The sequence below is a fragment of the Bartonella sp. CL70QHWL genome (assembly GCF_042194855.1).
Classification (GTDB): Bacteria; Pseudomonadota; Alphaproteobacteria; order Rhizobiales; family Rhizobiaceae; genus Bartonella.
On sequence record NZ_JBHINJ010000004.1, the window covers coordinates 1 to 57,671 of the forward strand.

The 57,671-nt window shown below is 37.9% G+C and carries 49 protein-coding genes, 2 tRNA genes and 1 pseudogene (1 of these 52 running past the window's edge); 40 read left to right on the forward strand and 12 right to left on the reverse strand.

What is annotated here, in order from left to right:
- From ACFIJZ_RS02775 to ACFIJZ_RS02805, 7 genes are all read left to right on the forward strand, one after another.
- The coding region (locus ACFIJZ_RS02775; protein ID WP_375630980.1) for a phage antirepressor KilAC domain-containing protein at positions 1-609 on the forward strand (609 nt) is incomplete at its 5' end.
- Between the two features lie 12 nt (positions 610-621).
- Positions 622-1,026: a hypothetical protein gene (locus ACFIJZ_RS02780; protein ID WP_273790345.1), complete on the forward strand. Its 405-nt coding sequence runs from the start codon at positions 622-624 to the stop codon at positions 1,024-1,026.
- Positions 1,020-1,403 carry a hypothetical protein gene (locus tag ACFIJZ_RS02785; RefSeq protein ID WP_273790346.1) on the forward strand — a complete coding sequence of 128 codons (384 nt, stop codon included), beginning with the start codon at positions 1,020-1,022 and terminating at the stop codon, positions 1,401-1,403. The genes ACFIJZ_RS02780 and ACFIJZ_RS02785 overlap by 7 nt, the downstream gene beginning before the upstream one ends.
- 241 nt (positions 1,404-1,644) lie before the next feature.
- Positions 1,645-2,454 carry an ERF family protein gene (locus ACFIJZ_RS02790; RefSeq protein ID WP_273790347.1) on the forward strand — a complete coding sequence of 270 codons (810 nt, stop codon included), beginning with the start codon at positions 1,645-1,647 and terminating at the stop codon, positions 2,452-2,454.
- 1 nt (position 2,455) lies between these two features.
- Positions 2,456-3,079 carry a lambda exonuclease family protein gene (locus tag ACFIJZ_RS02795; RefSeq protein WP_273790348.1) on the forward strand — a complete coding sequence of 208 codons (624 nt, stop codon included), beginning with the start codon at positions 2,456-2,458 and terminating at the stop codon, positions 3,077-3,079.
- A gap of 58 nt (positions 3,080-3,137) precedes the next feature.
- Positions 3,138-3,626 (forward strand): DUF488 family protein, encoded by a 489-nt coding sequence (locus ACFIJZ_RS02800; protein WP_273790349.1) that lies wholly within the window; start codon positions 3,138-3,140, stop codon positions 3,624-3,626.
- A 96-nt stretch (positions 3,627-3,722) separates the two neighbouring features.
- Entirely contained in the window at positions 3,723-3,926 is a 204-nt protein-coding gene (locus ACFIJZ_RS02805; protein WP_273790351.1) for an AlpA family transcriptional regulator, read from the forward strand.
- A 99-nt stretch (positions 3,927-4,025) separates the two neighbouring features.
- Here ACFIJZ_RS02805 and ACFIJZ_RS02810 read toward each other — a convergent pair.
- A tRNA-Phe gene (locus ACFIJZ_RS02810) sits at positions 4,026-4,101 on the reverse strand.
- Positions 4,102-4,498: 397 nt separating this feature from the next.
- Here ACFIJZ_RS02810 and ACFIJZ_RS02815 point away from each other — a divergent pair.
- The 3 genes from ACFIJZ_RS02815 (at position 4,499) to ACFIJZ_RS02825 (ending at position 8,996) form a co-directional block, all read left to right on the forward strand.
- Positions 4,499-5,662, forward strand: a complete 1,164-nt coding sequence (locus ACFIJZ_RS02815) for a phosphoserine transaminase (protein ID WP_375630981.1) — start codon at positions 4,499-4,501, stop codon at positions 5,660-5,662.
- A 385-nt stretch (positions 5,663-6,047) separates the two neighbouring features.
- Positions 6,048-7,337 (forward strand): adenylosuccinate synthase, encoded by a 1,290-nt coding sequence (locus tag ACFIJZ_RS02820; RefSeq protein WP_375630982.1) that lies wholly within the window; start codon positions 6,048-6,050, stop codon positions 7,335-7,337.
- Positions 7,338-7,574: 237 nt separating this feature from the next.
- Complete coding sequence (locus ACFIJZ_RS02825; protein WP_375630983.1) at positions 7,575-8,996, forward strand: hypothetical protein; 1,422 nt, start codon at positions 7,575-7,577, stop codon at positions 8,994-8,996.
- 203 nt (positions 8,997-9,199) lie between these two features.
- On the opposite strand, the gene rpoH is transcribed toward ACFIJZ_RS02825, so the two are convergent.
- From rpoH to ACFIJZ_RS02840, 3 genes are all read right to left on the reverse strand, one after another.
- Positions 9,200-10,084, reverse strand: a complete 885-nt coding sequence (rpoH, locus tag ACFIJZ_RS02830; RefSeq protein ID WP_273790355.1) for an RNA polymerase sigma factor RpoH — start codon at positions 10,082-10,084, stop codon at positions 9,200-9,202.
- A 148-nt stretch (positions 10,085-10,232) separates the two neighbouring features.
- Positions 10,233-11,237 (reverse strand): RluA family pseudouridine synthase, encoded by a 1,005-nt coding sequence (locus ACFIJZ_RS02835; protein WP_375630984.1) that lies wholly within the window; start codon positions 11,235-11,237, stop codon positions 10,233-10,235.
- Positions 11,238-11,266: 29 nt separating this feature from the next.
- Positions 11,267-12,697, reverse strand: a complete 1,431-nt coding sequence (locus tag ACFIJZ_RS02840; RefSeq protein ID WP_375630985.1) for an aldehyde dehydrogenase family protein — start codon at positions 12,695-12,697, stop codon at positions 11,267-11,269.
- Positions 12,698-13,157: 460 nt separating this feature from the next.
- Here ACFIJZ_RS02840 and ACFIJZ_RS02845 point away from each other — a divergent pair, with 460 nt between their 5' ends.
- The gene (locus ACFIJZ_RS02845; RefSeq protein WP_375630986.1) at positions 13,158-15,731 is read left to right on the forward strand and encodes a DNA translocase FtsK; all 2,574 of its coding nucleotides are present in this window, start codon (positions 13,158-13,160) and stop codon (positions 15,729-15,731) included.
- Positions 15,732-16,558: 827 nt separating this feature from the next.
- The gene (locus tag ACFIJZ_RS02850; protein ID WP_375630987.1) at positions 16,559-18,265 is read left to right on the forward strand and encodes an ATP-binding protein; all 1,707 of its coding nucleotides are present in this window, start codon (positions 16,559-16,561) and stop codon (positions 18,263-18,265) included.
- A gap of 18 nt (positions 18,266-18,283) precedes the next feature.
- On the opposite strand, the gene mscL is transcribed toward ACFIJZ_RS02850, so the two are convergent.
- Positions 18,284-18,691: a large conductance mechanosensitive channel protein MscL gene (gene mscL, locus ACFIJZ_RS02855; RefSeq protein ID WP_273790360.1), complete on the reverse strand. Its 408-nt coding sequence runs from the start codon at positions 18,689-18,691 to the stop codon at positions 18,284-18,286.
- Between the two features lie 1,206 nt (positions 18,692-19,897).
- Here mscL and ACFIJZ_RS02860 point away from each other — a divergent pair.
- The 16 genes from ACFIJZ_RS02860 (at position 19,898) to ACFIJZ_RS02935 (ending at position 35,955) form a co-directional block, all read left to right on the forward strand.
- Positions 19,898-20,980: a quinone-dependent dihydroorotate dehydrogenase gene (locus tag ACFIJZ_RS02860; RefSeq protein WP_375630988.1), complete on the forward strand. Its 1,083-nt coding sequence runs from the start codon at positions 19,898-19,900 to the stop codon at positions 20,978-20,980.
- 140 nt (positions 20,981-21,120) lie between these two features.
- Positions 21,121-21,197 (forward strand) — tRNA-His (locus ACFIJZ_RS02865).
- Positions 21,198-21,392: 195 nt separating this feature from the next.
- A complete protein-coding gene (locus tag ACFIJZ_RS02870) occupies positions 21,393-21,686 on the forward strand; it encodes a hypothetical protein (RefSeq protein ID WP_375630989.1) in 294 nt (97 codons plus the stop codon).
- Positions 21,677-22,474, forward strand: a complete 798-nt coding sequence (locus ACFIJZ_RS02875; protein WP_375630990.1) for a beta-hydroxyacyl-ACP dehydratase — start codon at positions 21,677-21,679, stop codon at positions 22,472-22,474. Before ACFIJZ_RS02870 ends, ACFIJZ_RS02875 begins: the two co-directional genes overlap by 10 nt.
- Entirely contained in the window at positions 22,462-23,019 is a 558-nt protein-coding gene (locus tag ACFIJZ_RS02880) for a hypothetical protein (protein ID WP_375630991.1), read from the forward strand. The genes ACFIJZ_RS02875 and ACFIJZ_RS02880 overlap by 13 nt, the downstream gene beginning before the upstream one ends.
- A gap of 1 nt (position 23,020) precedes the next feature.
- The gene (locus tag ACFIJZ_RS02885; protein WP_375630992.1) at positions 23,021-23,524 is read left to right on the forward strand and encodes a hypothetical protein; all 504 of its coding nucleotides are present in this window, start codon (positions 23,021-23,023) and stop codon (positions 23,522-23,524) included.
- 812 nt (positions 23,525-24,336) lie between these two features.
- Positions 24,337-24,465, forward strand: coding sequence for a DUF2924 domain-containing protein (locus ACFIJZ_RS02890; protein ID WP_375630993.1), 129 nt, complete (start codon positions 24,337-24,339; stop codon positions 24,463-24,465).
- Between the two features lie 351 nt (positions 24,466-24,816).
- Positions 24,817-25,026, forward strand: a complete 210-nt coding sequence (locus ACFIJZ_RS02895; protein WP_375630994.1) for a hypothetical protein — start codon at positions 24,817-24,819, stop codon at positions 25,024-25,026.
- A gap of 429 nt (positions 25,027-25,455) precedes the next feature.
- Entirely contained in the window at positions 25,456-27,324 is a 1,869-nt protein-coding gene (locus ACFIJZ_RS02900) for a site-specific DNA-methyltransferase (RefSeq protein WP_375630995.1), read from the forward strand.
- A 28-nt stretch (positions 27,325-27,352) separates the two neighbouring features.
- Positions 27,353-30,550 (forward strand): DEAD/DEAH box helicase family protein, encoded by a 3,198-nt coding sequence (locus ACFIJZ_RS02905; RefSeq protein ID WP_375630996.1) that lies wholly within the window; start codon positions 27,353-27,355, stop codon positions 30,548-30,550.
- 314 nt (positions 30,551-30,864) lie between these two features.
- A complete protein-coding gene (locus ACFIJZ_RS02910; protein WP_375630997.1) occupies positions 30,865-32,115 on the forward strand; it encodes an MFS transporter in 1,251 nt (416 codons plus the stop codon).
- A gap of 931 nt (positions 32,116-33,046) precedes the next feature.
- Positions 33,047-34,399, forward strand: coding sequence for an MATE family efflux transporter (locus tag ACFIJZ_RS02915; protein ID WP_375630998.1), 1,353 nt, complete (start codon positions 33,047-33,049; stop codon positions 34,397-34,399).
- A 307-nt stretch (positions 34,400-34,706) separates the two neighbouring features.
- Positions 34,707-34,895, forward strand: coding sequence for an NADPH-dependent FMN reductase (locus tag ACFIJZ_RS02920; RefSeq protein WP_375612108.1), 189 nt, complete (start codon positions 34,707-34,709; stop codon positions 34,893-34,895).
- Between the two features lie 40 nt (positions 34,896-34,935).
- Entirely contained in the window at positions 34,936-35,109 is a 174-nt protein-coding gene (locus ACFIJZ_RS02925) for a hypothetical protein (RefSeq protein WP_273790372.1), read from the forward strand.
- A 454-nt stretch (positions 35,110-35,563) separates the two neighbouring features.
- Positions 35,564-35,710 (forward strand): hypothetical protein, encoded by a 147-nt coding sequence (locus ACFIJZ_RS02930; protein WP_375631047.1) that lies wholly within the window; start codon positions 35,564-35,566, stop codon positions 35,708-35,710.
- Between the two features lie 65 nt (positions 35,711-35,775).
- The gene (locus ACFIJZ_RS02935) at positions 35,776-35,955 is read left to right on the forward strand and encodes a hypothetical protein (protein WP_375630999.1); all 180 of its coding nucleotides are present in this window, start codon (positions 35,776-35,778) and stop codon (positions 35,953-35,955) included.
- A gap of 17 nt (positions 35,956-35,972) precedes the next feature.
- Here ACFIJZ_RS02935 and ACFIJZ_RS02940 read toward each other — a convergent pair whose 3' ends face one another.
- Both ACFIJZ_RS02940 and ACFIJZ_RS02945 read right to left on the reverse strand, forming a co-directional pair.
- Positions 35,973-36,098: a hypothetical protein gene (locus ACFIJZ_RS02940; protein WP_375631000.1), complete on the reverse strand. Its 126-nt coding sequence runs from the start codon at positions 36,096-36,098 to the stop codon at positions 35,973-35,975.
- Between the two features lie 782 nt (positions 36,099-36,880).
- Positions 36,881-37,042 (reverse strand): hypothetical protein, encoded by a 162-nt coding sequence (locus ACFIJZ_RS02945; RefSeq protein ID WP_375631001.1) that lies wholly within the window; start codon positions 37,040-37,042, stop codon positions 36,881-36,883.
- A 58-nt stretch (positions 37,043-37,100) separates the two neighbouring features.
- On the opposite strand from ACFIJZ_RS02945, the gene ACFIJZ_RS02950 reads away from it, so the two are divergent.
- On the forward strand, positions 37,101-37,271 hold the full coding sequence (locus tag ACFIJZ_RS02950; protein ID WP_375631002.1) for a hypothetical protein: 171 nt from the start codon (positions 37,101-37,103) through the stop codon (positions 37,269-37,271).
- On the opposite strand, the gene ACFIJZ_RS02955 is transcribed toward ACFIJZ_RS02950, so the two are convergent.
- Both ACFIJZ_RS02955 and ACFIJZ_RS02960 read right to left on the reverse strand, forming a co-directional pair.
- Positions 37,239-38,102: an MFS transporter gene (locus ACFIJZ_RS02955; RefSeq protein WP_375631003.1), complete on the reverse strand. Its 864-nt coding sequence runs from the start codon at positions 38,100-38,102 to the stop codon at positions 37,239-37,241. The genes ACFIJZ_RS02950 and ACFIJZ_RS02955 overlap by 33 nt on opposite strands.
- A gap of 198 nt (positions 38,103-38,300) precedes the next feature.
- A complete protein-coding gene (locus ACFIJZ_RS02960) occupies positions 38,301-38,927 on the reverse strand; it encodes a hypothetical protein (protein WP_375631004.1) in 627 nt (208 codons plus the stop codon).
- Positions 38,928-39,876: 949 nt separating this feature from the next.
- On the opposite strand from ACFIJZ_RS02960, the gene ACFIJZ_RS02965 reads away from it, so the two are divergent.
- From ACFIJZ_RS02965 to edd, 7 genes are all read left to right on the forward strand, one after another.
- Entirely contained in the window at positions 39,877-40,404 is a 528-nt protein-coding gene (locus ACFIJZ_RS02965; protein WP_375631005.1) for a hypothetical protein, read from the forward strand.
- A gap of 369 nt (positions 40,405-40,773) precedes the next feature.
- The gene (locus ACFIJZ_RS02970; protein ID WP_273790442.1) at positions 40,774-41,010 is read left to right on the forward strand and encodes a class I SAM-dependent methyltransferase; all 237 of its coding nucleotides are present in this window, start codon (positions 40,774-40,776) and stop codon (positions 41,008-41,010) included.
- 455 nt (positions 41,011-41,465) lie between these two features.
- Complete coding sequence (locus ACFIJZ_RS02975) at positions 41,466-42,893, forward strand: glutamine synthetase family protein (protein ID WP_273790377.1); 1,428 nt, start codon at positions 41,466-41,468, stop codon at positions 42,891-42,893.
- Positions 42,894-42,904: 11 nt separating this feature from the next.
- Positions 42,905-44,188: an NAD(P)/FAD-dependent oxidoreductase gene (locus tag ACFIJZ_RS02980; protein WP_375631048.1), complete on the forward strand. Its 1,284-nt coding sequence runs from the start codon at positions 42,905-42,907 to the stop codon at positions 44,186-44,188.
- Between the two features lie 120 nt (positions 44,189-44,308).
- Complete coding sequence (gene zwf, locus ACFIJZ_RS02985; protein ID WP_375631006.1) at positions 44,309-45,781, forward strand: glucose-6-phosphate dehydrogenase; 1,473 nt, start codon at positions 44,309-44,311, stop codon at positions 45,779-45,781.
- 10 nt (positions 45,782-45,791) lie between these two features.
- A complete protein-coding gene (gene pgl / locus ACFIJZ_RS02990; RefSeq protein ID WP_273790379.1) occupies positions 45,792-46,544 on the forward strand; it encodes a 6-phosphogluconolactonase in 753 nt (250 codons plus the stop codon).
- Between the two features lie 56 nt (positions 46,545-46,600).
- Entirely contained in the window at positions 46,601-48,424 is a 1,824-nt protein-coding gene (gene edd, locus ACFIJZ_RS02995; RefSeq protein ID WP_273790380.1) for a phosphogluconate dehydratase, read from the forward strand.
- A 65-nt stretch (positions 48,425-48,489) separates the two neighbouring features.
- On the opposite strand, the gene folD is transcribed toward edd, so the two are convergent.
- Positions 48,490-49,389, reverse strand: coding sequence for a bifunctional methylenetetrahydrofolate dehydrogenase/methenyltetrahydrofolate cyclohydrolase FolD (folD, locus tag ACFIJZ_RS03000; protein WP_273790381.1), 900 nt, complete (start codon positions 49,387-49,389; stop codon positions 48,490-48,492).
- A 316-nt stretch (positions 49,390-49,705) separates the two neighbouring features.
- Here folD and ACFIJZ_RS03005 point away from each other — a divergent pair, with 316 nt between their 5' ends.
- Positions 49,706-51,586 (forward strand): AsmA family protein, encoded by a 1,881-nt coding sequence (locus ACFIJZ_RS03005; protein ID WP_375631007.1) that lies wholly within the window; start codon positions 49,706-49,708, stop codon positions 51,584-51,586.
- 315 nt (positions 51,587-51,901) lie between these two features.
- On the opposite strand, the gene ACFIJZ_RS03010 is transcribed toward ACFIJZ_RS03005, so the two are convergent.
- Positions 51,902-52,045: a hypothetical protein gene (locus ACFIJZ_RS03010; protein ID WP_273790383.1), complete on the reverse strand. Its 144-nt coding sequence runs from the start codon at positions 52,043-52,045 to the stop codon at positions 51,902-51,904.
- Positions 52,046-52,280: 235 nt separating this feature from the next.
- On the opposite strand from ACFIJZ_RS03010, the gene ACFIJZ_RS03015 reads away from it, so the two are divergent.
- Positions 52,281-53,024 carry a 16S rRNA (uracil(1498)-N(3))-methyltransferase gene (locus ACFIJZ_RS03015; RefSeq protein WP_375631008.1) on the forward strand — a complete coding sequence of 248 codons (744 nt, stop codon included), beginning with the start codon at positions 52,281-52,283 and terminating at the stop codon, positions 53,022-53,024.
- A 68-nt stretch (positions 53,025-53,092) separates the two neighbouring features.
- Positions 53,093-54,466, forward strand: a complete 1,374-nt coding sequence (locus tag ACFIJZ_RS03020; RefSeq protein ID WP_273790385.1) for a glutamate--cysteine ligase — start codon at positions 53,093-53,095, stop codon at positions 54,464-54,466.
- A 985-nt stretch (positions 54,467-55,451) separates the two neighbouring features.
- Here ACFIJZ_RS03020 and ACFIJZ_RS03025 read toward each other — a convergent pair.
- Positions 55,452-56,037, reverse strand: a pseudogene (locus ACFIJZ_RS03025) (type ISP restriction/modification enzyme); the annotation flags it as partial.
- Positions 56,038-56,833: 796 nt separating this feature from the next.
- Here ACFIJZ_RS03025 and ACFIJZ_RS03030 point away from each other — a divergent pair.
- Positions 56,834-57,671 carry the 5' portion of an L-cystine transporter gene (locus ACFIJZ_RS03030; protein ID WP_375631009.1) on the forward strand. 518 nt of this gene lie beyond the right edge of the window, so 838 of the gene's 1,356 nt are visible here — the first part of the coding sequence; it begins with the start codon at positions 56,834-56,836; its stop codon lies beyond the right edge, outside the window.

Genomic DNA, 57,671 nt, shown 5'->3' on the forward strand with positions numbered 1-57,671 from the left:
CGACAAATGTTAGGAGAATTATATCCTGAAGGGGGTCAATCCAAATTTGGATCCACCTATTTAGATAAACAGGGTAAACCCCAAAACTGTTACAACCTTCCTAAACGTGAATGCCTCATTTTAGTTTCTGGTTACAGCATGACATTACGCGCTAGGATTATAGACCGTTGGCAAGAATTGGAAAAGCAAGCAGTAATACCACAAATCGACTACTCAAGCCCTCAAGTTATGCTTGGTGTTTTAACGTATCTCAAAAATGAAAATGAACAAAAAGATAACATTATTGCAAATTTAAAACCAAAGGCAATGGCTCTTGAAAGCTTACAGCGCCATGATGGACTCTTTGGTCTTACAGAAGCCGCTAAAATACTCGAGATGCAACCAAAACAGTTCATTCTCTTCTTACAGAAAAAAGGTTGGGTTTACAGACGAGCAGCAGGTGGAAATTTGCTTCCTTATCAAGACAAAATCCAAAAGAAACTTATGGATTGTCCAACCATCACACTTCAAACCGCAAGTGGAATAGAAAAAGTCATTCCTTGCGCAAAAATCACAGCAAAAGGAATTGGTGTGCTGTCTCAAGAGCTTAAAAGACAAACCATGCATTAAGAGGAGGTTATTATGATAAAAAAGAAGTACGAACTTACTGATGAGAAAGCTGAGTTTAAAGGGGTAACTCTTCACCGTATCCGCGCTTTAAGAGACTTTGGAGTTATTAAAAAAGGTAATTTAGGCGGCTTTATAGAACATGAAAACAACCTATCGCATCATGGTAATTGCTGGGTAGGTGGTAATGCATTCGTCTTATCTTGTGCTTGCGTTTACGATAATGCTCAAGTTTATGATGATGCTGAAGTTTATGGTAGTGCACGAATTAAACATAATGCACATGTTTACGGTTTTGCCGAAGTTTATGGAATGGCAACAGTTTCCGGTAATGCACGTATTTATGGCGACGCAAAAATTTATCGTGATGCGGATATTGATGGCGATAACGTCATGTCCACTGGAGAAAAAGCATGGTGAAAAAATACGAATTGACTAATGAAACCACCGATATTGTAAGTTGCCATACATTGTACCGCATTCGTGCTTTAAGAGATTTTGATGATGTTAAGGCTGGGGACCTTGGGGGCTTTATAGAAAATGAAAGCAATCTCTCTCATGATGGCAATTGCTGGGTCTATGATAATGCTTGTGTTACTTGGGGTTCAAAAATTTATGACAATGCAAAAATTTATAATAACGCCCGAGTATATGGTGGTGGTCGCATTTTTGAAAACGCACAGATTTACGGAAATGCAATTGTTTATCCCAATGCAAGAGTTTATGGCGACGCAAAAATTTACGGAGATTCAGAGATCTGCGGAGAAAGCCGTATCACAACAAACGAGAAAAAATAAATCATGTATAAATATGGAATTAAACCTACCTTGTGTGCACAGTTAGTTGTGAGAAATACTCACAATCTAGGTGAACTTTGTATCACTATCTCTGGGTATAAAGACGAGCCTTATGTAGATACCATAATTTCTGAAGACATAATGCAGCCTATAAAATCCAAACTCTAACAACCAAACCAACTTTTAACACATGCGTGATTCACGCCACGGGTGAATTGCGCTCAAATAGGAGGAAATCAAGATGAGTGAACTAAGTACCACACAAATGGAATTAGTGGAAAAAACGAACGATTGTGAAATCAAACCTACAGCTATGGAGCTTATTTTAGAAAGAGCTTTAGAAAATGATGTCGATATGGATCGTCTCAAGCGTCTTCTTGAATTGCGAGAAAAGGAGATAGAACGACAAGAGTGTCAAAACTTTGTCCGTGATCTTTCTGCTATACAAGTGGAATATAAAAATATCGAACAAAATGCCATTAATACACATACTAAAAGCCTCTATACAACGCTTGATAAATATATTGATGCTATTAAAGAACCTCTTGCAAAACATCACTTTGCCTTGTTCTCTCGTATCAAAGACCAGAGTTCAAATGACATAACTGTAGAAATGACTTTAAAGCATATATCGGGCAATGAAATATCAACACAAGGAACATTTCCCATTGATGCTACGGGAAGCAAAAATAACACACAAGCGGTTGGTTCTACTATAAGCTACGCACGTAGATATCTCTTAGGCATGCTTCTTAATGTTGCAAGAAAAGAAGACGATACAGATGGAATAACACTTCTTGCGGGTATCTCTTCTGAACAGATGAATGAAATCAAAGAATTAATTAAAAAAACACAATCTGAAGAAAGTAGGCTTCTCTCTTTCATAGGAGTAAAAAATCTAAAAGATATGTCTTTTAAACAAGCACAAACCGCTTTGTTTGCTTTGAAAAAAAAGCAGCGAAAGCAAATGAATAAAGCACAACAAGAGCAATTAGATGCACCTATACAAGATATTGAATATGCACCAACTCAACAACAAACGGCGGTGTGAAATGGAACAAAGAACAGCACAATGGTTTCAGGCCCGCTTGGGAAAAGTCACCGCTTCAAACGTTTACAACCTACTGAGTAAAACAGCAAAGGGAATGCCGACAAACAAATATGAAGACTACAAAATCAAACTTATAACAGAACGTTTAACTGGTGAAGTAAGCCAATCTTATCCAACGCCGGCTATGCAATGGGGCATTGAACATGAAGAAGATGCCTTGAAAGAATATGCATTTATTTATGATACAGAGATCATAGAGTGTGGTTTCATACAACACCCCACAATCAAAATGGCTGGTGCTAGTCCTGATGGGTTTGTTGGTGATGACGGTTTAGTTGAAGTCAAATGTCCACAATCACCAAACCATTTACGCTTCTTTATAGATGACACTATAAAGCCTGAATATAGCGCGCAAATACAATTCCAAATGGCTTGTACGGGACGAAAATGGTGTGATTTTATCAGTTATGACCCACGTTTTACGAGGCAATCAACATACTTACGCATGAAAATCAAACGCATTCACCGTGATGAAGAACACATTGAACAGATTAATCAAGCGGTCGAAGCTTTTTTAGCAGAAATAGAACAAGAGATGCAAAAGATTTTGACAAAAGCCGCTTGACGTTATGGGGGTGCTCTCTCCTCCCAGCACCCCCACCCATTTACCAAGGAAATTAAACGTGTGTAACACCAAACATATTATCATACAGCCTGCTAAAGATGAGGAATTTTGTTTTTTTACCATTGGCTATGAAGGTAAGTCCCTTGAGAATTATCTTAGTTGTCTCATAGAAAACAATATCAAAACTTTATGTGATGTTCGTAAAAATCCAATAAGTAGAAAACACGGATTTTCGAAAAGACAATTAGAGAAAGCTGTGAGCAATATTGATATTGAATATATGCATATGCCTGAACTTGGAATTGCTTCTGAAAAACGAAGAAATTTGAAAACACAAAAAGATTATGACCGCCTTTTTGAAGATTATCAAAATACAACTCTCAAGAATAATTCTTGTGCAATAAACAAATTATATCAAATGTTTTTAAACAAAAAGCGCGTTGCAATCACCTGTTTTGAAGCCAATGTATGCATGTGTCATAGAGGACAACTCGCATTAGCTCTTACTCAATTTCCTGATTGGAAATATGAAATTAAGCACATCTAAAAAATAAACTTGCAAATTTTTAAAAGTTGGAGTGCTTCACATGCCTTCCAGCACTCCCACCCATTTAATTAATATAAAAAAGAGAAAGGTAATGAGATGATATTTGATGATGGAGATAGATATGTAACGACACGTGAGTGTGCACAGCTTTTTAGTGTATCCACAACAACGATTCGCAATTGGGTGCTTCAGGGGTTGTTTCCGGAGCCATATAAGCTAGGGAGAGCAGTGAGATGGAGAAAAAAAGAGATCTTAGACTTCACTCCAAAGAAAAATAAGGAGCAAATAAGAACAAATTAGGTAAAATTATATAAACTGTAGAAGGTGGTCTAAAAGGTGGTCTGAAAATAGCTATTTAAAGAAAAAATCTATATATTTCAATATGTTAAAAACAAAAAGTGGTGCCCAGACGCGGATTCGAACCACGGACACGCGGATTTTCAGTCCGCTGCTCTACCAACTGAGCTATCTGGGCATGCTTCATAAAAAACATAAAGCGTTTGCGGTTATAACATTAAAATTTTCTCTGTCCAGTCATCAAAAGAAAAATAATTGATTTTTTAATAAGTTTATCTCCCTATTCTAGAGCGTTATCAATGAATCTTTATCATAAAATAAATTTGATAGGTATATTGGACACTTTAGTGTATTGTTATTAGAATGCTGTCTTATCGTGGTGGTGATACGAAAAAAATTAAAAGAATCAATCGAGAAGCATGATTAAGAAAGATTTTTTTATAAAGTTTCCGTGAATTTTAAGCATACGAAATAATAGACAACATTTTTGACTTTTTCTAAAAAGATTGTTGATTAGTCTTTATAATAATTTGTTTTTCTTTATAAAGAAAAAAACATCTAAAAGGGGAGAAATAATGATAATGTTACAAAAACCAAGTAGTCGTCCCAATAATACTAATTTTTCTTCAGGCCCTTGTAGTAAACGGCCTGGTTGGACTCTTGATGTTCTTAAAAATGCATTAGTTGGGCGTTCACATAGATCTAGAGAAGCAGAATTAAAACTTGCTGAAGTTGTTAATTTAACCCGTGAGATTCTTGAGGTTCCTTCTGATCATCGTATAGGAATTATGCCCGGTTCAGATACCGGTGCTGTTGAGGCTGCTCTATGGTCTCTATTAGGTGAGCGTGGCATTGATATGGCGGCGTGGGAAAGTTTTGGATTTGGGTGGAATAAAGATGTTGTCGAGCAATTAAAGCTTTCTGATGTGCGTCGTTTTGAAGCTCCTTATGGTGAAATACCAGATTTAACACAACTTGACTTTGATCGGGATGTTGTTTTTACATGGAATGGGACAACTTCTGGTGTGCGTATTCCTAATGCGGATTTCATTCCGCATAAACGGGCTGGATTGACCATTTGTGATGCAACATCGGCAGCTTTTGCGCAATATCTTGATTTTTCAAAATTAGATGTTGTTACTTTTTCATGGCAGAAAGTTTTGGGAGGTGAGGCTGCACATGGTATGGTGATTTTAAGTCCTCGTGCTGTTGAGAGGCTTGAGAATCATGTTCCAGCTTGGCCTATGCCTCAACTTTTCTATATGACAAAAAATGGAAAATTGAACGAAGATATTTTTAAAGGAAAGATAATCAATACACCTTCTATGCTTTGTGTTGAGGATTTTCTTGATGGGTTGAAGTGGGCAAAGTCTCTAGGAGGTGCAGCGGCATTAAGAGCACGGGTTGAGAAAAACTTTTCTGTACTTGATGCTTTTGTTCGCAAAACGCCATGGTTAGAATATTTGGCAAAAGATCCTGAAGTGCGTTCTAACACCGCTATTTGTTTAGATATTGTGGATCCAGTGATTACTGCTTTGGATACGGAAAAGCGAGTATCTTTTATAAAAGCGGTTGTGAAACGTCTTGATGAGGAAGGGGTTGCTTATGATATCGGTTCGTATCGCGATGCTCCTCCTGGGCTTCGAATTTGGGCGGGTATAACAATTGAGGCTTCCGATCTTGAAATTTTGACACAATGGCTTGAGTGGGCGTTCCAAGTTGAAAAAGCACAGCTTTAAATAATTACTGGTGATTTTCACAACGTATTTTTAAACAAAAAAGGATACGAGAGATTATGATGATCTTTCGTATTCTTGTATCAGACAGACAGCCTCTAAATATTACGTGAATTGTAAAAGATTAAGAGAGAGAATGAATGCTCTGTCAGGTGTTGGATACGCACAAATTAAAATCTCTATTTTTTTTTACTTTGTTGTAGCAAAAATAACAGATTTAAAATATTTTGGTATTTGCTTATCTTTATTATCATAAATTTGAAAATTTAATCACTTGAAGATTGAGAAAAATCTGAAATGAGGAGTCGCACTTGCTCTAAGGTTTCGTTATAAAGAAGTGTTTGTTTTTGAATGCTGGTTTTTTTAACCAAACACGACGGAGAAAGTTATGGCCAATGTAGTTGTTGTCGGTACACAATGGGGTGATGAAGGCAAAGGTAAAATTGTAGATTGGTTATCTGAGCGAGCAGATATCGTGGTGAGATATCAGGGGGGGCATAATGCTGGCCACACATTGGTTGTTGATGGAGTTAGTTATAAATTATCACTTTTACCGTCTGGTTTAGTGCGTGGCAAGTTATCAATTATAGGTAATGGTGTTGTTGTTGACCCTCATCATTTTGTTGCAGAAGTAAAAAAACTATGTAATCAGGGTGTAAAAATCACACCAGAAATTTTGCGTATTGCTGAAAATGCTCCTTTGATTCTTTCTTTGCATCGTGATCTTGATGCAATTCGAGAAAGCGGTTTATCTGGTTTGAAGATTGGTACAACAAAGCGCGGTATTGGACCGGCTTATGAAGATAAGGTGGGACGTCGTGCTATCCGAGTGATGGATTTAGCAGAAAAAGATACACTTATGGCTAAGATTGAGCGGCTTTTGAGGCATCATAATGCTTTGCGTCGTGGGATGGGTGTTGCAGAGATTGATTCTCGAGCACTTTATGATGAATTGATGCAAGTTGCGGATAAAATTTTGCCCTTTATGGATTGTACGTGGCGTCTTTTAGATGAAGGTTATCGAGGAGGGAAACACATTCTTTTTGAAGGTGCGCAAGGTGCTTTATTAGATAATGATTTTGGAACTTATCCTTATGTAACGTCATCTAATACAGTTGCTGGGCAAGCATGTACAGGTTCGGGGATGGGACCTGATGCAATTCATTATGTTTTGGGTATTGCAAAAGCTTATACTACACGCGTTGGAGAAGGGCCGTTCCCGACAGAGCAGATAAATGATATTGGTGAATTTCTGGGAGTGCGTGGACATGAATTTGGTGTTGTAACGGGTCGAAAGCGTCGATGTGGTTGGTTTGATGCTGTCTTAGTACGTCAGATGGTAACAATTTGCGGTGTTCAAGGTATAGCATTGACAAAACTTGATGTTTTAGATGGTTTGGATGAAATAAAAATTTGTATTGGTTATGAGCTTGATGGTAAAAGAATTGATTATTTACCTTCTTCCATGGGAGCTCAGGATCGGGTGAAGCCTGTTTATGCAACATTAGAAGGTTGGAAGGAAGAAACAGCACATGCATTGAGGTGGGAAGATTTACCAGTGCAGGCTATTAAATATATACGCTATATTGAAGAACTGATTAATACAAAAGTGGCTTTATTATCCACAAGTCCAGAGCGTGAAGATACTATTCTTATTACGGATCCCTTTGTTAATTGATTATTATTTTTAGATTTCTATATATGTTCTCTGTGCGTTTTTGTCTCTTTTTACAAAAAAAGTTTTTACGAGCACGTGAGAGAAAGGTGCAAAATAGCATTGTTTATTTTTCATATTCATTTTACATTATTGCGATAGTTGTACCAATATTAAATGGCAATCAATTTAGAAGGCTAAAATAAAGTTTTTTGGCTTTACTATTGATTTTTTCTCAATTTAAGAGAGATTATAGAGGAAATGGTAGATTTCGTTGGAATCTTAAAAAAGACAATTAATGCACAAAATAATATTACACCACAAGTGCGTAAGCGGATTTATAAGCGTGCTACCGAAACACTAGAACATCAATTTTTAACAGCAAAAATACCACAAGCAATAGCGGATGAACAGAGAAAGGTTCTTCAAAGTTCTATTGCAACTGTTGAAGGAGAATATTTAGCAGTTGAAAAGAAGCGGCTTTCTTCAGTTATTGGGTGGAATCCCACAAATATAAATGAAGATAAGAAATATACAAAAAAAACTATATTACCAAAGAATAATGAATTTTCAGAGGTAAATATAAAAAGAAAACAGGATTTTGTTACGTGTTCAAAGGATAACAAGGTATTTGATGAGCTTTGTGTATCCGATATACCAGATGCAGAGCCTGTTAATATGGAGGCTGATGTGCCTTCTCAGCATGTTAATAGCAGTGTGTTAAAGATTTCTCCTTCGCAGGAAGATAATCCGCATATTGTTTCGCACATTTTTTCTCAGGCTTTACGTCGTGCTAATAAATCGTTAGTGCAAAGGCGTATTGTAATAAGTGCTGTTTCTGTTGTTAGTTTTGTTGTTTTAATTGTTGGTATTTTTTTTGTTGGTGAGCGTGTATTTGTATCAAATGATCATCAGTTTTTAGAAGAAAATCTTCAAGCTTCTCACAGAGTACCAAAGGCATTTCCAATTAAGAGAAAGTTAACACAACGCTTATTAGAGGATGGAAGTGAAATTGATGTTGGTTTAAAACAAGCGATAGATTCTTCGGATGAAGAAGTACTCTCAACAGTTGTTGATAGCAATTTGCAATCGCTTGAAAAATCAGGTGAAGCTGTTTTCTATCAAGCACGTACAAATTATGATGCAGAAAAGATAGCAACGGGAAGTGCTCGCTGGACGCTTATAAAAGAATCTCAAGTGAAGGGGGCTCCAGAAGAAACAACTATACAAGGTGATATAACAATTCCTGATGAAGGGGTATCATTACGGTTAATTTTACGTCGTAATACCGATCAGTCATTTCCTGCTGCATATATTATGGACCTTGTTTTTATTCTTTCTGATAAATTTTCAGGTAAAGCTATAAGCAATGTTCAAGCATTAACCTTTAAAGCAAGTGAACAATCCATTGGACAGGCTTTAACAAGAACCATTGCTGCAAAGATTAACGATGACTTTTTTCTTGTCGCATTGAGTGGTAATCATCCATTTCTTGATCGAAATTTACAATTGATGCGAGAATTAGATTGGATGCGTTTGGTGTTAACGGATAAAAACGGGCGTATAAGTGAATTAACCTTTGCAAAAGGACCAACAGGTAAGTCTATTTTTAATGAAGTTATTGGACAATGGCTTGCACAACAAGATAAGTTAACAGTTCTTGGTCAAAAAAATAAAACATAGATGTAAAAAAATAAACGGCTGTGAAGAATTTTCTACGACCGTCTTTATCAATTATATACCAAATATATTCAATAAAGCTTTACATATCAATAACTTAAAGAATTCGATAGGCTAATTTACAAGTATAAAGCCAAGGCATGCTTTTTTTCATTTTCACATTTAAAGAATGTGCAAACCATTGGCTTTATACTTAACTCTAGGTTTTATACTTGACTTTGAGATAAAGTAGAATCTTTGATAGAGTTTTGCACTTTTTCAAATGCACGCATTTCAATTTGTCTTACTCGTTCTCGACTAATATTAAATTCACCAGAGAGTTCTTCTAGGGTTAGTGGTACATCGTTTAAACGACGCGCTTTAAATATACGCTTTTCGCGTTCATTGAGATTGTCCATGGCATTTATGAGCATGGAACGGCGATTTTCTAATTCACTTTTTTCAATTAAAATTTGTTCTTGATCGTTAGATTCATCCACCAACCAATCTTGCAACTCACTGTTTTCCCCTTCTTTTGTTCGAATTGGTGCGTTGAGTGAAGTGTCACCACCAAGCCTACGATTCATTGATACAACTTCATCTTCTGTGACATTCAACTGGATTGCAATTTTTTTCACTTGTTCTGCATTGAGATCGCCACTATCAAGTGCTTGAAGTTTACTTTTTAACTTACGAAGGTTGAAAAACAAACGCTTTTGATTAGCTGTTGTCCCCATTTTCACCAAACTCCAAGAGCGCAATACATATTCTTGGATTGATGCTTTAATCCACCATATTGCATAGGTTGCAAGACGAAAACCCCGCTCTGGTTCGAAACGTTTAACAGCTTGCATGAGTCCAACATTGCCTTCTGAAATGACTTCCCCAATGGGAAGTCCGTAGCCCCGATATCCCATCGCGATTTTAGCTACGAGACGCAAATGGCTGGTTACTAGCCTATGCGCAGCTTTTAGATCATTATGCTCACGGTAACGCTGAGCTAACATATATTCTTCTTTTGGCTCAAGCATTGGAAAACGACGCACTTCTTCCAAGTAACGGTTTAAACCACCATCACCTGTCATTACTGATAATAAATTCATATGGGCCATATAGCACCCTCCTTTTGTTTGAATTCCCTGATAAGGCAAATTCTATGTTTTAGATAGCTAACTATCCTCATAACCTCACTCTAGCATATTTTTCAATTTTGTTCAAAAAAAGATATTTTATTGTGAAATCTTGAGAAGGGGAAAAGTTTCAATTCATTTTTTTAAAAAGCTTAATAAGTTTAGCCATATCTTGAGGCAGTGGTGCGGAAAACGACATAACTTTACCGGTAGAAGGATGTTCAAAAGTAAGACTTGCAGCATGGAGTGCATGTCGGTTGAATTGATCGATTGCATTTCTAATAGTGGGGTTGAATGTGTTTGATTTTGTTTTAAAAGCGTTTCCATAAACTGTATCGCCTATGAGTGGATGCCCAATATGAGTCATATGAACACGGATTTGATGGGTGCGTCCAGTTTCCAAGCGACATTCCAGAAGGCTAGCAAAAGATGTTGAGTCTGCATGAGAGCCATATTTTTCAAGCAGAGAAACATGTGTAACAGCATGACGAGCATAAGGGGTTTGGTTATGGATGACAGCTTGCTTTGTCCGGTTATGGGGCGAACGGCCAAGTGATGCATCAATTGTCCAGACATTGCGCTGAGGTGTTCCCCAAATCAAGGCATGGTAGCGTCGATCTAATGCGCAGGTACGTCCATGATCAGAAAATTGAGCACTGAGACTTTTATGAGCTAGATCATTTTTTGCAACAACCATAACACCGCTTGTATTTTTATCAAGACGATGGACAATGCCAGGGCGTTTAATACCACCTATACCAGATAAACTATTCCCACAGTGGTAAATAAGGGCATTAACCAATGTACCGGTCCAATTGCCATTCCCAGGATGAACAACAAGACCAGCTGGTTTGTTAATAACAATGACATGATCATCTTCAAAAAGAATGTCCAATGCAATGGCTTCAGCGCTAGGTTCTGCATCACGAAGGTCAGGCATTTCCAATTCAATTATTTGGTTAGGTTTTAATTTTGTTTTTGGTTCCTTTATGAATTGACCATCAATTTTAAGACAGCCTTCACGGATGAGGGTTTGCAAACGCGAACGCGAGAGCACATCATGATATTGTTTTGCGAGCCACTGATCAAGACGTTGCCCAAGAGCACCTTCATCCGTTATTTTCTGTATTACCATACGATTCCTATTAAGTTTTTAATAAGATTTTACCAGTACGAAATTGCTTTACTATCGAGAAATTCTTTAATTCCCCAATGTCCTCCTTCACGAGCGCGCCCAGAAAATTTTACACCTCCAAAGTAGCTTCCACTGGGTAATCCATGTCCATTAACTTCTACCATACCAGAGCGTACTTGTGCCGCAATACGACGACATTTGTTGCGATCTTGCGATTGAATATAGTTTGTAAGACCATACTCAGTCTCATTCGCTAAAGCGACGGCTTCTTCTTCTGTACTAAAAGAAAGAATCGAGAGAACTGGACCAAAGATTTCTTCTTTAAAAATACGCATATGAGGTTTTACATCAGCAAAGACTGTTGGACGGACATAATAACCGCGTTCCATTCCTTTTGGTAAACCAGTCCCGCCTGCAACAAGAGTTGCACCTTCATCAATTCCCGATTGGATAAGATCTTGAATTTTATCATATTGTTTTTTTGAAACGACAGGTCCAATATGATTTCCTTCTTGGCAGTTTGGTCCTACTTTTGTTGTTTCTGCAATATCTTTGGCTATTTTTATGGCTTTGTCATAGATGCTCTGTTCCACAAGCATACGAGTCGGTGCATTACAACTTTGTCCACTATTATAAAAGCAATGTCGTGCACCACGTTGAATAGCATCTGAGTCGGCATCAGCAAAGATAATATTCGCTCCTTTTCCACCAAGTTCCAGACAGACTCTTTTTAAAGTAGCGCTGGCATTTTTAGAAATATCTTTTCCTGCTCTAGTTGAACCAGTAAAGCTGATCATTTCTAAATCTGGATGTGCAGAGAGGTAAGAGCCGACAGTCGCACCATCACCATTGATTAAATTAAAAACACCGGCTGGAAGTGCGGCTTCATCTAAAAATTCAGCAAAAAGCATAGCAGAAAGAGGCGCAATTTCAGAGGGCTTTAACACCATGGTACAGCCAGCCAAGAGAGCAGGAATAACTTTAAGAGTTACTTGATTCATGGGCCAATTCCATGGCGTAATTAATCCTATGACGCCGATAGGATCGTAGTGAAGGATTGCTTGCTCATTTCCCTTTATTAAAGTTTCTTGGAACGAAAACTCTTTATAAGCTTCGATAAAATTGCGAATATGGGAACTTCCGGTTGCAGTTTGCGCATTAAGCGCCATATCAATCGGTGCTCCCATTTCCATTGAAATGGTTTTTGCCATGTCTTTGGAACGTTTTTCGTAGATCTCTAGAATTTTTTCAACAAATCCAAGACGCTCATTTGGTGACGTTGTTTTCCATTTTTGAAACGCTTCTTTAGCCGCATTAATTGCTTTATCGGCATCTTTTGTACTTCCAAGGCTAATGACAGCACAAGCCTCCTCTGTTGATGGATTAATGACGTCAAAATCGTGAGGAATGCTTGGCTCATCCCATAGACCATTGATATAAAATTTCCGTTTATTAAACATAATTCACTCCCTTTTTTCTATTTGTATTTATGTAATTATGATTGTCTTAGTCTAAGCCTTTTTAAACGAGGATAACAAGGGTAATCTTATAAAAACGCGAGAAATTAGATTATATCGTGATAATTGAGCATGGAGAATTCAATAGAGCAATGCTCATTGTATTATTGAGACTAGTTTCTCTTATGCAAAGGGAGAGAAAGAGAGGCATAGACAATTTTCTTGAAGCTTTTTTATCATGAAGTTTTCTTCAAAACAAATGAAATACGAGCTCTATGACACCATAAACTGAGCAATTTATATCGTAAATATGCAAAAGGCAGATTATGAATATGCATTATGGCATTATTTTTTTCATTAAAAAGTAACCATCAGCAAAAGGTTATTAACCTTCGTATGATAGTTTCTACGAATTCTTTTTGAAAAGGTTATTTTTCTCATTGCTATAAATTTGTTGGGTGCCATGCATAATTCGAAAACAAAATCTATTTCTACGTCTTCTTTTTCTGATGATAGTACGGAAGGTGCATCAAGAGAAGATTTATCTGTTAAGATTACTGAGATATTTCCTTATCCGGAAGTGTGGAAAAAGGCATTTGCCCTCGGAAAAAACGTCCGTTTCACGAGAACCCCAGAAGTTGAGATTTTGCGTCGTCGTATAGAAACAGATCCAGTTTTTGCAAAACAGTTTAAAATTTTTACGAAGCAAGATCAAAAAAAAATTACAGATACAAATATTGTACGTTGTAACAAGAAAACAACCAATATTCTTTCGACAAAAAAAGTCATTAATCCTCAATCAATAGAGAATAAAACATCAGTTTGTCATTCAACGGTTCTGAAGCAGTTGTCACGACAAGCTATTCATATGCCGTCAGCAAATATTCCACTTGAGGAGGATGAACAAGAACGTAAATTACAAGTGGAAAATGTGCTACAAAAAATAAAACCTGCTTTGCATCTTTCCGATGATGCATTTTTTGAGTGTGAATCTTTGATATTTGAACATGTGGAGACTCAAACGTCAAAAGAGGATGGAATATCAATTGATACGACAAATGAAATTACACCGGATATTCCCACAGCCTTTGATGAGTCAATAACGGCTCTTTACCGTGTTCTTGAATACCGCTTTCCACAACTCTATGATTCAATTACATCAGAATCTCCAGCGGAAAGGATGCGAGGCGTTGAGAAAATTTCTGATTTAATGCATACAAATAATGATACTACTAAAGAGAGTCATTCTAAGCTTTCTGTTGAAGATTCTGCTCATACGTTAAGTAATACAGGGGCGTTAAGCGATGCAGGGGCGAGTATAGAGACTGAAAATAGCAATAATACTGTCGCCAATAATACTGTTGATTGTATAAACAAAGCCGTCACAAAGAATTCAAAAGATTTTTCTGTGATGCAAGCAAACAGTAAAACTAAAACATTACAATCTACTCGTATGCCATTAGGTAATTATGATTCTGCTTTTATGCAAAATATTCAATCTATTGACTGTGATGTTTATGAATTTCCTCCGATCAACTTATTACAGGAACCTGTTTTTCATGAAGGTACGATGATTCCTCAAGAAACATTAGAACGTGGTGCTGGACTTTTGGAAAGTGTTTTGGAAGATTTTGGCATTAAGGGTGAAGTTATCCATGTTCATCCAGGGCCAGTGGTAACAATGTATGAATTTGAACCCGCCGCGGGCGTAAAGTCATCGCGCGTTATTAATCTTTCTGATGATATTGCGCGTTCTATGTCTGCTATTTCTACACGCGTTGCTGTAATTCCTGGACGTAATGTTATCGGGATTGAGTTACCCAATGCGGTTCGTGAAACCGTTTATTTACGGGAATTAATCCAAACACGTTCTTTTCGTGAAAGTGAATTTAAACTTGCTCTTGCTTTGGGGAAGGGGATTAATGGTGAACCGGTCATTGCAGAATTAGCAAAAATGCCTCATTTATTGGTTGCAGGAACAACAGGATCAGGCAAGTCTGTTGCAATTAATACAATGATTTTGTCGATTCTTTATCGTATGACACCAAAGCAGTGTCGTTTGATCATGGTTGATCCTAAAATGTTAGAGCTTTCTGTTTATGATGGCATTCCACATCTTTTAACACCCGTTGTCACAGATCCCAAAAAAGCAGTAACAGCTTTAAAATGGGCGGTTCGTGAAATGGAAGAGCGTTATCGCAAAATGGCTAAGTTGGGTGTGCGTAATATTGATGGTTTTAATGCACGCGTTGCACTTGCAGCTCAAAAAGGCGAAACGATCATGTGTACTGTTCAGTCGGGTTTTGATAAGGAAACAGGGGAAATGCTTTATCATGAAGAAGCCATGGATCTCACGCAGCTTCCTTATATTGTTGTGATTGTTGATGAGATGGCTGATCTTATGATGGTGGCAGGGAAAGAGATAGAGAATGCCATTCAGCGCTTAGCGCAAATGGCGCGTGCGGCAGGTATTCATCTTATTATGGCAACGCAACGTCCTTCTGTTGATGTTATCACCGGTACAATTAAAGCAAACTTTCCTACCCGCATTTCTTTTCAAGTAACGTCAAAAATTGATAGTCGTACGATCTTGGGTGAACAAGGTGCTGAAACGCTTTTAGGTCAGGGGGATATGCTTCATATGGCTGGTGGTGGACGCATTGTGCGCGTTCATGGACCTTTTGTCTCAGATGAAGAAGTTGAATCCATCGTTGCACATCTTAAAATGCAAGGAAAACCTGATTATTTGGCAACGGTAACGGATAATGAAGACGATAACAAAGAGGATACTTCTGCTGATTCAGCGGCTGAAATTTCTGAGGAAGAAAATTTTGATGAAGAGGGTGAGGAACTTTATAACCAAGCTGTAAAAATTGTTATGCGTGATAAAAAATGTTCAACATCTTATATTCAGCGCCGACTTTCAATCGGCTATAATAAAGCAGCTTCTCTCGTCGAGCGGATGGAAGAAAAAGGCATTGTTGGAGCCGCTAATCATGTTGGAAAACGTGAAATTTTACTCAATGAAGGAAAATAAACAAACGCATTTAAAAATATGCAATTTTTTAAATATCTGACAGTTATTATTTAAATGTGCTTGTTTTATTTTTTTATATAATATTAAAAATTTAAATGGAGAGTAATAAAGCAAAAGCGATCTTTTGTATTAAGACTTCTGATGAGGTAAACAAGCTGATATCAAAGGAGATTATGAGATATTTTAACATTTCTAAATGATCTGGAATATAAAGAAATTAAACAAATCTTTATATGAAGACAGATAATTTGTGTTCTCTTTTTTACAGAGAAAATTTTTAATAAAATAGTGCGGTGGTATATTTTTTGTTTGTTCTTTTGTAGCGATTCTAATGAAAGAAAGATCTTTGTATGAATGCCTTCAAATGCCAAGAACTATTGGTAACATTAGGGGCTGAAATTAGTATAATGATGGTGCTAACCAGCTCTTTTATAAGTATAAAAATGGTAATGCACAATGCCTTGATATCCTCTATAGGGACTTTTACATTACACCATTTACAGATGACGTCGTAAAATAAGCTTGGGGATCTTGGGAGATATCTTTTCAAAAAAGGCGCATGAATGTGTAAAATAAGTGTATTCTTTTTGAGTACTATTTATGCGAGGGAGATGTTACCATTATTGTAACAAGATTTATTACATAATGGGTGAATAAGCAACAAGAGCTGGAAGCTTCTTTTTATTCTTGTTTTGTTGATGAAACAGTCAAAATTTTGCTACAGACAATTTATATGAGATATCAAGTTATTTTAACCAGAACAGATAATTGTAAACAAATTAGCATTATTCATTTGAGAGTAAATCCAACACTTTTTAGTTTTAGTTATGCCATTAAAAGCAGATGAGTTAAAGTTAAATACAAATGAATTAAAATCTCAGCAAGAAGCTTTTCGTTTTACACCAGAGCTTTTGCCACGGCCTTTTACGTGGGAAATCGATCACAATGGTTTGTTTTGTGAAGTCTCAAAAGAGCTAGCTGAAGTTGTTGGTCCTCTCTCTTCCTCTATTTTAGGGTGTAGTTTTCATGAACTTGCTCATCAATTTAATGATGATCGATATCTGGTTCTCAGTCGTTTTATTGAAGCGGCTATGCCTTGGAGTAAAGAGATTGTTCAATGGCCTGTTGATGGTTGCTTACAATGGCTTGATGTTGAATTGTCGGCTTTGCCAATTTTTGATGTTACAAAGCAGCTTAAAGGGTTTCGTGGCTTTGGTGTTTTAAAAATACAAAAAAAAGTCCAAGAAAAAAGAAATGAAAAGCTAGCAACAGAAATACCATGTCTTACGGAGATAGAACGCTCAGCTTTTCATGAAATTGCAGAGCAATTGCGTGATGAATTAAATTCATCGGTAAAAGAAGAAAATTTAGTTGAAGAAACAGCTATTCAGTTACCATATGCACAAACATTGCCGGTAAATGCTATAGAACAAGCTCTCGTAAAAGAGCCCGCTGCAGTTTTATCATTGTTGGATACAGCAACAGATGGTGTTTTATGGTTGGATGAAGAAGGCTTTATTCAATCAGCGAGTAGGGCAGCCTTAGCATTAATGGGTTATGAAATAAATGAACTGCGAGGACAGCCACTCTCTTCATTATTTACTTTTCAAAGCCGACTTTTGGTTGAAAAATATTTTAAATCAATCCGCATGGAGGGAAAAAATCAGGTTTTAAATCGCAGAGAAACAGCTGATTTAATGACGAAAAATCATAAAAATATAACCGTTTTGATAACGATTGTATTTTTGGCAAAGCAAGGAAATTATGCTGTTATGTTGCGTGATAGGACACAAACAGTTCCATCAGGAGAAAAAAAAGCAGAAGAGGATAAAATCGTTGGAGTTGTTCATGAAATACGAACACCTTTGAATGCTCTTATTGGTTTTGCAGAAATTATGAGAGAAGGCCGTTTTGGTTCGATAGAAAATGAGCGCTATCATGGATATTTACGCGATATTATTTCCTCTGGAAAACATATATTATTGCTGATTAATCAATTACTAGAGTGCTCGAAGATAAATTATTCTGGTTCCGATAACCAGATTGATTCTTCCCTTATTTCTGAAACATTTGATGTGATATCTTGTTTACGTGCGACGATAGCTTTTCTTGAGACTCAAGCCAATCAGAACGGCATTATCATGCGTATTGTTGCTCCACCTCATGTTCCATTTATTCCTGTATCACAACAAGTGTTTCGCCAGATTATATGGAATCTTCTTTCCAATGCTATTCGTTTTACACCTTTGGGTGGACAGATTATTGTTCACGTTTCTTATAGAAAAGAACGTGTAAAAATTTCAGTGAGTGATAATGGTATAGGGATGAACGAAGAAGAGATTATACAGGCACTGCAACCTTATGGTCAAGTAGAGCGCAAGGATGGCCGATCTGGTGATAGCGCTTTTATGGGAACAGGTTTAGGGCTCCCAATGTGTAAAGCAATGGTGGAAGAAAGAGGGGGACAATTTTTACTGTTCTCCAAACCCAATTACGGAACAACTGTGGAAATGTTTTTTCCTCGTGTTCCATGATGTAAATCTTGCATAAAATTATTTTTTCTTAGCCAAAAGATCTCTAATTTCTGTTAACAGTTGTTCTTCTGAAGACGTTTTTTGGGGGCTTTCTTCTTCTTTTCTACGGATTTTGTTCATAGCTTTAACGAATAAAAAAAGCACCCAAGCAATAATGAGAAAATTGATAAGTAAAGTAATAAAGTGTCCATAGCTAATGGTTGCTCCAGTTGCTTTGGCGGCACTCAATGTTGCTTGTTTTTCGCCAGCAAGTTGAATAAACATATTAGAAAAATCAATTCCACCTGTAATCAATCCAATGATTGGCATAAAAATATCATTGACAATTGAGTTGACCAAGCTACCAAAAGCACCCCCTATAATCACACCGATAGCAAGATCAATCATATTACCTTTTAGGGCAAATTCTTTGAATTCTTTAAGCATTGCATTTTCCCCTTTATGTAAGTGATATACGGTAATTTACTTACCGCTTTTGATGAAAAAGGAAAGGGCAGATTTTGTTTTTATGATTATATTACAATATTAATATTATTTTCAAAGACTTTATAAGGTTTAATAAAGAGCTTTAGGGTTCTATTTGGATTTTAGGGCTCTATTTGAATTTACTTAGAACCTTTCCTAGAAAAAAGCTTTTTTAATAAAAACTATATCTGCTTTTTCAACAGAAAGTAGAAAACTGTAGCTTAATTTATATAATTGCCTCAAGATTTTTATGTTAACATTAAAAAGAGAGATTTTTACACAATACCACAGTAAAACTTATAATTTAATTCCTCTTAATTTAGTAAGCGATAATAGAAATTAGGAGGGCATTATGGCTTATCTAAAAGCTATTTGTACTGGGTTGCATGAGCTAAAATGGAGATAATTCCGATGGAAGAAACACATTTCATCTGCTGGAAGATTGTATCAGTTTATAAATAGCAGAGCTCTAGGGTTTGCAAGATCATTTTGGTTTGGAAGTCGTTGGTATGATAGGTGTGAGTTCAACAATCAACTGTCATTACTTAAAATATATGTTAGACAGAGCACTTAATAGATGCAAAATTGTATTTAACGCATCAGAAATGGCAAAGGAAACAATGCAGATTCTTCAAAATTCTATCAATAGAGTACAAATTGATTGAACATTCTGTTGCTAATAAATGGTGCAACAATAGTATGAATTTAGATGTTTTTATGAACCATGTATCCTATAAATGCTAGGAAAAAAATAGCTTTATAGAACAAGCTTTGTTTCTGTTGAAAACAATATTACACAGAGGAACTTTGGGAATAGAGGGCATTTGCATGCATATTTAAGAGAATTATGAGCTTGCCTGCATAAGATGCCACAAAACCATGACTATGGTAAAGAGCCATTGATGTTTCAATTCATGCTGCATTTTATAAGATTAGGATTCATATTTTAATCTTTAAAAAATGTCGAAAAAGAGAAACATTTTTTAAGAATAAAAAGTTCTTTACACAGTATATATCAATATAAACATGTATGGCTATTATATGATGATTTTTCTTCTAGAAGGGGAATATTATTTGGATAATATGCTTTCTTTGATTGGAAATCTTTTGTGTTAAAAGATATAGGTGAGGTGCGATGGATCATTTTTATGTTGTGGAGAAGGATTAATGAGTTTTTTTCGTTGTATTGGCCGTTCTGCCTTATTTATGTTGGACCCAGAGCAAGCACACGGTTTAGCGATTCTCGGGCTGAAAAGTGGATTAAATGGTTGTCAAAAGGTTATCGACAAACGTTTGTGTGTAACTGTTGCTGGTCTTGAGTTTGAAAATTTTATTGGTCTTGCAGCGGGGTTTGATAAAAATGCAGAGGTTGTAGATGGTATTTTTCGTTTAGGATTTGGTTTTACTGAAATTGGGACAGTGACACCAAAGCCTCAGATTGGAAATCCTAAACCACGGCTTTTCCGTTTAAAAGAAGATGAAGCGATTATTAATAGAATGGGCTTTAATAATGACGGACATCAAGTTGTTTACAATAGATTGCGTGCGTGTAAAAAAACTGGTGTTATAGGAGTCAACATTGGAGCCAATAAGGATACGGTCGATAAGATTGATGATTATACTGTTGGTATTGTTCATTTTTATGATGTTGCTGATTATTTTACGGTTAATATTTCTTCTCCTAATACACCAGGTTTACGTGATTTACAGGCCCGTGACAGTTTGCATCTTTTGTTGAGTGCAGTTTCGAAAGCGCGAAATGAGCAAGAGAACAAGCATGGATTCTCCATTCCTATTTTTTTAAAAATTGCTCCCGATTTATCAGAGAAAGAATTAGATGATGTTGCTGAAGAAATAAAACTTTCTGATTTTAATGGACTGATTGTTTCTAACACAACTCTTTCACGCCAGGGGCTTAGCAATAGTCACTTCAGTAATGAACAGGGTGGGCTTTCTGGACGTCCACTTTTTGAGCGTTCTACTATTGTGCTTGCAAAAATGCGTAAAAAATTAGGGAAGGAGATTGCAATTATTGGTGTTGGCGGTGTAAAGGACGCACAAACCGCTTTGGAAAAAGTAAAAGCTGGTGCAGATTTAATTCAATTATATAGTGGGATGGTTTATGAAGGTCCAGATCTTGTCATAACTATTCTGCAAGAGATTTTGCAGATGATGCAACAAGATGGAGTTGATAACATAAAAAGCTATCGTGATCATAGTCTTGAACATTGGGCAAAATTTCCTTTGTAAAAAAACGCTTTTTTCTTCACAAAAAATTGCGAGATTTTTTTTAAGGGGCTTGCAAACTTTGTTGATTTTCCTTATGTCACATAAGCGTAAGAATAAATGTTTACGAAATCGTGAACATTTATGATACATTTTCTTTTTATGCGGTTGTAGCTCAGTTGGTTAGAGCGCTGGTTTGTGGCACCAGAGGTCGTAGGTTCAAATCCCACCAACCGTACCAAGAGAGACGTCATTTCTGCACTAATCGGTGGATTTTGTGCTACTGGTCTCGCGCATATAGGAGCCTGCAAATATGCTGCCATGCGACTTTCTAGTGTCCTCCATGAGATTGAAATAGAGAATCTTGAGGTGGCGGTAACGCATTATTGCAAAGACAAACCTTGGCTAGGGTTTGGTCATCCGATTATGCAACGGGATGTCTGGGTTGATTTCTTTTTTTTTACGCTTTCAGGCGCCTATGCGCCCCTTCAGTTCGCTTGCGCGATCTATTTCGGACAATACAGGACAGCAACCCAATGTCGATTTTCTAATTGCAAGCATCATGAGCAAACATCGGGCTGCTCCTGAGCTGGGATTGTTGGCTTTTTTCGTTTGTCGTATGCCGATACTTCTCGCGCACTATCAAGCGCGGTTTAGCACTCATTCCTTCAGTTTATCATCAAAGGATTTAAGAGAAAAATATAAAAAGGTCTCCCAATTATGGCTATAAAGCATCACACCGAGCCAAATTTCTTGGGTATATGTCAGAGTATTACCTTAACCGCACCGATGCGTGCTTGCGGGCAAATCGATATTTCTCACTGGAATTTAGCCCATAACTATTTGAAACAGGGCTTGTTACTCGAAGCCTTGCATCAGTTTTCAGTTCGATTCGCCACCGTGGTGGCTAAAAACTCGGATCTCACTTATCGCTATCTCCCTGTTATGGTTGAACAGTTTTTCTCTACCGTCCATTTTGATAGCGATCGGTTGCGCGTTGAAGGACATATTGAACGCATTAATGAGGACTGCCGTATTCACTGTAAGTCCAGCCCATGCGACAATGGCAGGGCCGTTATTGCGCAGGCAATCATCATGGTCAGTAAGGTCTGCTTCTTTAGCTCGTGTTCTGAGAAAGCCGCTCTTCCATTACTAGGCGATTTATGTAAGATTTCCTCCGTAACCGGAGATTCTTGTACTTTTTCCTTTAATGCGCATCATCCGCTTTTTGAGGAACATTTTCCCTCCCGCGCCGTATGTCCTGGTTCACTATTGATTGAGATGGTTCTGGCTTTGTCCACGCAGGGTAGGGCGAAAAATATCGCATCTGTTGCGCTGAAAAAAGTAAAGTTCATTGAAGCAGTTTATCCGGGAGATACCTATCAGTTGACCATTAAACAGGATACAGAGTATGAACCGGGTGGCGTTTTTTATATTCATACGGAAACTAAAAAACGAAGCACTTGCGGTAAGTTTTCTATCAAATATAAAAAGGAGGATGCGCCATGTTTAACATAATAATCTCTTTTATTCCGTGGAGTATTTACTCCTGGGTTATCAATGGAAACTTTTTAACTCTGGTCGAACGCTCTCTCATCTTAACTGTGATTTTATTGTTCATTATTGCTGTGAATATTAAAATTGTCCGGCAGGGAGAACCCGTGATGATTACTAACATTCTGACAGTTATTGTCCTGTTTGTTAATTATTTCGCTGGATGGTCTACACTTTTACTGAACTACCCCACAGTTTTTTGCTATCTGTCACTTGCTCTGGTTTCATTGATTAGCTTGCTGGTAAAGAAACCCTTTACCATTTTTTATGCCAGTGCTGGTGTTTCTGAAGAAAAACGCAAACATATCCTATTTTATCTCATCAATAAATATATTACATGGATTTGGGTAATCATCTTTTTTGCCAATGGCCTTCTAGTGGCTTTTTTTACATGGACCCCGCAGATTTGGTTGGTCACTATGGGTTTAATTTGTACTGGTATTCTTTTTTCTAAATATCTTCCTAACATCATGCAATATTTTTATCGCATCAAACATCATGGAGCATAATATGTCATTGTTTAACATTCTGACCGGAACCCCTTTATGGGCTTGGATTTTGCTTATTTTTCTCATTGCGAGGGGAATAATCGCATTGAAAGATAGGGAAACGAAGGTTTACCGCCTTTTTCTCTTGCCGTTAGTCTTTCTTTTTTTGGGCGCAAGCGATGTGATTAACCAGCTGGCCTTCCCACGCTGGGGAGCAATCGCAATGTTGGCAGGGCTGATGATCGGCTTTGGCGTTGGCTGGTTGCTCTGGCGTGCTACTGCGCGTTTAAAAATCAAAGAGGGAACGGATTTAATTATTCGGCATGGTACGCCGTTGACGCTGATATTTATTCTTATCGCTTTTGTCATCAAATTCACATTGATTGTTTTTCTCAAGATTGAACCTGATTTGAAATATGCATTTGATTTTAATCTTCTTTTTGGTCTTTTAAGTGGGTTCACTGATGGTGTGTTTTGGGGCGGCACATTAAATTTATATATAGCATTTCGAAAGAATCCAAATTAGTTCCTATATCCTTAGCTGTTGATGCTTCTGTCAAGTATTATGATACAGAAGCGTCCGCTATTTTACGTTGAAACTGCGGCTGCTATACGACTAAGTGGCCTTACGCCTGAGTATGCAAGAGCGGCAGAGTTTGTACAGTCTACGCCATAATATGTGGAGCACTCTTGCGGGAATGAGTGCATTATTATTGCGATATACATGTAACCCTCTAGCTAATATTATATTAGTAAGGCTGTTTTTTGAAGCCGCTTGTAATTACGGTGTGTTTTTAAAGAGAACGTTCGAACCGATGTATCGCTTGCAGTACCATTTCTCTTTATAAGACTATTATCATTTCTTTTAGAAATCTGCACTTCTCACCTTTTTTGCGTATGATCGATAACGTAGTTAAGATCCTTGAGATAGTGAATTTTTATCTCTTTTGCTAAAAATGCCCAAACCATCTTATTTAGTCGAGACTTTGTTTAAGAAGGGATCTTCTAAATTTATTTTTTCAATAGGATATAAATTTCTCGTTTTGGGTGCGCGGTAAACTTATAGCAGCAATAAGCTTAGGTTTATTGGTTCTAAGCGTGGAGGGAGTTGAGCTATCCAATGCAAAAGAATAAATTGCACTTTTGTCTGACTTTGTGAACACACACTATTTTCTGGACTAATCGAGGAAATAGAACATTCATGTGTTTGAGAGGATTAGACAATGAGTTGTAAACAATTAGAGCAAGAAATAGCCACAGTAAAGTATACGTCAATGTAGGAGCCCAAAGCCTTATGGCACACTTATTTCAGTAACGATTATTTAGGACAAACGCATCATGTGCTTGTGGTGCCAAAAGGCTATCAATGAGGGCAAGATTTACAAAAGCTTGAAAGTTATTGCCAAGCATATTACCGGCATCAATTGGAATAGCCATTTGTTTTTTGGCCTTGTAAGGCGGGGATGAGAGGATGACAGGGGACAAGAAAGGTGCTTAAACAAGCGATAAAACCAATACGCGGCGCTATATATAGACGTAAAACCGAAGAAGGTTTAAAGCAAGAGTTTAACTAACGGGACGACAAAAAGAAGCAGACGAAAGCTTTGTTAAAGCTTACCGTCATGAAGGTTGGCAATTAATACCAACGTTGCTGATAATGTAAAAATCATGCCGCAATATATTTAAGGAGCGAGTGCAAGAGATTAATACATTCCTATGGCAGATTGTAAAAGCATGGTTTATACATGAGCCTAATTATATGATTGATAAGGCAATACAAATCACTCAGGGACAAAATGATAAGAGCTATATTTTATTATGAATCTGACACACAGTATAAAACCTATAAAGGCAAAGCGTTTTATGGCATGGGAAGGATTTTCAGCCTACTGGTGGGCGTTTGAGGGTGTTTTTATTTTACCTTCCGTAAAAGGTATTTTAGCAAATCTTGCTTGTGCGGACAAGGGAAAACTAGAAGTGGATGCTGACATAATCCCTTGTGAAATGGTTTTTATTGCGTCGAAATAAATGATGAAGAAATTTATGTTTTCGTTGGCAGTGATAGTACTTGGATGTGCTTGTGCCAATTGATAAGCTTATTGATAATATTTGTAAGTGCCATAATAGCACACAAGAAAAAATATAAAATCGCTGTCTTTATTATGCCAAACAGCGGCTAATTTAGAGCGCGAAATTATTGCTTTTGCAAAGTAAATCAAAGAAAAGCAAAATGATCAAAATGTGGTAATGCGAATTTATTTAGCTGACTTGCGTAAGCAAAAAGAAATAAAACAAGCACAAGAAACTTTAAAAAATAAAGAGAACAGCTTATACGACATTTTTCATGAAAGTAAATTTGCAGAGGATATAGAAATAAATAGGATAAAAGGAATTGCGACGTACAAAAGAAATATTCATAGACATATTTTATACTAAGCGTAACGGAGAAGCGCAAAGATGAGTATAATAGCGGGTGAAGATAAAATAGAGGGCATGAGTCAAAGCCCTATTAATCCAGACATAGAAAAGTTAAAAGCAGTCTTTCCGCAATGTTTTGCTGAGGGAAAGCTGGATATAGATCAGCTTCTTAATCTATGCGGCGAATATATTGATAATGATTTTGAGAAGTTCAAATTTGAATGGAAGGGCAAAGGAGCAAGTTTAAAGCTTGCTCAAAAGCCTTCATTTGCGACATTGCGCCCGAAGCGCGAGGAGAGCGTAAACTTTGATAATACACATAATCTTTATATTAAGGGCGATAATCTTGAAGTGTTAAAACTTATCCAGCGGGCTTATTTTGGCCAAGTGAAGATGATCTATATAGACCCGCCCTATAATACGGGTAATGATTTTATCTATGATGATGATTTTAAAGACCCATTGGCGCGATATAAGGAAGTGACGAGCCAAACGACAAAATCGAACCCTGAGACAATGGGGCGGTTTCACACGGCTTGGCTCAATATGATTTATCCGCGCTTGCGTTTGGCACAGACCTTATTGCGTGACGATGGGGTGATTTTTATCTCAATAGATGATCATGAAGTTCATAATTTGCGCAAAGTATGTGATGAAGTGTTTGGCGAAGAGAATTTTGTTGCGCAGCTGGTGTGGAGGAAACGCACTGGTGCTAATGATGCGCAAAACAATGTAAGTACAGACCATGATTACATTTTGTGTTATAGTCGCAGGCACACTGTTTTTAGTGGAGTACAAAAGAGTTTTGCAAATTATACCAACCCCGATAATGACCCGCGCGGGCCTTGGATGGCTGATAATTTGACATGCAATAAAACAGCATCAGAGCGGCCAAATCTTAATTACCCGATTACTGATCCAAAAACGGGTGTAGTTTACCAGTGTAATCCCAATCGTGTATGGGCTTATGAAAAAGGACGAATGGCAAACATCATCAAAGAAGGCAAGGTGATCTTCCCAAAAAACGGACAAGGTACGCCTACTTATAAACGTCATCAAACAGAAGTTAAATCTCAAACTAAACCATTTAGTACAATGCTTGAAACAGATATGAATTTTATAGCGACCAAACAATTACGAGAACTTTTAGGCGGCCAATTTTTTGATCATCCCAAGGGTGTGAGTCTTATAAAGCAATTGATTGAACAGACGACCAGTGACAACGACATCATTTTCGATTTTTTTGCTGGTTCTAGTACAACGGCGCATGCAGTGATGGCTTTGAATGCTGAAGATGGTGGTAATCGCAAATTCATCATGGTGCAATTGCCTGAATTATGTGATGAAAAGAGCGAAGCCTATAAAACTGGTTATAAAACTATCTGCGATATAGGTATTGAACGTATTCGCCGCGCTGGTGCACAAATTAAGAAAAAGCATGAAGCAGAACTCACAAGTGAGCAGCCTCTAGACACCGGATTTCGCGTTCTAGAGCTCGATAGTTCCAACTTTTCCATATGGGACGATAGCCCGATTGATCCGAATGCACTTGATGTTAAAGAACAATTGCAAATGCGCTTGGATCATATTTTGCAGGGGGTGAATCCCGAGCGCTCTCATCAAGATATTATCTTCGAAATCATACTTAAATATGGTTGGCCACTGGATTTAAAAATTTACCCTTTACCAATCAATGGCAAAAAATTCTATTATATAGGCGAGAGCGAAGGCGATGTCTTGGTAATTATAGCCATAGACCCGCCCTTTGAACCCGAAGATGCGGAAGAGATGATAAAGTATTTGCCCGTAAAAATCGTAGCGCTTGATGCGGCCTTTAAAAGTGATGAGGCGCTTATTAATTGCGACTTTATCTTTAAAGACAATGAAGTAAGTTTTGATAAAATTTAAACTATAGAGAGACGATTGGGGCGGCGATATGAAACTTAAATTTAAACAACAAGAATTTCAAAATGATGCGGTTAAAAGCGTCATTGATTTATTTAAAGGCCAACCACGACGGAATTCTTCTATTTTCTTGCATTCAGAACAAGGACAATTAGCGTTAAATGAATTTGGTTATGGTAATCAATTATTGATCAGTGATGAAAGCATATTAGCAAATTTACAAGAGGTGCAACAGAACAATAAACTCTTGGCGAGTAAGACGCTAGAGCAAAAGCAGTTTTCTATTGAGATGGAAACGGGAACAGGCAAAACTTATGTCTATAGCAAGACGATTTTTGAGTTAAATCAACGCTATGGCTTTACCAAATTTATTATCGTCGTACCAAGTGTTGCTATTCGCGAAGGGGTGTATAAATCACTTCAGGTAACAAGGGAGCATTTTCAAGCAGAGTTTGATAATCTGCCCTATCGTTATTTTATTTATAATTCAAAAGATCTTTCGCAAATTCGCCAATTTGCAAGCTCTACCAATATTGAAATTATGATTATCAATATTGATGCATTTAAAAAAGCAGAAAATATTATCAACCTTCCGCAAGATAGACTGAATGGCGAAAGTGCTATGCGCTATATCCAAGATACAAATCCGATTGTGATCATAGATGAACCGCAATCGGTGGATAATACAGCAAAAGCGAAGGAGGCTATTGCGAGCCTTAATCCGCTTTGTGTTTTCCGCTATAGTGCCACGCATAAAGATGAGATTAATCTTTTATATCGTTTAACACCTGTTGATGCTTATAAAAAAGGACTGGTAAAGCAAATTTGTGTTTCTTCTAATCAGATAGAGCAAAATTTTAACCGTCCCTATATTGCCTTGAAATCCGTATCTCACAAACATGGCTTTAAGGCGCGCTTAGAGTTGGATATTGCGGGAAAGAATGGCACTGTGAGCCGCAAAACAGTTACAGTGAGACAAGGCGATGATCTGTATCGCGTTACGGGCGGGCGTGAGCTTTATAGGGGTTATATTGTTTCGGGTATCAATTGCATGGCGGGGGATGAAGCTGTTGAGTTTTCTGATACTGAAATTGTCAAATTTGGCCACGCCCTTGGTGATGTGAATACAATAGAGCTTAAACGCGCGCAAATTTATCGCACTATAGAAACACATTTAGATAAAGAATTGCGGCTTGCGCCTTTAGGGATTAAAGTTTTATCACTTTTTTTTATTGATGAGGTGGCTAAATATCGTAGCTCTGATGAAGAGCCAGCACTTTATGAGCGTATGTTTGAAGAATGTTATGAAGAGCTGTTGGCGAAAAAGAAATATGCCTCCTTGCGAACTAAGTTTGCACAAAATGTTCGAAACGTGCACGGCGGTTATTTCTCGCAAGACAAAAAAGGCGTCTATAAGGATACAAAGGGCGACAGCCAAGCTGATGATGACACTTATAACACGATTATGCGTGATAAGGAGTGGTTATTATCTTTTGCATGCCCCTTGCGTTTTATCTTTTCGCATTCGGCCTTGAGAGAAGGCTGGGATAATCCGAATGTGTTTCAAGTGTGTATGTTGATTGAGCAAAAATCGAATTTTACCGTACGGCAAAAGATTGGTCGCGGTTTGCGCTTGTGCGTAAACCAACACGGTGAACAGGTAGAAGATAAAGATATAAATGTGCTGCATGTCATGGTGAATGAAAGCTTTGCTGAGTTTGTGAGTACATTGCAAAAAGAATTAGAGGCGGATATTGGTTATAAACTTGGTACATTGCAGATGGAGCATTTGGTTGGCCGTATTTATGAAGATGTAAAATATGTGGCCGCTAAAGTGGAAGTATCGCAAGCACAAAAAATTGTTAAAATACTTGTTGCAAAAGATTTTATTGATGAGGCAGGTGTCGTTAAAGTAGATCAAGATTTAGTAGCGAGCGAATTTGATGCTATAGGGGCGGAGGAAATGCCACGCGAATTGCGTCAAGAAATTGTGAAAAAAACTGATGCGGGCGCGCTTATTAATGTTGAGACGCTGCAAGATCTGATTTATATGACAACTGTGACAGAAACAAAAATTCTGTCTTCGCAAGAGGCTGCTGATATATTGGTTGAGTTGCGTGAAAAAGCCTTGCTTACATCAGCAGGAAAAATCACAGATACATTAAAAGCGCAATGGGCGACTGGGACGTTAGATTTAAGTGAACGTTTTAGTAAAGGGCAGAAGCAGGCTGTGCTGCAGGCGCTAGAAGCGAGTCAAGCCATGCCGATTATTCGTAATGCTACGCGCGAGGTGCGGGTTAAGCTTAAAAAGCAAACAGTGGCTTCACCAGAGTTTTTGGCCTTGTGGGAAAAGATCAATAAAAAGACCACTTATCGTGCAAAGCTTGATCGCACAGAGTTTGTTGCCAAAGCAGTGGATGCAGTGGAAAAAATGGCGCCAGTTGCGCCCGCGCATTTGGTTTATCAGACAGCAGAGATAGAACTGGATAGTGCTGGTGTGACCTATGAAGAGCAGTTATTAAAGCAGAGTGCGCTTGATTATAGTTTTTGTGCACTGCCGAACATTGTACATTATTTGACCTTAAAGCTGAAATTAACCACAAAGACAATTATTGGTATTTTGACCAAGAGTGGCCGTGAGCATGAGTTTGTAAAAAATCCACAAGCTTTTTTAGAGCGCATAGAAGAAATACTCAATAAAACCCATGTTAATCTTACAATTGATGGCATTAAATATTTAAAGCTGGTCGGGCAAGAATATAGTGTGCAAGAGCTTTTTACCAGTGAAGAGCTTGTGGCAAATTTAGAGCGTACAGCTGTTGTGAGTGAGAAGAGTGTGTATGATCATGTGGTTTATGAAAGCAGTGTGGAGAAAGAGTTTGCACAAAGTCTTGAAAATGATCCTGAAGTCAGATTGTTTTTTAAACTACCAAGAAGTTTTAAAATAGCCACTCCCATTGGTTCTTATACGCCTGATTGGGCAGTTTTTTTAGAGCGAGATGGCGAACAAAAGCTTTACTTTGTGCTGGAGACAAAAGGGGCAAATAGCGAGTTTGATTTGCGACTTAAAGAAATACTGAAGATTAAATGCGGCAAAGCGCATTTTGCTGCACTGCAAACGAGCGTTGCGTTTAACGACCAGCCGGTGATAAATTGGCGTGAATATAAGCGTACTTTGCCCGAAGGGGCGCATGAGTTTCCAAGTGCTGCGGTGGTTGTTACAGAATGATTGGAGCATGAAATACTTAAGGGGGAGGGGAGAAAAGCTTTTTATATCAAAATAATAAATTGATAAAAGGTAGTTATAATGTACACTTCATGTTGAATTTAATTGTTTTCATTTAATACAGGAGGTAAAGTTATGAAAACTAAAGATATGTATAAACCCCTGAAAAAAAATTAAACGGGTTGATGTTGCTGCGCTCAAAGCCCGAGCAAGTGAGCAGAAAATGGCTGCTTGAGGCGCTTCTATGAATTGAAGTTTTAAAATATATAAAGCTGGCGGCAAAAAAGCTGCCAGCTTTATAGCTTTTGGATATATTAATGACGATAGATTATGAAGTTAAAAAGTTGCTCTATGGCTGTGGGGCAATGAGCGGGGTTCGGTTGATTACAGGTTCCTTCCATGCTTTTTTTTTCTTGTCTATGGGCGTTAGTATAGCACAGTTAGCCTTATTGCAAATTGTGTTTAGCGCGGCTATTTGTATTTTTGAAGTGCCTTGTGGGATTTTAGGAGATAAAATTGGCGTTAAAAAAAATGTTATCTTATCATGTTTCTTTTTTTCGCTCTTCTTCTTTTTATGTATTTACGCGCCTAATCTTTCTGTCTTAATTCCGGCAGAAATTATTTATGCTTTAGGCTTTGCTTTATGTTCTGGCGCTGATAGCACATGGATTAAAGGCTTAATCGACGGCGGTGGATACAAGGGTAGTTTGATCTACCACCAAGTAAATGCCTATAAACGGGAACTAACGGCATTCATGAATATGGTTGCTGGTGCGCTAGGTGTTCTTATTGTTTTGTGTATGGATAATTATCAGTCGGCATATTATTTTTGTTCTTTCGGGTTTCTCGTGCTTGTATTCTTGTTTAGTCGGGTGACGGGGATAGGTATTGCATCCGCTTCGGATAGTCAGTCAATAGACTCGGGTTCTTTGTTGCATGCAACAGAAGCTTTTACTTATTTAGTTACCTCAAAAATCGGATTATATTATATATTGATATGTGGTTTTATTGTTGCTGCATTGCAGCCAATATTTCATTTTTGGCAACCTTTTATTTTGGGACAGACAGGAGTATTAGACAATGCGACAGGAAAGACTAAAATTCTTATTCTTGGCCTGTGCTTTGTGTCTTATACTCTCGTAAAATACTTATTTAATCGCTTTGTAATTAAATATCTTATGCAAAAATATGCTCCTATGGCGATAACTTTGTGCTCACTCGTCCTAAGTGCTGTTGTTATGCTTGCTCTGCTTCTCGTTGCAAACAGTTGGGCTCCTATTATTTTATTCACCGTATTTCATAGTTTTTTTTCTGTTCCTATGACGCAGTTTGAAGCAGAGTTTTTTAAACATATTCAACAAAAGAATGCAAATACGGTTTTATCCATGGTTAGTTTTCTTGCGCGTATTTTGGGTATTTTAGCGCTTGTGCTGATTGGTTGGTTGGCAAATAATGTTTGTATAGAAGCAGCTTTTTGTTTTGCCTTGGTGTGTATATGTTTAATTATCCCGCTTAATTTGGCTTGGCTTTATACTGATAAAAAGTTAATAAAAAACGAAGAGGTCTGAGAGTGAAGATACAGTTGAATAGGGCCTTGCCTGTGACTTACATAAAGACACAGGAAAGAATAGTGTGTGGGTCATCTTATATGGATTGAGTCGAAATTAATAGCTGTCCATCGTTTTTAGTAGAGATGCTTATCGATTTGAATGCGCCAAATGATTGTGCGGCTATTAGCCAGAAATATCGCGAACGAGCATATCAAGAGGATATGATATTGATGTGTTGTTAAATGAATACTTCAGATTGGATTCGGAGGTGGACAAAATTATTATTTTTGGAGAGGGCAATCATTCATATGAAGTCTCTATAGTTTTGTGATGTGGACATGGTGCGTATAGTTATAGAATGCTCTCCTAGTGAGTGCTAGATGGTGCTTTTGCGTCCGTAAAATATTGTGCGTTGGTTGTTGAACTAAAGTTTCATAATTTTAGATCGTAGAGCGGTGGGGTATAGAGGTGCCTTATGTATCATAAACGCTCTTTTTTAATTGGTGTATAGGCACAATGGATTGTAAAAATGCTAATGCCTGTGTTTTTTGACAACTTGGTCGGCTTTGTTTTTTTACGTATGTAAGCAGCGAGTAAGCAAAGGTTAGCACAGGTGTATTACTTGCAGTACCAAAAAGTTTGATTAAAAATACTAAAAATGGATATACAAGACGAACAAACGGCTCGCTGAGGATCTTTTATCAATGACTGTAGTTGCTTGGGGGCATAATATTGTACAAAAAAACGCATGGCATAAAGTCCAAAAAACCAATAAAGGTGCATTGCGCTTCTTTTTTAAGAACTGGGCATCTCCTCTTACCTTAATGCGTTCTCATTATGCATCCTTTACACAAGACTTGCGATGGAAAGACTTTACGGAAAAAATCAATGTGTTTTGTTTAAAAGATCCGAGCTTAATATGCCCTTCAATATGGAAAGATATTTCACAATGTTTGTTGTGATGAAGCAATTGCTCTCTCTTGGCATGCCACTGGCTATAGGGTTTATCTCTCAGATGATGATTTCCTTCACAGATGCAGCGCTTGTAGCGCATTTAGGCGTGCAAGCCTTGAGTGGTACAATGTTAGCTCTGAGTATATTTAGTTTTGTTATGTTGTTTGGGCTAGGTATTATTACCGCGGTTGCACCAAAACTTGCGGAAAGTTTTCGTAGACAAGATAGATATGCATTAAAGGCATGGTTTGATCAAGGAATATGGCTTTCCCTTGTGATTGGAATGATGAGTGCAATCATTTTACTCAATACGAGGAATATTTTGTGTCTTCTCGGCCAAGATGAGACAATTGCCAATATAGCACAGGAATATAATAGTGGCGCTGCTATAGGAGTGGTGTTTTTTTATCTTTATGTGAATAGCCGAGGATTGCTGTCAGCAATTGGTAATCCAAAGCCCTTAACCTGGGTTATGCTTGCGGCTATCCTCGTAAATTTTCTTATCTCTTGGCTGCTTATTTTTGGTATAGGTTCTGCAAGCGGATTAGGTGTCTTTGGTGCAGGAATTGCGAGCAGTTTGATCCGTATTTTAATTGTTATTGCAGCAGCAATAATATTGTCCCGCAATTCTGCTTTTCATTCTTTTCGCTTTAATTATTTGAGACCAAAGTTAGAGATTTCACGAATAATAAAATTGCTGCGAGTAGGGCTACCCATTGGTATACGTATTCTTATTGCGGAGGGCTTTCCTTCGGTTATTGCATTCATGATTACGGCTTATGGGATCGAATCTTTGGCCGCACATACGATAGGGATGCGACTCGATATGCTTATTTCTGTGGTGGCTTTGGGGATTTCCAGCGCAGCCGCGACAATAGCAGCGTGGTATAGAGCAGATAGGAATAATATGGCTCTAAAACAGCTGCGTATGAGTGTCACAGTTTTTGCTGTAGCTTATGTCTTATTTTTATCAGTGGTTGTTTATCTCTCTTATGAATTTATCCTTACAACCATCTTTAATATTTCTGAAGACAGCGTTGTTGTTTTCTCTTGGAAGTTGCTTCCGTTCATCTTATTGTCTTTTGCTTTTGGCACTTTAGGAGCTATGCTCAATGGCATACTTGTGGGTTTGCTTGATACGTTTTGGTCAACAATTGTTGTAGCAATAAGTTACTGGGGGTTAGGCCTATTTGGGGGAGCGCTAATGGCAAATTTTTTTGAATATGGCTTTATTGGCTACTGGCTTGGCATGATTGGTGCAAGTTTAATCGTTTCTCTCTTTAATTATATGCGCGTGGGTCATTTAATAAAACGCAATCCTATGTTTGGGGTGGGGGAAGTATTATAAAAGCGCTTGTAAAGCACTAGCTGTGAAGGCTTAGCTACTCACCATCCATAGAGGCTGTTTTTACTTCTATGGAGATAACAATATAGGTTACAAAACTTGCTTAATATTGAAAAGAAGTGTCTTTGATTGTAGCCTCAATATTATTTGTTGAGTTTTTAAAATAATATGGGTTTATTAAAATCATTCGGCTACAATTTAAGAGTAAGTTCGGTAGATTGGAAGAGTTTAATACCTTAAAAAATGACGAGAAAAAACGTGCTTATATTCATACGCCGTTGAGGAGGCATTTAAAAAAGTTGTTGTTTTTATAAGTCATTACCATTGTGATGCTAAAACGCATGCATTTGTCAAAACAATCGCAGACGCTAACGATGTTATTCTTGCAAGCCCTGTTTATCACGGGTCTTATTCAGGGGGATTGAAGAATGCTCTTGATAATTTAGAGTATAATGCTTTTGGGATAAAGTTTTTAGTCATCTCTCTCATGACAATATAACCCAAAATGCGCACTGCCCTGTGTATATTTGGTACCAATTGTGCATACGCTTTATGGACAGGCGCTGCAATATCAAGTTGCTTCGGCTAAAGATGATTTTGCGTTTGAGAATGAAAACCGTACACGGAGACTTAGCAGCGTAAATGTACGGGCTTGCTGCGCACATCTTGCTGATAAAATGTACAATAAGGGTGGAGGATATGATCAAAAATGATAGGAAATACCGTTATTTAGTCATTGGTGGTGCAGGAATATTGGCTCCCTTCGCCGGTTATTAGGGCTGAACAACGTGATTATCGCAGCGCGTTTTCGTTCTCATCAATCCAAAATTGAGTTATTTCAGACAAGGGCTAAATGTATATTTTGGAGATTATTATAAGCCATAGGCACAATTTTTAAAAGGGGTACCCCTCTGGACAGGCTTGAAATATTGCATATTATGGGGGGGCATTCGCTTGCACATGCATTTTCATGTAGGTTGAGATTGAGCGGTTGGCCTTCTTACCGAAGCCTCTGCGTATTGTTCATGTTTTTGGTTCTAATGCAGAGGATAAAATAATCTCTGGATGTGCGCATCACAATAAGATTGATCCCATATCTGTAAAATTAGGTCGGAAAAGGCGATCATATGGCCGGCGGTGGTCAATGAGAAGAGTGTATATGATTATGTGGGGTTTATAAGAGTAATATTGAGAAAGAATTTGCGCAAAATTAATGATAATGCCTCCGAAGTAAAATTATTTTTTAAATTGCCAAGGAGCTTTAAAATCGTGGCGCTCATAGGCTCTTACACGCCGGATTGGGGGGTGTTTTAGAGTGAGATGGCGCGCAAAAGCTTTATTTTGTACTGGAAACAAAAGGAACGAATAGCGAGTTTGATTTGCGCCTTAAAGAAATGCTGAAGATTAAATGCGGCAAGGCGCATTTTACCGCCCTTGAGACTGGTGTGGTGTTTAACGAGGCACCGGTGATGAGTTGGCGCGATTCTAAGCGGGGGATGGTGGTAGAGAGAGTGGGCGGCACGAATGACGCTGTCTTTAATTGCGTACCGCCAAGCTAATTTTGTACTTTGCGAAATTAGCCAAGGCTTTTGGACGTACCGCGTTTACCGCGTAATAAAATCTTATGAATATCATGCAGAAGGCGCGCAGAAATGGGGGATTGCGTGTCTAGCTTCCCAATGCCGTAATTCAGTACAGCCACAAATGAGATAGCTCTTCAATATCATCAGTCGCACTGATACTTGTTCTTTATTTTCAAACAATAATAGGTCAGATGGTAACGATTATGTCCTTTCTATCTGAGAAAAGAGTAGCACCGCTTGCGTATATGCACGAGTAAAAGTCAATCAACATTGGTCTGAGGTAAAAACAGCCAATTATTTCTAATACACCTAAGGATTTCATAGCTTGCTCTAACGGTTTATATAAATCCGCCCTTTTAAAAGGTGGATTGGGTGGAAAATTTATTGGGATATAGGCTTTATGAATCTCTCGAACTAAGCTTCCTACTATGCAGGCCCTAAGGCGTGATTGCATATATGGTCGCATCTGTTGCTCGTTGTGTAGGCAGAGATCCTAAATTAGGAAAGGAGGGCTGGTCTTTTAATTACAAAGGAAGAATACGGCGCGTAAGTGCAACAAAATGTATTTTTAGGAGCGCTAAAGGGGTGAGGCATTTGATGTCCAGCGGGTGACGGATTAACTGGAGTATAAGTAGGCATTGCTAGGGCGGAGTTTTTAGTTAAGAATTGCGCTCTGTGCGCTATAAGCTCTCTGCATCCTTCATATAGGCGTTGAGATCATCGCCCAATGCAACGTAAAGGGGCTGTTTTGTCTTTAGCGCTTGTTTGGCTGCTTCTATAGTGCCCCGCTGGCTCTATCAGCCATTATGGTTATAATTTCCTCGTCCAAAGAACAGATCAATCGATTGCGTAATAGGGTATGTGTGCCTTTTTTGACCGTGTCTTTTTTAAAAAGCAGCTGTTACCTCGTGGCAGGATTGGGTGTGTTTATATGATCAGCCTGCCAAAGAAATGGAAGCGTTATCGCGATAGCCACCAATAGTAGTCCAGCGATAAAGGCGGCAGCAAACTGCAATGATATAAAAGAACCAAGGACGCCGACCAAAAAGCTTCCGACCGGCATTCCAGCATAGCCTATCACCCGAAAAGCAGAATTAGCTCGCCCGAGAAGTTGCTTTGGTGTGAGGCGCTGCCTGAAGGCGGTAACACCAATAAACCATAAGCTTGCTCCAACGCCAGCGATAAAGGTGACGCCCCATACGACGACAGCACTTTTTGAAAAGGCTGGAATCAGCAGCAAGACAACCGTTCCTAAACCGTCAGTGAGAACAGCTAGGCGCACCGGTGCATAACGTATACGCGGCGCAAATAGGGGCACCTGCCATTGTACCAAGCGCGTAGGCTGCAAACATTACGCCATATTGGCTGCTATGTAGGCCCAGATACCGACTGTCGGTAACGAAGAAGATGAACGAGGTTAGGAATGCTCCAAATACCACCGATAGAAAGAATGTGAGTAATGTAAGGGAGGTAAGATGCCGATTTGAAAAAATGAAACGAAAGCCGGCAATAATATAACGGAAAGTGATGTTTTCTTTATCAAGTGTTGGCGATGTCGGAACAGCACGGCGAGCGGTAAAAATCAATGTGATAAAAAGCACGATTAACAAGCCAAGAAATAGCAGTGTGCCATGCCCTAAAATGCTGCTTGTTATGACAGGGGCAAGAAAATAGGAGACCCCGAAATCTAAAAACAAGACAATTGAGTAGAAGGTCATCAATCGCTCTCCCTCCATGATAAGTGGTGGAATCGTCATTATATAAGCTTCGGCAGAAACGACGATGAATCCAGCAATGGTTGCATAGAAGAAAATTTGTTCGGCTGGAGCAATCTGTATCATGAGCAGTACGAACAGGACAATATGCAGTAGCATGAAGATGAGGAGAGCTGTGGTGGCAAGTTTTATTTTGTCGCAGCGATCAAGTAAAGCGCCTGCAAGGATGCCGAAAATTGGCCACGCTAATGAGAAGAGACCTTGCGCCCAACTTACTCCGACTACGCCATATCCAGATTGTCTTGCTAATAGCGGGATGGCAGTGCGCAAAGCACCGCTGAGTAAGGCGAGCAGACTAACGGTTAGGCAAAAATAGCGTATGTTCCTGTTGGCAAAAAGCGTGAACATTCTTTTCTCCTTAAGATGCCATACAGGTTTCCGCTGTTCCATCAAGTACGGCGGTTGTATTCAGCATGTTTGCGACATAGCCGTCCAAGATATTCCTATCTGCCTGAGGTAGAAGAAAATACATAAGATTGGAATACCATTACCAACCACGCTGAGTCAGCTGGAGATCGTTATCACTTTCTACGATGAGACCTGCACCTATGAGCTGTTGTAGGTTATTGTATACGAAAGAGGGAAGTGCGGTCCAGTCAATTCTTTCTTTTTTGGCATAGGCCGGTTATAAGGTAGCCGCATACACAAAGCCTTGGAGGCTTGTTGCTCCGCTGATACCCAATTGTAGTATACTTTGGATTTGTCTTTAAGTTGTATGTCGGTAATGTATCCGCTTCGACTGGGATTGGCTCGTGTGACGAGTGAGCCAAGAATCGACAGTGCTGACGCCCCGAAGCCAACCACATAATCGTCATGATAACCATACAAATATTTGTGATAGCGGAAATAATTAGCTGAACTCGTTTTAGCGAGCGTTAGAGGAGTGTTATTGGCAATTTTGATATAGGAATGCCCATTACACGGCGCATAGCAGCAGCTGCGCATAACGATATCGCTAAATAAGCGAAGCATCTGTCGATGCTGTAGGCTGGACGGTTTTAGCCCTTTTGGTGCGTAAGACTTATGCAGTTGCGACGTGATAGCCAGATTGTTGATTGCATAGAGGTTGATGGTTTCAGGATGAAGCTCGCTGGCTTGCTTCAAATCGTATAATCGTTCTTCGGCTTGCTGGCTGTGCATGCCATATAGTAGGTCGAAACCGACATGTCCCAATTATCTCTTGTGACCAAGCCATGGTATTGTTGATTTGTTCACGTGTTGAGGTGAGGTTAAACAATGATCGGAAACGCTCAATGAAACTCTGTATACCGAAGCTGATCCGGTTAACGCCGATCTCACGGGCAGCATAAAGTTTATCACGTGTGACGCTCTTCGGTTTGCTTTCCAGTGTAAATTCGGCTAAGGAAGAGAGCTCAAATTCGGCATGCAATACTTTTCCGATGTGTCGGATATTATCTGCGGACAAAAGCGACGGTGTGCCGCCCCCCTATATAGATGCTGCGGATGGGCCCTCTAAGCGAGCGAATGAAATTTCCTTTGGTTCTGATCTCTGTGGTAAGCGCTGACATATAAGATTCGATTTGCTTAACGTGCTTGTAGGCCCCTTTCTGAAAGGGACAGAAGGAACAGATGGTTTTGCAAAAGGGAATATGCAAATAAAGAGAAATGGTACGCGCTTGTGGAATCTGCTGACTTTGCGCTAGTTTATTAAAGTCTAGGTAATCGTAAAATTCATTTGAAATAGTGCGAAATAACGGATATGTGAAGTTGTAAATCGGCTTGAGTTGATCGAACTTCACAAAAGGATGATCCACGAGTTGCATAACTTACCTCCCCCAATTTCTTAATTCGCACTATATTATTGACGGGCGACTGGTGATCCAATCACCCGAGTGTATTACCAAAGATTTTCACGGAACATAATGAATCCTCCTTTTGTAGAAGTTATATGTATAATACATATAACTTCTTATATGAACAGGCGAGCTTGTTTAAGAGGCAATGTAAAGATAAAAATATAAAAGAACTTTCTCTTGCAGCCTTATGGTCTGATATTGTAATTGGTATCCTGTTTTACGTGGTCGGGCTATGAATGCCTAGGGCGAGAAAAAGCAGGGTATTTTAATGGACGGGCGGGGCATCATTGTTATGTTGCTGGGACTTGGAATTTGCATCTGGTTATGAAATATCATTAGCGCAAAAAGATGGTTTTAAAGGTAGAGATACATTTTTTAATATCCCTGTAAAACTTCGAGAAGAGATAGAATTATCTATTAGAAAACATATAAATGTCCAGTGTGATAATATTATCGAATTACATGACATCATCGCTCTTGCCCGCCATTTTGACATATTGCCTAAAATCTCATTGAGATTGTGCCATGTACTGGCAAACGGGGATAGATTGCGTTTTGGTATGACTGCGGCCGAGTTACGTGCCGCATTATCTTTGCTAGAATCCAATAGGATTAGGCTTAATGGGGCGCCTTTGCATGTGGGCTCTAATTTGAATTCGACTGAGTTAATAGTATCCACCTTAACTAAGGCTGGAAAGGATATTTACGCATTGAAGGATCAAAAAAGTTTTATCAGTCTAGGCGGGGGATATCCGACTTCCACAGCGTTCTGCGATGCCGTGACGATCAATGACGAATACTCTCGTAAAATTTATGAGGCATTAAATTTATGAGGCATTATCACAATTGGGTTGTGATTTACATAAGCTTACGGTAATTATTGAATCTAGGCATATTATATCTGAAGATTATGGTTATTTATTTTCTATAAAAGAGCAGAGTGGTACGAACTTAATTACAATCTGGGCTCTGGGGATGTGTACTCAATCTGCACAGTATCACTAGGTCATAAGTCAAAGTATGTGAAAGCAACTGATACAAAAAAAAATTTACGATGGTGGAAGATCGACGATGAAGGACGTTAGTTCAAAGGAAATTGATATTATTGTGTTCTCATATCCTGATTTTTTGGCTTTTTAGATATAAATAACACACCTCCTAGTGGGCTGGAGACTATCAAATGTTGGATCACGCATGGCGCAATTAGCAAAAATTCCTATCTATTGGATTTGGTATGCTCTACTGGATTCTCAGCTCTAAATATTGTGTGCGAAGTGCAATGTCAAGCGGTGGAAATTGATATAAGTGCAGAGTTTGTACCATTCGCTCAGAACAAGGTTGATAGCTCTGTTATGCAGGCGATGGTTAAGTTTCATGTCGGAAATGCTGAGCGTATGTCTTATCCTGAAAATACATTTACGCATATTATGGCGGGGTGAGTGTTTGTAAGCACAGCTGTAAAGGCTACTCACCATGCCTAGGGTGTTTACTTCTATGTGGATAACAATAGAGTTACAAAACTTGCTTCATATTAAAAGAAAAGTTTCCTTTCTTTTAATTAAGCATTGCGACAACCAAAAGGAAATTAAATATCTCGCCTTTATTATTCTCACCAATGTTTGCTTATATATGATTATTTGAATCGGAATTAGGTTACGTACAATATGGTATTTCTCGCTGTTTTATATAAGGAGAAGGTTAGCACCGATGTATCGCGTGCAATATCATTTTTTTCACTATGGTGATAGGATAGCTTGTTGAGCGTAAAGTTCTTTTACCTTGATGGATCTTATAGTATTATTCAAAATATCAGTTGATAAATTTTTTTTGTGTCGTTTATGCATGGGCTGATACAATAAGAATAGGACTTGATTGTTTTTAAAGTTGGTATGTTATGGATGTAAAAAATGGTAAACAAACGAAAAGTAAGAATTTTAAACCTGTTTCTCGTTTTCTCAAAAGTTTACGTGGTGTGCACAATTGGGAACAAGTTTCACAATGGCTTGCTTTCCGTAAGGTAGAGGATATTGAATGTATTACGCCTGATCAAGCAGGGGTACCACGGGGCAAGATGATGCTTTCTAAAAAATTTACATCGGAAACATCATTGGCATTGCCTTCAGCAGTTTTTATGGCAACAATTTCAGGGGATTATCCGGAAGATGGTCATGGTTTTGAATATCCTAAAGCAGATGGTGATTTACGCCTTGAGCCTGATCTTTCTACGTTAAGCATTGTTCCATGGGAAGATGCTCCTACGGCACAGGTGATTTGTGATCTTGTGTATCAAAATGGTCAGGTTGTGGATTACACACCACGCAATGTTTTACGAACGGTGGTTCACTTTTACACAAAAATGGGTTTAAGCCCTGTTGTTTCACCAGAAATTGAGTTTTATTTGGTACAAAAAAATCCCGATCCTGATTATCCGTTAGTTCCACCGGTTGGTCGTTCTGGACGTTCAATTGGTGGTGGACAGGGGTATTCCATTGCTGGTGTGAATGAATTTGATGATTTGATTGATGATATTTATCAATTTTCAGAGGCACAAGGATTGGAAATTGATACCCTCATTCATGAAGAAGGAGCAGGACAGTTTGAAATCAATTTACGTCATGGTGATCCTATTGAATTAGCGGATCAAGTTTTTATGTTTAAACGAACAATTCGTGAAGCAGCACTAAAACATAATATGTATGCAACTTTTATGGCAAAACCCATTCAAGGGCAGCCGGGTTCTGCTATGCATATTCACCAATCGGTTGTTGATAAGAAAACCGGTATGAATATTTTTACACAGGAAAATGGTGAAGAAAGTATCTGTTTTCGCCATTTTATTGGTGGATTGCAAAAACATATGCCAGGGGTACTTGTGATGCTTGCACCTTATGTGAATTCTTATCGACGTCTTGTTCCTGATAATTCGGCTCCTGTTAATTTGCGATGGGGATATGATAATCGTACTACAGCTTTTCGAGTTCCTCGTTCTGCTCCTCAAGCGCGGCGTGTTGAGAATAGACTTCCTTCATCAGATGCGAATCCTTATTTAGCCCTTGCAGCTTCTTTAGCGTGTGGTCTTATTGGTTTGCAACAAAAAATTGAGCCGGATGAGCCAGCGACAAATAATGTAAACGCTGATAATATTGAGTTGCCGCGTGGACTCATTGAGGCAGTCAATTTGTTTGAACAAGATACAGTGATACGTGCTATTTTAGGGGATGTGTTTGTCAGTACTTATGCTGCAATCAAACGCCAAGAGTTTGAAACTTTTATGGAAGTAATCAGTCCGTGGGAGCGTGAATATCTCCTGCTGAATGTTTAAATTTTATGACGATGATTGATTATAATTCAATTTCTCCAGGAATTTCTTGGTATGAAGATGCTTTAAGAGAACGTCCATCGTATCCTTCTTTTTGTGAAAACAGACAGTGTGATGTGGTCATTATTGGAGGCGGATTTACGGGTCTTTCGGCTGCTTATCATTTAGCCAAAGCTGGAGTAGATGTTGTTTTATTTGAAGCATCACGTTTTGGTGATGGTGCTTCAGGGCGCAATGGTGGACAGCTGGGAACAGGGCAACGGCAATGGGTAGAAACATTAGAAAAAAAGTATGGTTTTGAGCGAAGTAAGGCTCTGTTTGATTTGGCAGAAGAAGCTAAAAGAGATATTTTAGCTTTATGCGCAATGCCTAATTGTCCGTGTGATTTGATAGGAGGACAGCTTTCTGTAACTCATAAAAGGCGTGAGCTTCTCTCTTATCAACGGCATATTGAGGCGATGCAGCGTTATGGCTATCACGCGCTTACTTTTATGGATAAGGCTGAAACATTTGAGCGACTTGGATCAACTTTTTATTGTGGTGGTATTTATGATGCGGATACCGGTCATATAAATCCCTTAAAATTGATTATTGGGTTGGCAAAAAGAGCACAAGATGCTGGTGCTAAGCTTTATGAGAAGTCACAAGTAACGACCGTAAGGCGCAAGGGAGCACTTTGGAAAGTAATAACAGAAAAAGGCAGTGTAACAGCAGAGCATGTTTTACTTGCAACAAATGGGTATAAACTTGGTCTGGAGCGTTTTATTGAAAAAAATATTGTTTCTATTCGCTCTTATATTGGAGCAACGGACCCATTACCAAAGCATAGTTCAATTCTTATAGGGGGGGAATCGGTTGATGATTCCCGTTTTATGGTTCGCTATTTTCGCAAAAGCATTGATAATCGTCTCTTATTCGGTGGTGTAGAAAGTTATGATAATAAGCATCCTCTAAATTTAGATGAACGTATAAAACGGCAAATTGTTGAAATTTATCCTCAATTACATTCTATCAATTTAAGCCATCGGTGGGGAGCAACGGTTGCCATCACAGTTGAACGCATGCCCTATGTTCGCCAAATTTTTTCAAGGATGACTTATTGTGGTGGTTATTCAGGGCATGGCGTTATGCTGGCTCCTTTCGTGGGAAAATTATACGCAGAATGGTTAACTGGAAAATATGAACGTTTTTCCTATTTCCAAGACTTAAAGATTTCATCTTTTCCGGGGGGGAGAGTTTTGCGTTATCCGCTTATATTTTTAGCAATGCGTTGGTTTTCTTTATTGGATCGCCTTTAATGGAAACATTGCTTGAAATGAAGAAAATTAATGGCTTATTTAGTATCTGTCTGCTTTAATGATGAAAGCTTTTATAAGTGATATGGGATTTCATAATCGAATAGAAAAATAAACAAGTTCATGGTGCGTAAAATTATTCCAGTTTCTTCCTTTGATTGTATTGTGTTTGGTGGCAATGGTGATCTGGCGTTGCGCAAGCTTTTGCCGGCTTTGTATCATTGTCAGTGTGCTGGGCAATTCAGTGAGCCAACACGTATTATTGGGGTTTCGCGCACTTCCTTAAGTTGTGAAGAATATCAAAATTTTGTCCGCATTTCTTTAGAAAAACATATCCATTCAAAAGATCTAAATTCAACAGAACTCAATCGTTTTCTTGCACGTTTAACTTACGTTTCTGTTGATGTTTCCTCAAATCGAGGGTGGGAGGATTTAGCCCTCCTTCTGTCACAAGATTCAGCGGATATTCGAGCTTTTTATTTGGCTGTTGGTTCGTCACTTTTTGCTGATATTGCGATGAAGTTGGAAAAAAATGATTTGGTGACACCACAAACACGGATTATCATTGAAAAACCAATTGGTTGCGATGTAAAAACAGCGGTTTCACTTAATGATGTATTTGCAAGCGCCTTTAATGAAGAGCAGATCTTTCGTATTGATCATTATCTTGGGAAGGAAACTGTTCAAAATTTAATGGCATTGCGGTTTGTTAATACACTTTATGAACCGCTATGGAACTCCAATTATATTGATCATGTTCAAATAACCGTTGCTGAATCTTTAGGGTTAGAAGGGCGTACAGAATATTATGAAAGCACTGGTGCTTTACGCGATATGGTTCAAAACCATATGCTACAATTACTTTGTTTGGTTGCGATGGAAATACCATTTACCAACAGTGCTAATGCTGTACGTGATGAAAAACTTAAAGTTTTACATTCTTTAACACCGCTTGATGTCCATAATGTAGGGCAGCATACTGTACGTGGGCAGTATCTTTCTGGTCTATCAAATGGTATATCTGTAGAGTCTTATTTTGATGATTTGGGAAGAGTGAGTAAGAGCGAAACATTTGTAGCCCTTAAGGTTAAGATTGATAACTGGCGTTGGGCTAATACGCCTTTTTATTTACGAACAGGTAAGCGCATGTTCACGAGAATGTCTGAAATTGTTGTGGTTTTTAAACCTATTCCTCATAATATTTTTAATGTGGATTTAGATGAAATTTTTTCTAATCGGCTTGTAATTCGTCTCCAACCTGATGAAGGTGTAAAACAATGGTTGATGATTAAGGATCCAAGTTATGGCGGTATGCGGTTTCGTCACATTCCATTAGACATGAGTTTTGCTTCCGCATTTTCTGAACGTAATCCTGATGCTTATGAACGTTTATTAATGGATGTTATTCGTGGAGATCAAACACTGTTTATGCGTCGTGATGAAGTTGAGGCTGCTTGGCGTTGGATTGATCCAATCATTGAGGGGTGGGAAGCAATAAAACAGCCTGTTCACAGTTATAATGCTGGTTCGTGGGGGCCGTCTGCTTCGATGAGCCTCATGGAACGTGATGGGCGTATATGGAACAATTTAGTTTAGAGCAATAAGTATGTATAGAATGAATATTGACCGTTTAGATTTTGAAACCCCTCAGACTTTAGCCTTGGCATTGGCAGATCGAGTAGCCGCAGAGCTTAGTGTATCTGTTCTTGAGCGCAAGAGAGCAGTTTTAGCGGTGTCTGGTGGTAAAACACCAGCATTGTTTTTTCATTATTTGTCAAAAGCGGATATTGATTGGCAAAATATTATTATCACTTTGGTCGATGAACGTTTTGTCCCTACACACGATGAACGTTCAAATGAACATATGGTACGGTGTCATTTGTTACAAAATTTTGCCGAAAAAGCACGTTTTGTAGGGCTTTATCATAAAGCAATTACTGCTGAACTTGCTGCTTTTTCAGCGGCGAGTCGTGTTAATACTTTGCCTAAACCCTTTGATGTTGTTGTTTTAGGAATGGGGCAGGATGGACATACGGCTTCTTTTTTTCCTGATGCTGATCGTTTAAAGCAAGCGCTTGATTTACGAACACAAGCACTTGTTTTACCCCTTCATGCTAAGAGTGCTGTTGAGCCAAGACTCTCACTAACTTTGCCAGTTATTATGCAATCTCGTTGTATTATTCTCCATTTTGAAGGTTTTCAGAAACGCGATTGTTTTGAAGAGGCTTGTCAAGACGGGTCTGAAATAGAAATGCCTATTCGGGCAATTTTGCGTAATTCCCCTCATCTCGTTCAGGTTTATTGGTCGCCTGCAGAAAATGAAATAAGTGAATCAAAATATGCGACACAAGGTGAATAAAAACGTAATCTCTCTCAATGAATGAGGGGCAGCAACAATGAAAGGGGGAGAGAAATATGGCACTTTCCAAGACAATTGCCACAGTTACACGAAGGATTTATGAACGGTCTCAATCAACACGAGAAATTTACTTAGATCGTATTGCAAAAGCACAAGTTCATCGCCCCAAACGGAGTTTTTTAGGATGTGCCAATCAGGCGCATGGCTTTGCTGCTTGTGGTGCAATAGATAAAGAGCGTTTGAAGGGAAATATTGTTGGGAATATTGGCATTATCACGGCATATAACGATATACTTTCAGCGCATCAACCTTTTGAAAAATTTCCTCACTTAATTAAAGAGTCGGCCCGTATGGTTGGTGGTGTTGCACAGGTTGCAGGTGGTGTTCCCGCGATGTGCGATGGTGTTACGCAGGGAAATGCGGGGATGGAGCTTTCCCTTTTTTCGCGTGAAGTAATTGCAATGGCGACAGCTATAAGCTTATCACACGATGTCTTTGATGCAGCATTGTATCTTGGGGTGTGTGATAAAATTGTGCCAGGTTTATTGATTGGTGCACTAACATTTGGTCATTTACCAGGAATTTTTATAGCAGCTGGTCCCATGACGAGTGGTCAAGGTAATGATGAAAAAGCGAAGATACGTCAACTTTACGCGGAAAATAAAATAGATCGCCAAACACTTCTAGCATCAGAAGCACGTTCTTATCATGGGCCAGGAACATGTACATTTTATGGAACAGCTAACTCTAATCAGGTGATACTGGAGATGATGGGGCTTCATATGCCTGGAGCTTCTTTTATTAATGCTAATACACCGTTGCGTGATGCTTTAACAAAAGAAGCTACGAAACGTGTACTTGAAATGACAGATCTTGGTGATCATTATAGTCCACTTGGTATGATCATTGATGAGCGTTCTTTTGTGAATGCCATTGTAGGATTAAATGCAACAGGAGGTTCTACCAATCATGCGATTCATTTGATTGCTATGGCTGCTGTTTGCGGTATTAAATTGACATGGCATGATATTGCAGAAATTTCATCCGTTGTGCCTCTTTTAGCGCGCATTTATCCTAACGGTTTAGCAGATATTAACCATTTTTATGCTGCGGGGGGAATGGGATTTATTATTCGCGAGCTTATCGAGGCAGGCTTGGTCCATGAAGATGTTTCTACGGTTTTTGGTAAAGATCTCAATGCTTATGCAATTGAAGCAAAGCTTTCTGCTGATGGTCATGTGGTGCGTGAAGCGGCTCTTAAGGAAAGTGGTGATCATAAGGTGTTAGCAGGGTGGAGAAAGCCATTTCAGTCTGATGGTGGTCTTCGTGTTTTATCAGGAGATTTGGGAACAGCTATTATAAAAGTTTCCTCTGTTAAACCAGAGTATTGGCAGATTAAAGCACCAGTCTTTGTTTTTAATGATCAAGAGGAACTACAAAAATCTTTTAAATCTGGAGTGTTGCATAATAAAGACTTTATCGCTGTTATTCGCTATCAAGGACCAAAAGCCAATGGTATGCCAGAGCTTCATAAATTAACGACCATTTTAGGCGTTTTACAAGATCGCGGTCAAAAGGTAGCATTGATAACCGATGGGCGTATGTCAGGAGCGTCAGGAAAAATTCCTGCTGCCCTCCATGTGACACCAGAAGCAGTGGATAATGGCCCCATTGCACGTTTGCAGGATGGTGATATTGTTTTTCTTGATGCTCATGAGGGTAAATTAACTCTTTTGGAGGATTTAGCAAAATTTAACGCGCGACAAATCATACCTCCAGATCTTTCAAAAAACGAACATGGTGTTGGACGCGAACTTTTTCATGTTTTTCGTCAATCCGTTAATCGTGCAGATCAAGGGGCATCTGTTTTTATGACATGAAAAATGCAAAAATAATAAGCTGAATCATATACAATGAAACCATATACAAGGAATTGTTACAATTCTTAGAATTTTGGTATAGGCAGATTGTGTGATCGCGCAGCAGCTTTGAGTGTATTAACCATAAGCATGGCAATTGTCATTGGTCCAACGCCTCCTGGAACAGGGGTAATCGCAGCAGCTTTTTCTTTTACGTTTTCAAAATCGACATCACCAACAAGACGTGTTTTCCCTATACCTTTTTCTGGTGCAGCAACGCGGTTAATACCGACATCAATAACAATTGCACCATCTTTTATCCAGTCTTTTTTAATCATTTGTGGACGGCCTACAGCTGCTACTAGAATATCAGCGCTTCGACACACATCATCAAGGTCACGGGTACGACTATGGGCAATTGTCACAGTAGCATTTGCTGCTGTTAAAAGGGCAGCCATAGGTTTTCCAACAATATTAGAGCGTCCAACAACGACAGCATCAAGTCCAGATAAATCTTGCCCACAGTGTTGTTCAATCATCATCATGGCACCAGCTGGAGTGCAGGGAATAATTGCATCTTCAAGTGCATTTGCCGCGAGTTTTCCTACATTAATATAATGAAAACCATCAACATCTTTTTGGAAAGCAACGGCTTGTGTTATGCGATTTGTATTCATATGAGCAGGGAGAGGCAGCTGTACCAAAATACCATGAATTTTGGGATCAGAATTTAATGTTGCAATAAGTTGAAGGAGTTCTTTTTCTTGTGTTTCTTTGGAAACGGCATGTTTGATTGAAAGAAACCCACATTCTTCGGCTTTTTTATTTTTTGAGGCGACATATACTTGACTTGCAGGATCATCTCCAACGATAATAACAGCGATACTAGGTTGTATATTATAGTGATGGCGGAGCTTTGCTGTTTCGGCCTTAACTTTCACAATAATCTCTTCAGCAAGTTTTTTTCCGTCGATAATATTATTCATTCAGAGATCCTTTCGGTAAGGCTGTTTGTTTTTTTTTGTAAAGCATTTTCTAATAATACGATAGAGTTTTATAGCAATATTCATATGAGAACAGTAAGAATGGTTTTATAATGTTGTGGATTTATAGTTTTGAAGACTTTTAAATAATTGCTTTATAAAGAAGCAGCAACATTGCTGTTTGAATAAATTTTGGATAAAGAACAAAAATAATGAAGATACAAAGTGGATATAGTGAATTATAGGGTTATAAAAACTTTTTATGATCATTTAAGTTTGTTTTTAATCTGTTATAGGGGGATAAGTATAGAGGGATATTGTGCGCATCAGAATAATAAAACTTTTGAGCGGAATTTTTATTACAATTATCTTTTTATTGGGAGTGGGGATTCTCGTTTTACCTTATCTTATCTCTACAGATGCGATTCGTATTCGTTTAGCGCAGGATTTGAGTGCATGGACGGGTTACAATGTGCAATTGCGTGATCCACCGCGATTACATCTTTTTCCTTATCCTAAAGCATTTCTTTCTGGCGTTACTTTAACATCAAAAATGGATGATGTTGCGCCATTAATGGAAGCTGAATCAATAGAAGTTGATCTTTCTGTCGTCGATCTTCTTTGGGGACATATTTCTTTTTCAGAGACGCGGATTATGCGTCCTCAATTTGTTATGGAAAAGCCTGTTAAAACAATAGCAGATTTTTTTGATCGGTTTTCTCGCTCACAAGGTGCATTAGGGTTGGCAATACGTAATACGCGTGAAATATTAAAACATAATCCTGAACATCCAGAGATAGAGCAACTTTTAAAACAACCTTTTGGGCGGATTGTCATTAAAAATGGTGTTCTTGTGTATCACGATAGTTTTTCAGGAGCAGCAGAAAAAATAACAGGATTAAATGCAACTTTAGATTGTCCGAAATCAACTCAGGAAGTACGGTTACGCGCAGATGCGCGTTGGCGTGGAGAATTTACAAAGTTATCAATTGATGCTTCTCAAGCATTGTTGCTTCTTGCAGGAGGCAAAAGTCATATTAGGGCAAGTCTCAATTCTGTACGTGGGGGAATAACTTTTACAGGAAAGGCTCGGTTATCTGAATATTATATTTTTGACGGAAAAGTATCGATGCGTTCTCCTGGATGGAATCAGACATTGTCTTGGGTTGGTGGAAATCAGTTTTGGGGACATAAATTAAAAATACCCATTGTATGGGAATCTCATTTTTTAGCGCAGCCAATGCATATCCAAATGAACAATGTTACATTTACGATGGGAAAAGCCAATGCGCGAGGAGCTTTAAAACTCGATTTTCAAGATTATGTACCAAATGTCATGGGCTCTTTAGCTTTTGATAACCTAGACCTTAGCTTCTTGGGTTCAATATTTTTTTCAGGAAAAAAGAAAAATGCCTGCTTTGACATGAGAACTTTTGATCGTATTGGCGTGGATATACGACTTTCTGCGCCACAAGCTAAAATAGGAAATATTTCACTCACAAATTTAGCTGCTGCAATACAAATAAGAGATGGGCATGGTATTTTTGATCTTGGACATGCTAATATTTTTGGTGGATCCGTGCAAAGTAATATTGAAGTTACGTCAGCTGGACAGAGAGTGCGTATTGGAGGAAATATTTCAGGCGCTTCTATTGATATGCAGGAGACTTTAGAAACCTTGGGATTTATTCCATTTATACAAAGCAAAACGAATTTTACTGCAACGGTACGAACACTTGCTGATTCTTGGCCAGAAGTTTTTACGAAAATGCAGGGTGAATTAACACTGAAGATGTCTTCTGGTCGGCTATTAGGGTATGATCTGAATGAATTACAAACAAGACTTTCAAATAAACAACAATTTCTTTTAATGAATAATGATACTTTTTCAACAACATTTGATCACTGGGATATTCAGACAAGCTTTTCAGAAGGTATGATGAAGGTGACAGAGTCATTAATGCGTACAGCAGACTTGAGCTTATCCATTCAAGGAACCATTGCAGCTGCTATTGCGCAAGGGAAGCAAAATGAACTGATATTACAGGCACAACTAGACAAAAACTATAGATCAGAAACTTTATGTAAAGACGTCCAATGTCTTGCTAATAGCCTTGCATGGCCTTTTACATTTTCTCTAAGCTCTAAAGGACAAAATCATGGTAATTTTTGGGTTACAAAAGACATTGACGCAGATTGAGTATCGTTTTTCATCTGTATAATATTCTATCCTATAATGGTAATTCGTTTTTTTGCAACTTAAAATTGTCTTTTAAATTTAAATCAGAGCTCCCATTATCGAAAGATTCTCTCATTTTAAGTCCGTTCGTCGTGAAGCAGTAAAAACCGTCCTCTCCGTCATAATAAGTGTGGTTGATATAGATAAATGACTGAAGAGAAGAATAAAAATCCTTCTTATGGAATCTCTCAAATACAAGAGATTCATAATATTGATGCAAATCTTAGAAAAGTTGCTAAAAAACATTAAAATTTTAAGGAGGATGTTGGCCAGTGCTTATTGAATCGCAGAAGAAATACCATAGCCATCTTTGGTAATTGTATGCTTCCCGTCTGCTCCAACAGAACCAATTCCCACTGTAATCAAAATAAAGGCTAAGAGGGTTGTAATCGTAATAATTGTAGCTTTTTTAGCAGACATATTTTTCCTCCACGGATGCATCAATGACTGAATGCAAAGATGAATGGTGTATTATTTAAACTTTTATGAAAGCAGAATCACTTAAGGATCTATAAGTTCCTATTATTATCTCATAAAGCTAAAAAAACTCTATAATTCTTTAATATATTATAGTTCTATAGATATAATTTTTTCTTTTTGCTATATATTTTTCTTCATTTTCTCGATGACGATAGTGAGCTTTGGCAAAATTTTTATGCGCATAAATTATAAACTTAAAAGATTATTTATCAGACAGACATTGGCTTTGAATGAAGAAATAAAGATAGAGGGGGCACAAGCTTCTTATCTTGTGCATGTTTTGCGTATGAAAGAAGGAGCAGAAATTTTACTTTTTAATGGACAGGATGGTGAGTGGCTTGCTAAACTTATCGCTATTAAGAAAAAATTTGTTGTGGTTCAGCTTATCCATCAAGAAAGATTACAAACGACGCACTCCAATCTTATTTATTGCTTTTCTCCACTCAAAAACGCGCGGTTGGATTATATGGTGCAGAAAGCTGTTGAAATGGGGGTATCGATTTTGCAGCCTGTTATGACGCATCATACGCAGGTTACGCGTATCAATATGGCGCGTATGGAAGCCAATGTTATTGAAGCTTCTGAACAGTGTGGAATTTTATCTCTTCCTGAATGCGTCTCTGCTCTATCATTAGCAGAACTTTTAGCACGGTGGGATAAGACACAGCCTTTATTCTTTTGTGATGAAGAGCATAAATCGCATAATCCATTAGCTTCTTTTAAAAAGCGTGACGTTACAACACCTGGTATTCTTATTGGACCGGAAGGTGGCTTTAGTGAAGAAGAGCGGAGCTTTTTAAAAAAACATCCTTTTGTGGTTCCAATATCATTAGGTCCGCGTATTTTACGCGCTGACACTGCCGCTGTTGCTGCTTTGGCTCTTCTTAATGCTACCGTGGGGGATTGGGCAATGGATTGAGAAATCTGTAAAATCATTCTAAACAATTCATTTAAGATGATGATACCAATTATAGGATACGATGAGTTATGGCGCTTGATATAACTGATGAAAGTGAAATTTATAACTTAGATTCTTTGGTTAGCTATTTCCAAGGGGGGTATAAAGCAGAAGATGATTGGCGCATTGGTACAGAACATGAAAAATTTCCGTTTTATAGAGATGGTTTTCACCCTGTTCCTTATGAAGGAGAGAGGGGAATCCGAGCGCTTTTAGAGAGGATGCAAAGCGCCTTAGGATGGAAACCTATTTTAGATGAAGAGAATATTATTGGGCTCGTAGGATCAGTTGATCAGGGAGCCATTTCTTTGGAACCTGGGGGACAATTTGAATTATCTGGTGCACCATTAAAATCAGTGGGCCATACATATTATGAGTTGATGGAGCATTTAACTCTTCTCAAAAAAATTGCAGAACCATTGGGTATAGGTTTTCTAGGTCTTGGAGCTAGTCCAAAGTGGACTTTAGCTGAAACGCCGCGAATGCCTAAATCACGTTATCAGATTATGACTGATTATATGCCTAAAGTGGGGTATAATGGTCTTAATATGATGTATCGCACATCAACAGTTCAGGTTAATCTTGATTTTTCATCTGAAAGTGATATGCGGCGAAAAATGCAAGTGTCCATGAAGCTACAGTCCATTGCAACAGCATTATTTGCAAGTTCACCTTTTACAGAAGGGCGCCCAAATGGCTTTTTGTCGTGGCGTTCTGAAATTTGGCGTAATACGGATAATCAGAGGACAGGCGTTCTTCCCTTTATATTTTCTGAGCGTTTTGGTTTTGTTGATTATGTTGAATGGGCCCTTGATGTTCCAATGTATTTTGTTGTGCGTGATGGTCGTTACTATGATTGTACACACATAACGTTTCGTCAGTTTATGAATGGAGCATTAAAAGGACAAGTTGCAAATTCAATTCCAAACATGGGAGATTGGATTAATCACTTATCAACGTTATTTCCTGAAGTCCGCTTAAAAAGATTTTTAGAAATGAGGGGAGCTGATTGCGGTTCTTGGAAGCGCATTTGTGCGTTGTCGGCTTTTTGGGTTGGGCTTCTTTATGATAGGGAAGCACTTAATGAGGCAGAGGCTTTGACAAAAGATTGGTGTTTTGAAGAAGTTTTAGAGTTGCGCCAACGCGTTCCTAAAGAAGGGTTAAGAACTCCTTTTCGTCAAACTATTCTTTTAGAGTTAGCACGTCAATCTCTCGCTATTGCTCGCAAAGGCTTAAAAAATCGCAAACAGTATGATACGAATGGTTTTGATGAAACAAATTTTCTTAATCCTCTAGAAGAGGTTGTTGCAATGGGACAAACAGATGCTGAAAAATTTTTGTCCCATTACTATTCTATTTGGAATGAGTCGGTAGAACCTTTATTTTTAGAATGTGCCTATTAAATTTGAAGCAAAAATACTTCCTACTTTTTTAAAAATGCATATAACCGTGGTGGTTCATTCACTCATTTGCTCTAGAGAGCATATCCTACCTTGCTTTTAACATTTCTCATAACGGAAAGGATACAATACAAAAATCTCTTGGGCAGTGTGATTTTTATACCCAATAATATCACGATATTTCCGTAATCGTAATGTTGTCCTTTTGTACTAAAGATAGTTCATAAGAGATAAAGCTTATTATCAAACATTTTTTATTCACTTGGCTCATCTACTTATGAATAGGTCTGAAAATAATATTTTTCACTTTTAAAAGGGATAAAAAAATATAATTTGCGGTTAATAGTCAATTATTATAATTCAATATACGATGCTTATATGAAAGAGCATTTTATTATACAAAAATTATGATATCAATCTTTCAGTGCGCTAAAAAGACAGTAGAAAAAATACCGATAGATCTATGTATGTATAACTCAAGCTTATTTTTATAGAAAAAAGAAATATATTATATAAATAGATAGAAATAAAGATGATAATATATAGAATGAATGTGTTAATTACATCATTAAATATTAATAAATAAAAATATTATCTTCATAGGGTTATATGAAATTATAAGCTATTCATAGATAAGAAATAACTATTTGTATGCAAAGGGGTTATTATATTAAAATACTATTATTCTTGATAAAGATGAAAGAGATAAAGAGATTGAGCTTGTAACGAATGAGTGTTTGAATACGCATAAAAATTCAAAAAAGAACAACATTTCTATAGCAGAATAATTTTTATCAGTATGAGCGCAATTTATTATAGACGATTAATTATCTCCCATATATTGTAAATTTACTTTAAAGCTTCTTTTAATGCTTTATAACTGTACTATTCATAAAATTTATAATATTTGTAGGCTTAAAGCCTCTCATTTTAATCATATACCCTCAGTCTTTTCCATTGTTTTCATTATCTAGAAATTTGTAACCGCCTTTGTTATGCTCTCACTAGGATAAGCAGCTTTAAAGTGCATCCGTAATGGCATCACGCCTCTGTAAACCAGCTGTTGTGTTTTCTTCTGTAGAATTCGTAAATAAAAGGGAATGTTTCTCATCACGATCAGTTACAGAGATTCAACGTTTTTATAAAGATACCGTGGAAAGCATTGACCTGTATCTATTGCATCTATATTAGGCAAATTCTTAGCTATCAACACAGAAAAAACGCTTCGTGCTCCTATGCCTATAATTTGTATTACTCTATTTTCTACTACTGGCACCATAGGGAATATATGTGGTATCTGATAAACTCCATCATTGAAGATACAACTATAATAAAGCCATTGTCGTGTAAAAGGGCGATACGAACTTTGCGTGAGGCATGCCTCTTCAAATTCAAAAACCTTCCTCTTATTAGTTCTTGCTTAACATTATAACTCCAACTTATCTTTTTTGTATCTAAAATGACAAAATTATCTACAGCACGTGCACGTGTTGTTCGATCAGCATATGAATAGGTATCGTTAAAAGTTTTACTGCGCTATTATAAAAAGCAATCATATTATTTATATTTGCTGCTCAAGCTCCGCCCTTCAATGTTTCGACAACTCTTGCATTAAGACGTTTCATAAGAGGTATTTCTACTCCTTTCTCATACATTTTTATCCACATATCTGCCCTGCTTGTGACGTGCAAGCAAATGATTTTGATTGATTCAAGATAAACAGGTTTGAAATGAGAGAATCTTATGTGATTCGGGACTCTCATTTAATATGCAAACAGTAAATTATGACTATAAATCAACATGTTGTCTTTAAAAACCTTTTTATGACTATAAAAAGAATTTTGAAAAATAAAAAAGCTTTCATTGAGAGCAAAGAAAGAATGTATAAAAGGTATTTTCAATAAAATAATTATACTTGAAGTGCTGATCAAAGCTATTGAGAGTGCAGTCCATAAAATGAGCAGAAGTAGCTTGTTGGTGTATTTTCTAGAAAAATCATGAATGTTCGATTGTTAATTCATCTTTTCTTGGAAAGCTCGCTTCAGTTCAAATAGCAAAAGAGAGTGGTAAGGACATTTATAGGATAAGATACGCTGGAATTATTCAGTATTAAGATGCAATGAATGTTGTTTATATTTTTCTTATTTAACTATTTTATAAGAGCATAAATTTAAAGAATAAGAAAATAATTTTATTTATTTTCTTTAAACAGTTATTAGTAGATAAAAAATTCTCTTTTAATCTATAAATTAAAAAAATAATGATTTTGTAAAAGCCTTGTAAGCTTTATAGGTTAATTTTAAATATCATGCATTGATTTTGAATTATGCAGATTATTTATGTCAACCATAATAATAGTGAGCATAGACAATGACATTTAATTTTTTCGTCAATTTATTTCTATTTGTTATTTTTTTATTATTGGTTTCTCAAAGTAAGAAAATGCAATGGAGTCTTTCACTACGTGTTATGCTATGGCTTATCCTTGGCTTGATTTTTGGAAGTGTTTTGCAGTTTATTTATGGAGAGGGTGAAAGCACTTTATTGAAATCCGTTGAATGGTTTAACATTGTCGGTGAAGGCTATATTTTATTGTTGCAAATGATTGTTATGCCACTGGTTTTTATTTCTATCGTTTCAGCAGTTGCTCATTTACATTCTGTTTATGCTGTTGGAAAGATGAGTATAATAACAATTTCAATATTGCTTTTTACAACGGCTCTTTCAGCATTGGTTGGTGTGCTTGTGGTTAATTTTTTTGGATTAACAACCGAGGGTTTGGTGCATGAAGGGCAAAATGTTTCTGCTCTTCTTGAAGGTCATATTTCTAAACTTGGAGATATGAATATACCAAAGATGATTTTGTCTATGATTCCTAAAAATCCATTTGCTGAGTTGAGTGGAGCTAAACGTACGTCAATTATCAGTGTTGTTATTTTTGCGTCATTTTTAGGTGCATCGGTTCTTCTTTTAAAGAAAGATGAGCCAGAAAAAGGAGAAAAAGCGCTTTTATTTATTCAAGTGGCACAAGCTTGGGTTATGCGGTTAGTCCGTATTGTGATTGCTTTGACGCCTTATGGTATTTTTGCACTTATGACGAAAGTAGGAGCAATATCGCGTATTGCAGATATTTTAAATTTACTGGTTTTTATTATTGCTTCTTATGTCGGTATTATTTTAATTTTTGGAATTCATGGTGTATTGCTTG

Bases quoted from the DNA above. Each gene is read 5' to 3' on its own strand.
- ACFIJZ_RS02780 (WP_273790345.1), top strand. From the start codon at position 622: ATGATAAAAAAGAAGTACGAACTTACTGATGAGAAAGCTGAGTTTAAA.
- ACFIJZ_RS02785 (WP_273790346.1), top strand. From the start codon at position 1,020: ATGGTGAAAAAATACGAATTGACTAATGAAACCACCGATATTGTAAGT.
- ACFIJZ_RS02790 (WP_273790347.1), top strand. From the start codon at position 1,645: ATGAGTGAACTAAGTACCACACAAATGGAATTAGTGGAAAAAACGAAC.
- ACFIJZ_RS02795 (WP_273790348.1), top strand. From the start codon at position 2,456: ATGGAACAAAGAACAGCACAATGGTTTCAGGCCCGCTTGGGAAAAGTC.
- ACFIJZ_RS02805 (WP_273790351.1), top strand. From the start codon at position 3,723: ATGATATTTGATGATGGAGATAGATATGTAACGACACGTGAGTGTGCA.
- ACFIJZ_RS02815 (WP_375630981.1), top strand. From the start codon at position 4,499: ATGATAATGTTACAAAAACCAAGTAGTCGTCCCAATAATACTAATTTT.
- ACFIJZ_RS02820 (WP_375630982.1), top strand. From the start codon at position 6,048: ATGGCCAATGTAGTTGTTGTCGGTACACAATGGGGTGATGAAGGCAAA.
- ACFIJZ_RS02825 (WP_375630983.1), top strand. From the start codon at position 7,575: ATGGTAGATTTCGTTGGAATCTTAAAAAAGACAATTAATGCACAAAAT.
- rpoH (WP_273790355.1), bottom strand. From the start codon at position 10,084: ATGGCCCATATGAATTTATTATCAGTAATGACAGGTGATGGTGGTTTA.
- ACFIJZ_RS02835 (WP_375630984.1), bottom strand. From the start codon at position 11,237: ATGGTAATACAGAAAATAACGGATGAAGGTGCTCTTGGGCAACGTCTT.
- ACFIJZ_RS02840 (WP_375630985.1), bottom strand. From the start codon at position 12,697: ATGTTTAATAAACGGAAATTTTATATCAATGGTCTATGGGATGAGCCA.
- ACFIJZ_RS02845 (WP_375630986.1), top strand. From the start codon at position 13,158: ATGCATAATTCGAAAACAAAATCTATTTCTACGTCTTCTTTTTCTGAT.
- ACFIJZ_RS02850 (WP_375630987.1), top strand. From the start codon at position 16,559: ATGCCATTAAAAGCAGATGAGTTAAAGTTAAATACAAATGAATTAAAA.
- mscL (WP_273790360.1), bottom strand. From the start codon at position 18,691: ATGCTTAAAGAATTCAAAGAATTTGCCCTAAAAGGTAATATGATTGAT.
- ACFIJZ_RS02860 (WP_375630988.1), top strand. From the start codon at position 19,898: ATGAGTTTTTTTCGTTGTATTGGCCGTTCTGCCTTATTTATGTTGGAC.
- ACFIJZ_RS02870 (WP_375630989.1), top strand. From the start codon at position 21,393: ATGTCTGGGTTGATTTCTTTTTTTTTACGCTTTCAGGCGCCTATGCGC.
- ACFIJZ_RS02875 (WP_375630990.1), top strand. From the start codon at position 21,677: ATGGCTATAAAGCATCACACCGAGCCAAATTTCTTGGGTATATGTCAG.
- ACFIJZ_RS02880 (WP_375630991.1), top strand. From the start codon at position 22,462: ATGTTTAACATAATAATCTCTTTTATTCCGTGGAGTATTTACTCCTGG.
- ACFIJZ_RS02885 (WP_375630992.1), top strand. From the start codon at position 23,021: ATGTCATTGTTTAACATTCTGACCGGAACCCCTTTATGGGCTTGGATT.
- ACFIJZ_RS02890 (WP_375630993.1), top strand. From the start codon at position 24,337: ATGTGCTTGTGGTGCCAAAAGGCTATCAATGAGGGCAAGATTTACAAA.
- ACFIJZ_RS02895 (WP_375630994.1), top strand. From the start codon at position 24,817: ATGAATCTGACACACAGTATAAAACCTATAAAGGCAAAGCGTTTTATG.
- ACFIJZ_RS02900 (WP_375630995.1), top strand. From the start codon at position 25,456: ATGAGTATAATAGCGGGTGAAGATAAAATAGAGGGCATGAGTCAAAGC.
- ACFIJZ_RS02905 (WP_375630996.1), top strand. From the start codon at position 27,353: ATGAAACTTAAATTTAAACAACAAGAATTTCAAAATGATGCGGTTAAA.
- ACFIJZ_RS02910 (WP_375630997.1), top strand. From the start codon at position 30,865: ATGACGATAGATTATGAAGTTAAAAAGTTGCTCTATGGCTGTGGGGCA.
- ACFIJZ_RS02915 (WP_375630998.1), top strand. From the start codon at position 33,047: ATGTTTGTTGTGATGAAGCAATTGCTCTCTCTTGGCATGCCACTGGCT.
- ACFIJZ_RS02945 (WP_375631001.1), bottom strand. From the start codon at position 37,042: ATGCCGGTCGGAAGCTTTTTGGTCGGCGTCCTTGGTTCTTTTATATCA.
- ACFIJZ_RS02955 (WP_375631003.1), bottom strand. From the start codon at position 38,102: ATGTTCACGCTTTTTGCCAACAGGAACATACGCTATTTTTGCCTAACC.
- ACFIJZ_RS02975 (WP_273790377.1), top strand. From the start codon at position 41,466: ATGGATGTAAAAAATGGTAAACAAACGAAAAGTAAGAATTTTAAACCT.
- ACFIJZ_RS02980 (WP_375631048.1), top strand. From the start codon at position 42,905: ATGATTGATTATAATTCAATTTCTCCAGGAATTTCTTGGTATGAAGAT.
- zwf (WP_375631006.1), top strand. From the start codon at position 44,309: ATGGTGCGTAAAATTATTCCAGTTTCTTCCTTTGATTGTATTGTGTTT.
- pgl (WP_273790379.1), top strand. From the start codon at position 45,792: ATGTATAGAATGAATATTGACCGTTTAGATTTTGAAACCCCTCAGACT.
- edd (WP_273790380.1), top strand. From the start codon at position 46,601: ATGGCACTTTCCAAGACAATTGCCACAGTTACACGAAGGATTTATGAA.
- folD (WP_273790381.1), bottom strand. From the start codon at position 49,389: ATGAATAATATTATCGACGGAAAAAAACTTGCTGAAGAGATTATTGTG.
- ACFIJZ_RS03010 (WP_273790383.1), bottom strand. From the start codon at position 52,045: ATGTCTGCTAAAAAAGCTACAATTATTACGATTACAACCCTCTTAGCC.
- ACFIJZ_RS03015 (WP_375631008.1), top strand. From the start codon at position 52,281: ATGCGCATAAATTATAAACTTAAAAGATTATTTATCAGACAGACATTG.
- ACFIJZ_RS03020 (WP_273790385.1), top strand. From the start codon at position 53,093: ATGGCGCTTGATATAACTGATGAAAGTGAAATTTATAACTTAGATTCT.